Origin of the sequence: Stenotrophomonas thermophila (assembly GCF_001499715.1) — a bacterium.
Classification (GTDB): domain Bacteria; phylum Pseudomonadota; class Gammaproteobacteria; order Xanthomonadales; family Xanthomonadaceae; genus Stenotrophomonas; species Stenotrophomonas hibiscicola.
This window is the reverse complement of the sequence record NZ_CVIW01000056.1, coordinates 56,066-113,336: the sequence shown is the minus strand read 5'-3', so window position 1 is coordinate 113,336 and position 57,271 is coordinate 56,066. Positions and strand designations below refer to the sequence as shown.

At 66.5% G+C, this 57,271-nt stretch carries 50 protein-coding genes (1 of these 50 only partly in view); 22 read left to right on the top strand and 28 right to left on the bottom strand.

The genetic code is table 11. The features are described 5' to 3' along the window. Positions 1 to 990, bottom strand: the 5' end (the start) of a protein-coding gene (locus BN1263_RS17485) for an alpha-glucuronidase family glycosyl hydrolase (protein ID WP_058982956.1). It extends 1,185 nt beyond the left edge of the window; only the first 990 of its 2,175 coding nucleotides appear in the window; the start codon lies at positions 988 to 990; its stop codon lies beyond the left edge, outside the window. A 92-nt stretch (positions 991 to 1,082) separates the two neighbouring features. Between BN1263_RS17485 and BN1263_RS17480 the strand changes: the two genes are divergently transcribed. After that, positions 1,083 to 2,135, top strand: a complete 1,053-nt coding sequence (locus BN1263_RS17480; protein ID WP_058982954.1) for a LacI family DNA-binding transcriptional regulator — start codon at positions 1,083 to 1,085, stop codon at positions 2,133 to 2,135. A 32-nt stretch (positions 2,136 to 2,167) separates the two neighbouring features. Here BN1263_RS17480 and BN1263_RS17475 read toward each other — a convergent pair whose 3' ends face one another. From BN1263_RS17475 to BN1263_RS17440, 8 genes are all read right to left on the bottom strand, one after another. Further along, positions 2,168 to 4,726, bottom strand: coding sequence for a glycoside hydrolase family 3 protein (locus BN1263_RS17475; RefSeq protein WP_144435384.1), 2,559 nt, complete (start codon positions 4,724 to 4,726; stop codon positions 2,168 to 2,170). Then, positions 4,723 to 6,132, bottom strand: coding sequence for a sugar porter family MFS transporter (locus BN1263_RS17470; protein ID WP_058982952.1), 1,410 nt, complete (start codon positions 6,130 to 6,132; stop codon positions 4,723 to 4,725). The genes BN1263_RS17475 and BN1263_RS17470 overlap by 4 nt, the downstream gene beginning before the upstream one ends. 31 nt (positions 6,133 to 6,163) lie before the next feature. After that, positions 6,164 to 7,498 carry a xylose isomerase gene (gene xylA / locus BN1263_RS17465; RefSeq protein ID WP_058982950.1) on the bottom strand — a complete coding sequence of 445 codons (1,335 nt, stop codon included), beginning with the start codon at positions 7,496 to 7,498 and terminating at the stop codon, positions 6,164 to 6,166. 43 nt (positions 7,499 to 7,541) lie between these two features. Then, positions 7,542 to 9,035 (bottom strand): xylulokinase, encoded by a 1,494-nt coding sequence (xylB, locus tag BN1263_RS17460; RefSeq protein ID WP_058982948.1) that lies wholly within the window; start codon positions 9,033 to 9,035, stop codon positions 7,542 to 7,544. Between the two features lie 165 nt (positions 9,036 to 9,200). After that, the gene (locus tag BN1263_RS17455; protein WP_058982946.1) at positions 9,201 to 10,730 is read right to left on the bottom strand and encodes a tryptophan halogenase family protein; all 1,530 of its coding nucleotides are present in this window, start codon (positions 10,728 to 10,730) and stop codon (positions 9,201 to 9,203) included. A 14-nt stretch (positions 10,731 to 10,744) separates the two neighbouring features. Beyond that, a complete protein-coding gene (locus BN1263_RS17450) occupies positions 10,745 to 11,767 on the bottom strand; it encodes a cupin-like domain-containing protein (protein ID WP_080398869.1) in 1,023 nt (340 codons plus the stop codon). A gap of 3 nt (positions 11,768 to 11,770) precedes the next feature. Beyond that, entirely contained in the window at positions 11,771 to 12,529 is a 759-nt protein-coding gene (locus BN1263_RS17445; RefSeq protein WP_058982944.1) for a SapC family protein, read from the bottom strand. Positions 12,530 to 12,658: 129 nt separating this feature from the next. Next, entirely contained in the window at positions 12,659 to 15,787 is a 3,129-nt protein-coding gene (locus BN1263_RS17440) for a TonB-dependent receptor (RefSeq protein ID WP_058982942.1), read from the bottom strand. 420 nt (positions 15,788 to 16,207) lie between these two features. Between BN1263_RS17440 and BN1263_RS17435 the strand changes: the two genes are divergently transcribed. Then, positions 16,208 to 16,765 (top strand): fasciclin domain-containing protein, encoded by a 558-nt coding sequence (locus BN1263_RS17435; RefSeq protein WP_058982940.1) that lies wholly within the window; start codon positions 16,208 to 16,210, stop codon positions 16,763 to 16,765. Between the two features lie 99 nt (positions 16,766 to 16,864). Here BN1263_RS17435 and BN1263_RS17430 read toward each other — a convergent pair whose 3' ends face one another. Both BN1263_RS17430 and BN1263_RS17425 read right to left on the bottom strand, forming a co-directional pair. Next, on the bottom strand, positions 16,865 to 17,077 hold the full coding sequence (locus tag BN1263_RS17430) for a hypothetical protein (protein WP_010485683.1): 213 nt from the start codon (positions 17,075 to 17,077) through the stop codon (positions 16,865 to 16,867). A 106-nt stretch (positions 17,078 to 17,183) separates the two neighbouring features. Then, complete coding sequence (locus tag BN1263_RS17425) at positions 17,184 to 18,365, bottom strand: serine hydrolase domain-containing protein (protein ID WP_058982938.1); 1,182 nt, start codon at positions 18,363 to 18,365, stop codon at positions 17,184 to 17,186. Positions 18,366 to 18,659: 294 nt separating this feature from the next. On the opposite strand from BN1263_RS17425, the gene BN1263_RS17420 reads away from it, so the two are divergent. Then, the gene (locus tag BN1263_RS17420) at positions 18,660 to 19,907 is read left to right on the top strand and encodes an arsenic transporter (RefSeq protein ID WP_058982937.1); all 1,248 of its coding nucleotides are present in this window, start codon (positions 18,660 to 18,662) and stop codon (positions 19,905 to 19,907) included. Between the two features lie 24 nt (positions 19,908 to 19,931). Here BN1263_RS17420 and BN1263_RS17415 read toward each other — a convergent pair whose 3' ends face one another. From BN1263_RS17415 to BN1263_RS17395, 5 genes are all read right to left on the bottom strand, one after another. Further along, entirely contained in the window at positions 19,932 to 21,365 is a 1,434-nt protein-coding gene (locus BN1263_RS17415) for an OprO/OprP family phosphate-selective porin (protein WP_058982935.1), read from the bottom strand. 132 nt (positions 21,366 to 21,497) lie between these two features. Then, the gene (locus tag BN1263_RS17410; RefSeq protein WP_005409726.1) at positions 21,498 to 22,274 is read right to left on the bottom strand and encodes an ABC transporter permease; all 777 of its coding nucleotides are present in this window, start codon (positions 22,272 to 22,274) and stop codon (positions 21,498 to 21,500) included. Continuing rightward, positions 22,258 to 23,091: an ABC transporter ATP-binding protein gene (locus tag BN1263_RS17405; RefSeq protein ID WP_014647218.1), complete on the bottom strand. Its 834-nt coding sequence runs from the start codon at positions 23,089 to 23,091 to the stop codon at positions 22,258 to 22,260. Before BN1263_RS17405 ends, BN1263_RS17410 begins: the two co-directional genes overlap by 17 nt. 13 nt (positions 23,092 to 23,104) lie before the next feature. Next, complete coding sequence (locus tag BN1263_RS17400; RefSeq protein ID WP_058983059.1) at positions 23,105 to 24,163, bottom strand: ABC transporter substrate-binding protein; 1,059 nt, start codon at positions 24,161 to 24,163, stop codon at positions 23,105 to 23,107. A gap of 75 nt (positions 24,164 to 24,238) precedes the next feature. Next, on the bottom strand, positions 24,239 to 25,360 hold the full coding sequence (locus BN1263_RS17395) for a 4-oxalomesaconate tautomerase (protein WP_058982932.1): 1,122 nt from the start codon (positions 25,358 to 25,360) through the stop codon (positions 24,239 to 24,241). A 109-nt stretch (positions 25,361 to 25,469) separates the two neighbouring features. On the opposite strand from BN1263_RS17395, the gene BN1263_RS17390 reads away from it, so the two are divergent. Next, complete coding sequence (locus BN1263_RS17390) at positions 25,470 to 26,372, top strand: LysR family transcriptional regulator (RefSeq protein ID WP_010485668.1); 903 nt, start codon at positions 25,470 to 25,472, stop codon at positions 26,370 to 26,372. A 61-nt stretch (positions 26,373 to 26,433) separates the two neighbouring features. On the opposite strand, the gene BN1263_RS17385 is transcribed toward BN1263_RS17390, so the two are convergent. The 4 genes from BN1263_RS17385 to BN1263_RS17370 all read right to left on the bottom strand — a co-directional run bounded on the left by BN1263_RS17385 (position 26,434) and on the right by BN1263_RS17370 (position 29,336). Beyond that, complete coding sequence (locus tag BN1263_RS17385) at positions 26,434 to 26,814, bottom strand: hypothetical protein (RefSeq protein WP_019337724.1); 381 nt, start codon at positions 26,812 to 26,814, stop codon at positions 26,434 to 26,436. A gap of 108 nt (positions 26,815 to 26,922) precedes the next feature. Beyond that, entirely contained in the window at positions 26,923 to 27,450 is a 528-nt protein-coding gene (locus tag BN1263_RS17380; RefSeq protein WP_058982930.1) for a DUF6622 family protein, read from the bottom strand. Between the two features lie 87 nt (positions 27,451 to 27,537). Then, on the bottom strand, positions 27,538 to 28,422 hold the full coding sequence (locus tag BN1263_RS17375) for a methylenetetrahydrofolate reductase (RefSeq protein WP_058982928.1): 885 nt from the start codon (positions 28,420 to 28,422) through the stop codon (positions 27,538 to 27,540). After that, positions 28,422 to 29,336, bottom strand: coding sequence for a LysR family transcriptional regulator (locus tag BN1263_RS17370; RefSeq protein WP_021202382.1), 915 nt, complete (start codon positions 29,334 to 29,336; stop codon positions 28,422 to 28,424). Before BN1263_RS17370 ends, BN1263_RS17375 begins: the two co-directional genes overlap by 1 nt. Positions 29,337 to 29,411: 75 nt before the next feature. Here BN1263_RS17370 and msuE point away from each other — a divergent pair, with 75 nt between their 5' ends. Genes msuE through BN1263_RS17355 form a run of 3 tightly spaced genes read left to right on the top strand, consistent with a single transcriptional unit; the run spans position 29,412 to position 32,105 of the window. Further along, entirely contained in the window at positions 29,412 to 29,999 is a 588-nt protein-coding gene (gene msuE / locus BN1263_RS17365; RefSeq protein WP_058982926.1) for an FMN reductase, read from the top strand. A gap of 57 nt (positions 30,000 to 30,056) precedes the next feature. Continuing rightward, entirely contained in the window at positions 30,057 to 31,034 is a 978-nt protein-coding gene (locus tag BN1263_RS17360) for a DUF1852 domain-containing protein (protein ID WP_058982924.1), read from the top strand. 42 nt (positions 31,035 to 31,076) lie between these two features. Further along, complete coding sequence (locus BN1263_RS17355; protein ID WP_019659754.1) at positions 31,077 to 32,105, top strand: methionine synthase; 1,029 nt, start codon at positions 31,077 to 31,079, stop codon at positions 32,103 to 32,105. A 740-nt stretch (positions 32,106 to 32,845) separates the two neighbouring features. Here the strand turns inward: BN1263_RS17355 and BN1263_RS17350 are convergent. Both BN1263_RS17350 and BN1263_RS17345 read right to left on the bottom strand, forming a co-directional pair. Then, entirely contained in the window at positions 32,846 to 33,589 is a 744-nt protein-coding gene (locus tag BN1263_RS17350; RefSeq protein WP_021202377.1) for a FadR/GntR family transcriptional regulator, read from the bottom strand. Between the two features lie 107 nt (positions 33,590 to 33,696). Beyond that, complete coding sequence (locus tag BN1263_RS17345; protein WP_058982921.1) at positions 33,697 to 36,588, bottom strand: TonB-dependent receptor; 2,892 nt, start codon at positions 36,586 to 36,588, stop codon at positions 33,697 to 33,699. Between the two features lie 242 nt (positions 36,589 to 36,830). Here BN1263_RS17345 and BN1263_RS17340 point away from each other — a divergent pair, with 242 nt between their 5' ends. From BN1263_RS17340 to BN1263_RS17310, 7 genes are all read left to right on the top strand, one after another. Then, positions 36,831 to 38,270 carry a polysaccharide lyase 6 family protein gene (locus BN1263_RS17340; protein ID WP_058982919.1) on the top strand — a complete coding sequence of 480 codons (1,440 nt, stop codon included), beginning with the start codon at positions 36,831 to 36,833 and terminating at the stop codon, positions 38,268 to 38,270. Further along, complete coding sequence (locus BN1263_RS17335) at positions 38,267 to 40,495, top strand: oligoalginate lyase (protein WP_058982917.1); 2,229 nt, start codon at positions 38,267 to 38,269, stop codon at positions 40,493 to 40,495. The genes BN1263_RS17340 and BN1263_RS17335 overlap by 4 nt, the downstream gene beginning before the upstream one ends. Continuing rightward, on the top strand, positions 40,492 to 41,796 hold the full coding sequence (locus BN1263_RS17330; RefSeq protein WP_058982915.1) for an MFS transporter: 1,305 nt from the start codon (positions 40,492 to 40,494) through the stop codon (positions 41,794 to 41,796). The genes BN1263_RS17335 and BN1263_RS17330 overlap by 4 nt, the downstream gene beginning before the upstream one ends. A gap of 46 nt (positions 41,797 to 41,842) precedes the next feature. Then, complete coding sequence (locus BN1263_RS17325) at positions 41,843 to 42,595, top strand: SDR family NAD(P)-dependent oxidoreductase (protein ID WP_021202372.1); 753 nt, start codon at positions 41,843 to 41,845, stop codon at positions 42,593 to 42,595. 14 nt (positions 42,596 to 42,609) lie between these two features. Then, the gene (locus BN1263_RS17320) at positions 42,610 to 43,797 is read left to right on the top strand and encodes a GDSL-type esterase/lipase family protein (protein ID WP_058982913.1); all 1,188 of its coding nucleotides are present in this window, start codon (positions 42,610 to 42,612) and stop codon (positions 43,795 to 43,797) included. Between the two features lie 10 nt (positions 43,798 to 43,807). Then, positions 43,808 to 44,827: a sugar kinase gene (locus BN1263_RS17315; protein ID WP_058982911.1), complete on the top strand. Its 1,020-nt coding sequence runs from the start codon at positions 43,808 to 43,810 to the stop codon at positions 44,825 to 44,827. Between the two features lie 160 nt (positions 44,828 to 44,987). Next, positions 44,988 to 45,818 carry a DUF6708 domain-containing protein gene (locus BN1263_RS17310; protein ID WP_260832993.1) on the top strand — a complete coding sequence of 277 codons (831 nt, stop codon included), beginning with the start codon at positions 44,988 to 44,990 and terminating at the stop codon, positions 45,816 to 45,818. Positions 45,819 to 45,822: 4 nt separating this feature from the next. Here the strand turns inward: BN1263_RS17310 and BN1263_RS17305 are convergent, their stop codons facing one another. Beyond that, positions 45,823 to 47,397 carry a S15 peptidase family protein gene (locus BN1263_RS17305; RefSeq protein ID WP_058982908.1) on the bottom strand — a complete coding sequence of 525 codons (1,575 nt, stop codon included), beginning with the start codon at positions 47,395 to 47,397 and terminating at the stop codon, positions 45,823 to 45,825. Positions 47,398 to 47,583: 186 nt separating this feature from the next. Between BN1263_RS17305 and BN1263_RS17300 the strand changes: the two genes are divergently transcribed. The 3 genes from BN1263_RS17300 (at position 47,584) to BN1263_RS17290 (ending at position 50,688) form a co-directional block, all read left to right on the top strand. Beyond that, on the top strand, positions 47,584 to 48,855 hold the full coding sequence (locus BN1263_RS17300) for a hypothetical protein (protein WP_251101871.1): 1,272 nt from the start codon (positions 47,584 to 47,586) through the stop codon (positions 48,853 to 48,855). 292 nt (positions 48,856 to 49,147) lie between these two features. After that, positions 49,148 to 49,888 (top strand): DNA/RNA non-specific endonuclease, encoded by a 741-nt coding sequence (locus BN1263_RS17295; protein ID WP_058982902.1) that lies wholly within the window; start codon positions 49,148 to 49,150, stop codon positions 49,886 to 49,888. A gap of 104 nt (positions 49,889 to 49,992) precedes the next feature. Next, complete coding sequence (locus BN1263_RS17290) at positions 49,993 to 50,688, top strand: HAD family hydrolase (protein WP_058982900.1); 696 nt, start codon at positions 49,993 to 49,995, stop codon at positions 50,686 to 50,688. A 6-nt stretch (positions 50,689 to 50,694) separates the two neighbouring features. Here BN1263_RS17290 and BN1263_RS17285 read toward each other — a convergent pair whose 3' ends face one another. From BN1263_RS17285 to BN1263_RS17270, 4 genes are read right to left on the bottom strand one after another with little or no spacing between them, the layout of a single operon-like run. Beyond that, positions 50,695 to 50,925: a hypothetical protein gene (locus BN1263_RS17285; RefSeq protein ID WP_033834252.1), complete on the bottom strand. Its 231-nt coding sequence runs from the start codon at positions 50,923 to 50,925 to the stop codon at positions 50,695 to 50,697. Continuing rightward, positions 50,922 to 51,347, bottom strand: a complete 426-nt coding sequence (locus tag BN1263_RS17280) for a VOC family protein (RefSeq protein ID WP_058982898.1) — start codon at positions 51,345 to 51,347, stop codon at positions 50,922 to 50,924. The genes BN1263_RS17285 and BN1263_RS17280 overlap by 4 nt, the downstream gene beginning before the upstream one ends. A 10-nt stretch (positions 51,348 to 51,357) precedes the next feature. Then, positions 51,358 to 51,819 carry a helix-turn-helix domain-containing protein gene (locus BN1263_RS17275; protein WP_058982896.1) on the bottom strand — a complete coding sequence of 154 codons (462 nt, stop codon included), beginning with the start codon at positions 51,817 to 51,819 and terminating at the stop codon, positions 51,358 to 51,360. Continuing rightward, a complete protein-coding gene (locus BN1263_RS17270) occupies positions 51,816 to 52,742 on the bottom strand; it encodes a LysR substrate-binding domain-containing protein (RefSeq protein WP_058982894.1) in 927 nt (308 codons plus the stop codon). The genes BN1263_RS17275 and BN1263_RS17270 overlap by 4 nt, the downstream gene beginning before the upstream one ends. Before the next feature lie 91 nt (positions 52,743 to 52,833). On the opposite strand from BN1263_RS17270, the gene BN1263_RS17265 reads away from it, so the two are divergent. The 5 genes from BN1263_RS17265 (at position 52,834) to BN1263_RS17250 (ending at position 55,657) form a co-directional block, all read left to right on the top strand. Then, positions 52,834 to 53,874 carry a hypothetical protein gene (locus BN1263_RS17265; RefSeq protein ID WP_058982892.1) on the top strand — a complete coding sequence of 347 codons (1,041 nt, stop codon included), beginning with the start codon at positions 52,834 to 52,836 and terminating at the stop codon, positions 53,872 to 53,874. After that, positions 53,871 to 54,752, top strand: coding sequence for a TolB family protein (locus tag BN1263_RS17260; RefSeq protein WP_058982890.1), 882 nt, complete (start codon positions 53,871 to 53,873; stop codon positions 54,750 to 54,752). The genes BN1263_RS17265 and BN1263_RS17260 overlap by 4 nt, the downstream gene beginning before the upstream one ends. 68 nt (positions 54,753 to 54,820) lie before the next feature. Continuing rightward, positions 54,821 to 55,144, top strand: coding sequence for a GFA family protein (locus BN1263_RS21035; RefSeq protein WP_448226391.1), 324 nt, complete (start codon positions 54,821 to 54,823; stop codon positions 55,142 to 55,144). Further along, positions 55,084 to 55,356 carry a GFA family protein gene (locus BN1263_RS20950; RefSeq protein ID WP_260832991.1) on the top strand — a complete coding sequence of 91 codons (273 nt, stop codon included), beginning with the start codon at positions 55,084 to 55,086 and terminating at the stop codon, positions 55,354 to 55,356. Before BN1263_RS21035 ends, BN1263_RS20950 begins: the two co-directional genes overlap by 61 nt. Then, positions 55,349 to 55,657 (top strand): DUF6958 family protein, encoded by a 309-nt coding sequence (locus BN1263_RS17250; protein ID WP_058982887.1) that lies wholly within the window; start codon positions 55,349 to 55,351, stop codon positions 55,655 to 55,657. The genes BN1263_RS20950 and BN1263_RS17250 overlap by 8 nt, the downstream gene beginning before the upstream one ends. On the opposite strand, the gene BN1263_RS17245 is transcribed toward BN1263_RS17250, so the two are convergent. After that, positions 55,658 to 57,013 (bottom strand): sigma-54 dependent transcriptional regulator, encoded by a 1,356-nt coding sequence (locus BN1263_RS17245; protein ID WP_058982885.1) that lies wholly within the window; start codon positions 57,011 to 57,013, stop codon positions 55,658 to 55,660. Positions 57,014 to 57,271 lie beyond the last annotated feature (258 nt).

Genomic DNA, 57,271 nt, shown 5'->3' with positions numbered 1-57,271 from the left:
ATTGGCGCCGTCGGCATGGGAGCGACCGTAATCCTGCGGGCCGGGTTGCCCCTCCGAGTTCGCCTTGACCAGGAAGCCGCCAAAATCCGGAATGCGCGCATGGATCTCATCGACCTTGTCGTGCCACCAGCGCCGCACAGCCGGATCGAGGGGGTCAGCCGTCGCCAGGCCGCCGAGCTCGATGGGCGCACTGAAGCGTGCGCTCAGGTAGACCCGGATGCCATAGGGGCGGAACAGGTCGGCCAGCGCGGCGGCCTTGGCCAGATAGGCCGGCGACAGGCTCATCGCACTGGCATTGACGTTGTTGAGGACGGTGCCGTTGATGCCGAGCGAGGCGTTGGCACGGGCGTAGTCGGTGTAGCGCGGGTCACGCCACTGCGGCAACGTCTGCCAGTCCCAGAGGGAGCTGCCTGCATAGCCACGCTCGACGTAACGATCCAGGTTATCCCAATGGTCGAGCACACGCAGTGCGACCCGCGGCGACTCCCGCACGTCCAGCCCCTGCAGCGGCATGCCACGCTGCAACAGGCGCAGCAGGTGGAACGTGCCATACAGCACGCCGACGTCCCGGCGTGCCGCCACCAGCAGCACATCGCGCCCCTCGGTCCGGACCTGCCGGATCAGGAAGCCCTCGTCGCCCAGCGTGGCAACCTCGTTACCGAACGCGGCGACCAGCGCCGAAGACTGCGGCGTACCCAGCACCAGGGCATGGTCAGTACTGATTGCCGTTCGCATTGGCGGCGCCGTTCCCAGCAATCCAGGGAGGCTGCGCGCAAGCTCGTCGCGGGTAGCGCGCTGCATCGGCGTGCAATCCGGGGCCACCACTTCGGCCAATTGCCGCCGGTAATCGGCAGCGACCGTTGCGGCAACCGGCTGGTAGCGCATCCACAGCCTGTAGCCATCCTCCGCCCGTGCACCGCCAGCACAGACCAGCAGTGCGAGCACGGCGCACAGGCGCGTGCCGACAGCACGCAACAACGGCGTTAACATGCGCCTTTGTAGACTACGTCCGGGCCCGGGGCAGCGCATCATCGTCCTTCGCACCCGCGCGGCAGCGCCACCAAGAACAAAGGGATCGTGCATTGGACAAGCCGAAGAAATCGGTTCGCCGCAGAACCGCAGGCGTGACGATCGACGAGGTTGCGGCCCTTGCCGGCGTTTCGCCGATGACCGTGTCGCGGGTGATCAACCAGGGCAAGGTGCGCGACGTCACCCGCGAGCGCGTGCTGCGCGCCGTGCGTGAGCTGGGCTATACGCCCAATCTTGCCGCCAGTTCGCTGGCTGCCGCACAGCACACGCGCATTGCGCTGATCTACACCAACCCCAGCGGCGCCTACCTGCGCGAACTGCTGGTGGGCCTGCTGCGCGTCGCCTCCAGTTCCGCCATCCAGCTGGTCATCGACTACTGGGACAACCTGGATGCCGACTCCGAACGCAGGGCGGCGCGCGCGCTCGCCGGACGCGTCGACGGGGTGATCCTGCCGCCGCCGCTCTGCGAATCGCAGGCCGCCGTAAGCGAACTGGTCAAGGCTGGCATTCCAGTGGTGGCCATCGCATCGGGTCGCCTGAGCGAGGCCCTGTCCTGCGTCCGCATCGACGATTTCAGTGCGGGCAGGGAAATGACCGAGCACCTGCTCCGGCAGGGACACACCCGCATCGGCTTCATCCGAGGGCGCGATGACCTGAGCGCAAGTGCGCTCCGCTACGACGGCTTCGTCACCGCCCTGCGCGAGGCCGGGCTGGCGGTGGACCCCGGCCTGGTCCAGCACGGTGACTACACCTACCGGTCCGGCCTGGCTGCTGCCGAAAAGCTGTTGTCCCAGCGCCGGCCACCGACCGCGATTTTCGCCAGCAACGACGACATGGGCGCCGCCGCCATCTCCGTGGCGCATCGGCGCGGGCTGGAAGTGCCGCGCGACCTGTCGGTCGTGGGTTTCGATGACACCTCGGCCGCCACCACCGTATGGCCGGAACTGACCACGATCCACCAGCCCATCGCCTCGATGGCCAACGCGGCCGTCGACATCCTGCTGCGCACCATCCGCCGTCCGGCGGGGGTCGCAACGGTGCTGCGCGATCATGTGATGCCGCATCGGCTGATCGCACGCGGTTCGGTAGCCGCGCCGCCCCGGTAGCGGTAGCGGTAGCGGTAGCGGTAGCGCAGGCATCATGTACCGCATCCGAGGGTGACCTCGGCTTCGTTCAGTGCGCCCAGCGCGACGCGTGACACGGAGATCGTCATCGCATCGGCCGTCACCACCGACCACGGCCGGTCGATCGCGTCCAGCTTGGCGCCCGCTTTGGCCAGGCACTTCAGTGGCACGCCAACACGCTTCCACTGGCCTTGTGGAAGCGCCGCCAGCGAGGCCCCGATGGCGAAGCGTGCCGAGCAGCCCGCGCCGCAACCGACCGACAGCCACGCCTCACCCTGCGGCGCAGCGTCGACCCGCAGCGTGGTCAGCAGCATCAGGTCGCCGTTGGATTCGCGCTGCAGATCCAGCGCCGTGTGCGACTGCAGTGCAGCGACGGCCTCGCCCTTGCCCGACCAGGCCAGGCGTCGCCCATCCTCCTGCGCCAGATGATCCACGCCGGTGATCTTCAGCCGATCATCGGGCAATGCATCCGGCACGCGGGTCACGGTCAGGCCCTGGCCTGCGGCCTGCTCAAGGCGCAGCGCCATGCCGGGGCCTGAATCACCGCGGGCGAAGAACACGCCGGTCGCGCCCTCGCTGCCGGTCACGCCCGATGCCTCCGGCAGCGCGGCCAGGTCGCCGTTGTCGGCGTAGGTCAGGCCGAAGCCAAACGCAAACAACGGATCGTAGTCCTTCTGGCCGACGTTGTTGGCGTACTGGGTGGCGGTGCGCGGCCAGCTGAAACTGAGCTTGCCCTTGAAATCGTGCTGCACGCGGCCATCGCTTCCGCGCAGCAGTACATCGGCAATGCCGGCGCCTTCCGAGCCCGGCAGCCATGCAGCCACGAAGGCATCGGCGGCATTGATTTCCCGGTTCACCCAGAGCGGCCGTCCGCTCAGGAAAACCGCAACAACCGGTATGCCTTCGGCCTTGAGCCGCTTGAGCAGCGCCAGGTCCGTTTCGTTGCCGGGCTTGTAGGCCAGCGTCGGCCGGTCTCCCTGGAACTCGGCATAGGGGTCCTCGCCAAACACCACCACCGCCACATCGGGCTTCACTGCATAGCGACCGTCGACGGCAAGCACGGCTTCACCACCGGCCGCCCTGGCCTGGCGCGCGATGCCCTCGTAGATCGTGTCCGCGTTGGGGAAGTCCCTGCGGCTGGTGCCGGTGCCCTGCCAGTTGAGCGTCCAGCCGCCCGCCTGCTTGCCGACATCGTTGGCACCGTCGCCGGCCACGAGGATCCGCTGCTTCGGCGACAGCGGCAGGACGCCGTTCTGGTTTTTCAACAGGACCAGCGATTCGCGCACGGCCTGCCGGGCGACCGCGCGATGTGCTGGCGCGCCGATCAGTGCGAACTGCCCACCAACGGCCCGTGTGGATGGCCTGCCGGCCTCGAACAGCCCAAGGCGGAACTTGACCCGCAGGATCCGGCGCACCGCATCGTCCAGGCGTTGCGGCGTGATCCGCCCATCCTTCACCGCAGCCAGCGTCGTCTCGTAGAAACCCTTCCAGCTGTCCGAGGCCATCGCCATGTCCAGGCCCGCGATGATGGTCGCGGGGCAGTCTGTGGTGGTGCAGCCCTTGACCTGTCCATGACCATTCCAGTCACCCACCACGAAGCCACCGAAGTTCATGCGGCCCTTGAGTACATCGGTAAGGTAGTGCCGGTGCCCATGCATCTTTTCACCGTTGACGCTGTTGAACGACGCCATCGCGGTCTGCGCGCCGGCGGCGATTGCCGGCGGATATCCGGCGGCGTGGATGCGCACCAGATCTGACTCGCTGATGCGGGTGTCGCCCTGGTCCTTGCCGTCAGTGGTGCCACCGTCGCCGAGGAAATGCTTCGCCGAGGCGATCACATGGCGGCCATCGAGGAACTCCGGGGTTCCCACCCTGCCCTGCAATCCCTCCACCATGGCGGCGGCATAGCTGGCCACCACCTCCGGCGATTCGGAGTAGCCTTCGTAGGCGCGTCCCCAGCGATCATCCTGGGGTACCGCAACGGTCGGCGCGAACGTCCACTCCATGCCGGTGACGCGGGTCTCCAGCGCGGTGATGCCACCGATCTGCCGCAGCAGCTCCGGATTGCGCGTGGCGCCCAGCCCGATGTTGTGCGGGAACAACGTGGCGCCAATGATGTTGCTCTGCCCGTGCACGGCATCGATGCCGAACAGCAGCGGGATGGCCTTGCCGCCTTTCGACGTGTCCATGGACGCGTCGTAGAAGGCGTCGGCCAGCGCCAGCCATTCGGCCGGCGACGCGTCATAGCGGCCATCGGGATCGGAGTTGCCACCGGCCAGGATCGAGCCGAGCCGGTAACGGCGCACATCGTCGGGGGTGACGCTGGCGGTGTCACCCTGCACCAGCTGGCCGACCTTTTCCTCCACCGTCATGCCGGCCATCAGGTCGGTGATGCGCTTCTCCAGTGCCGGATCTGCGGCCAGCGGCCAGGTGACCTTCGGCCAGGGATCCTTGTCGGTAGCTGCGGCGGCGGCAGCCCGGTCCTGGCCGCGGCAGCCAAGCAATCCCAGCATCAGTGCGGCGACCAGCGCGCCGCTGCGGATTACCAAGGCCTGCGATGTCATGGCGCTCATCCTTCCATCTGCTCCAGTTCCTTGCCCTTGGTCTCGTGCACGTGCCGGACGACGAAGATCACCGAGATCACGGCAGCGACGAGGTACATGCCGTATGTGGCTGCCAGCCCTGCCGCGGCCAGCAGCATCGGGAACGTCACCGTGACCACGAAGTTGGAGGTCCACTGCGCTGCACCGGCGACCGCCAATGCCGAACCGCGGATCTGGTTCGGGAACATCTCGCCCAGCATCACCCACATCACCGGCCCCCAGGACAGATTGAAGAACACGACGTAGGCGTTGGCCGCCACCAGCGCCAGCGTGCCCATGCGGCCGGGCAGCTGCAGATGCCCGTCGGCCAGCGAACCACTGGCAAAGGCCACCACCACCAGTGCCAGTGACAGCGACATCCCGGCCGAGCCGAACCACAGCAGGGGCTTGCGGCCGATCCGGTCAATCAGCAGTACGGTGACCACGCAGGCACCGATGCTCAGCGCACCGGACAATACATTGATCAGCAGCGCGTCGTTTTCGGAAAAGCCGACCGCCTGCCACAACACGGCGCCGTAATAGAACACCACGTTGATGCCGACCAGCTGCTGGAAGCAGGCCAGCCCGACGCCGACCCAGACAATCGGGCGGATCCGCCCGGTCCCCCTGCTCTTCAGGTCGGACAGTCGCGGGCGATGGTGGTCGTTGGACAGCGAGGCATCGATCTCCTCGAGCGTGGCGCGGGCCTTGTCGCCGCCGAGCAGCCGGGTGAGCACGCGCAGCGCGTCGTCCTTGCGCCGCTTCACCACCAGGTAGCGGGGGCTCTCAGGAATGGTCAGCAACAGCAGCAGGAACAGCAGCGATGGCGCGGCCTGCATCCAGAACATCCAGCGCCAGGCGGCCTGCCCGCCCCACAGCGGTTCGGTCGACGCGCCCGCTGCGGCCGCCAGCAGGTAGTTGGACAGGAAGGCAGCGGTGAGGCCGGTGATGATCGCGATCTGCTGCACGGTAGCCAGGCGGCCGCGATAGCGGGCCGGAGCGACCTCGGCAATGTAGGCCGGCGAGATCACGCTGGCCGCGCCGACCGCGAATCCACCCACCACCCGTGCGGCAATGAACCAGCCCGACGACACCGCTGCCCCGGCACCGAGTGCCGACAGCAGGAACATCACTGCCGACAGGATCAGCACGTTGCGACGGCCCAGGCGGTCGGCCAGCCGGCCTGCACTGAACGCGCCCACCGCACAGCCCAGCAGCATCGACGCGATCTCGAACCCCTGCATCCACTCACCGGACCGGAACGCCTGGTGCAGGCCATCCTGGGTACCGTTGATCACGCCGCTGTCGAAGCCGAACAGAAAACCGCCAATCGTCGCCACCACGCTGATCAGTACGATCAGCCGCGTGTTCTCACCGCTGCCTGCTGCCTGGTTCATCCCCGTCCCCTTGAGTGCGCCGTTGCCGCGTTCAGCGCAGCAGGTATTGGTTGAGCAGGTTTTCGTAACGCTCCTGCTTGCCGCTGGCCTGGCGCGGTTCGCCGAGCCGGGAGGCCAGTGCCGCCAGGTCCGGCAGGCTGAGCGTGCCGCGCTCGAACTCCTGGCCGGCGCCACTGTCGAAACTTGCGTAGCGCTCCTTGCGCCATTGCTCCCAAGGAGACTCGGTCAGCAGTGCATGGGCAACCTCCAGGCCGCGTGCGAACGCGTCCATGCCACCAATGTGGGCAATGAACAGATCCTCCAGGTCGGTCGACTCACGGCGCACCTTCGCATCGAAGTTCAACCCGCCCTCCAGCCCGCCCTGGCGCAGCACGACCAGCATCGCGCCCACGGTGTCGTACAGATCGCTGGGGAACTGGTCGGTGTCCCAGCCGTTCTGCGCGTTGCCGCGGTTGGCATCGATGCTGCCGAGCAGGCCATGATCGGACGCGACCTGCAGGTCGTGCTCGAAGGTATGGCCGGACAACGTGGCGTGGTTGGCCTCGATGTTGAGCTTGAAGTCCTTGTCCAGCCCGTGTTCCTTCAGGAAGCCCACCACCGTGGCACTGTCGAAGTCGTACTGGTGCTTCATCGGCTCCATCGGCTTGGGCTCGATCAGGAAGTTGCCCTTCAGGCCGATGCTGCGGCCATAGTCGCGGGCCATGGTCAGGAAGCGTGCGAAGTGCTCGATCTCGCGCTTCATCTGCGTATTGGCCAGCGACGCATAGCCCTCGCGCCCGCCCCAGAACACGTAGTGCTCGCCACCGAGTTCGACCGTGGCCTCCAGGGCGGCCTTGACCTGCACCGCAGCGCGGGCCACCACGGCGAAATCGGGATTGGTCGATGCACCATTCATGTAGCGCGGGTGCGAGAACAGGTTGGCCGTGCCCCACAGCAGCTTGACGCCGGTGGCCTCCTGGCGCGCCTTGGCCAGGCCCACCATGTGAGTGAGGTTCTTCTGGTACTGGCCGATATCATCGGCATCCGGCGCCAGGTCGATGTCGTGGAAGCACCAGTACGGCACGCCCAGCTTGGTGAAGAACTCGAACGCCGCGTCCACTTTCGCTTCAGCCGTGGCCAGCGGCGAGCCCGCCTCCCACGGGAACTGCCGGGTACCCGGGCCGAACGGATCGTGCCCGGCATTGCAGAAGGTGTGCCAGTAACACACGGCGAAACGCAGATGCTCCTGCATGGTCTTGCCACCGATGACCCGGTTGGCATCGTAGACCTTGAAGGCAAGCGGATTGTCCGAGCCCTTGCCCTCGAACGGAATGCGGCCGATGCCGGGGAAGTATTCCTTGGCGCCGATGAAGGGCTGCGTGCTCATGGTGCGTGCTCCTGTCGTTGTACGGGGTGTCGTGGAGGAGCCATCAGCCGCGCTGCAGCGGCGTGATGGCATCAAGATGACTGAGGAAGCGTGCGTAGGCCCGTGCATAGGCATCGCTGCGGTCCGGATCCGGGCGCGCGGAGAGCGTGGGATCGACGGTGACGTGCCGCGCGGTGATGTCGCTGATCGAAGTGGCGTTGCCCTGCGATCGGGCGAGCGACCACAGCGCCTGTAGCGCCGCTCCAAACGCCGCGCCTTCGGCCTGCACCGGGACCTCCACGGGCAGGCCGAACACATCGGCCACCAGTTGACGCCAGGCAGCGCTGTTGCTGCCACCGCCGGTGAGCACGATGCGATCAAACTGCATGCCCGCGCGGACGAAGGCGTCGTAGCCGTACTTCAGGCTGTAGGTCGCGCCTTCAATGGCGGCGCGGTACACATGCGCCGGGGTGAAATTGGCGGTGTCCAGGCCGGCCAGCACACCCTTGCCGAGCGGCAGGTCCGGCGTACGCTCGCCATTGAGGAAGGGCAGCATCACCAGCCCGCCTGCTCCCGGTGGCGTCGCGCGCAGGTGCGCATCGCCGTCGCGAGTGCTGAAGCCGAAGGCACGGGCCACCTGTTCGGTCGCCACGGTGCAGTTCATGGTGCAGATCAGCGGCAGCCATCCTCCCGTGGAAGAGCAGAAGGCGGCCCAGGCGCCGTCCGCGTCGATCACCGGCGCGCTGGAATAGGCGAACAGCGTTCCAGACGTTCCCAGGCTCATCGCCAGGCGTCCTTCGGTGACGCAGCCAGTGCCGATCGCGGCCATCATGTTGTCGCCGCCGCCAACGGCCACCTTCACCGCCGCTGCAAGCCCGAGCGCGGCCGCGGCCTTCGGCGCGATGTCAAACAGGGCGTCGGGTGCGGCGATCGGCGGCAGGCAGGCGGCAAGATCACGATCAGGATCGGTGGCGCGCAGCAGTTCCTGCGACCAGGTGCGTGTGCGCACGTCCAGCCAGCCGGTTCCGGACGCATCGCCAAGCTCGCAGAACCGCTGCCCGGTCAACACGAAATTCAGGTAGTCGTGTGGCAGCAGGATGGTCGCCAGCCGCGCATAGGCGTCGGCACGGTGGATCCTGGTCCAGGGCAGCTTGGACGCTGTGTAGCCGGCCAGGATCGGGTTGCCCGCCAGCGCGATGGTCCGTTGGAATCCGCCCACGGCGTCCATGATCTGGATGCATTCGGCCGAGGTGCTGGTGTCGCACCACAGCTTGGCCGGCGCCAGTACCTCGCCAGCATCATCAACCGGCACGAACCCATGCTGCTGCCCCGATACCGCCAGTGCGACGATGCGAGCGCGCAGCGAGGGGTCGATCCTGGCAAAGCAGTCGCGCAGGGCCGACACCCAGTCGGCAGGCGCCTGTTCACGGCTGCCGTCGGCACCGCTGTCCAGCGTGAGCGGCGCGCTGGTGACGGCGGCCACCGCTTGCGCCTGCGGGTCGTAGACCAGCACCTTCAGGCTCTGCGTCCCTGCATCGATCCCTGCAACCAGACCCATCGAAACCGCCTCCGATCAACAAAAAGGTAGCGCTAACATTCCGTGGACTCAAAAAGGGGGCGTGCTGTCCGGCCCCCTCGTTGCCACCGCATGCGTCATCGCCTGCGGTGTTCCCGCACTGTAACCAGCTGCAGCGGAAAAAGCGTGCTGCAACGCAAAACCCTGCTATGCGTTTGCTGCCGTCGAACGCCACACGTCAACGCCGGACCTGCAGTACTGCGCGATGAACTCCGCCTGGGTCGGCATCTGCGCGGCGGCCTGCTGCACCGGCTGCTGGATGCCCTTCAACAGGGTGCGCAGATCGGCGTCGCTCACTGCCCGCGCCAGCGGATGCGGCGGGCCTGGCGGAATGCCCTGCCCGAGCAGCACGCTGGTCCAGGACTCGACGCGGAACAGCTCGCCGGGGTCCTGCCAGGCGTGCGCACGCTCGCGCCACGCCTGCAACCGCTGCTGCAGCGATCCGGGCACGCTCATCTCGCGACACGCCTTCCACATCGGTTCGGTGCGCTGCGTTGCGTGATAGTGCAGGATGATGAAGTCGCGCACGTGCTCCATTTCCTGGCGGCTGACATCGTTGTACAACTGCACCAGCGACGCACTGATGCCGTCGAACGGGAACAACTGGATCAGGCGCACCACCGCGCTGATCGTCAGATGGATGCTGGTCGACTCCAGCGGTTCGATGAAACCGCTGGCCAGCCCGAGCGACACCACGTTCCCGTTCCAGGCCTTCAGCCGGCGCCCGCTGCGGAACGGCACGTTCCATGGGTCGCGCAAAGGTGGAGCCCCTGCATCGCGCAGCAGTTTCGCGGCGGCCTCGTCATCAGACAGATGGCGGCTGTCATACACCAGCCCACAGCCTACGCGGTGCTGCAGCGCGATGTGCCAGCGCCACCCCGCCTCGTGGGCGATCGCCCGGGTATAGGGCACCGGCGGCGCCACCGCTTCGGTCTGCACCGCCACGGCCCGGTCGCACGGAAGCCATTCGTGCCAGTCCTCGTAGCCGGTGCCCAGCGCCTGCTCGATCAGCAGGCCACGGAACCCCGTGCAGTCGATGAACAGATCGCCCTCGATCACCTGGCCGTCGTCCAGTACCAGCGCCTGAACCGAGCCGTCGTGCGCGTGCTGCCTGACCTGGGCGATCCTGCCTTCGATCCGGCGCAGGCCGTTGGCCTCGGCCCTGCCGCGCAGGAACCGCGCATACAGGCTGGCATCGAAGTGATACGCATAGCTGGCCTGCGGCTGGGTGTGCAGCGAGAAGCGGTCGCCGCGCGACGCGATGCTCTCCAGGCAGAAGTCGCCCAGGTCCGAGGGCATGCCGCGGCGCAGGCTGTCCAGCCAGAAGTGATGGAAGGGAGCCGCCCAGGTGCCATGGCCGATGGTGCCGAACGGATGGAAGAAGCGATCCCCCGGCAGCCGCCAGTTCTCGAACGAGATCGACAGCTTGAAGGTGCCGGCCACCGCGCGCAGGAACTCCTGCTCATCGATCTGCAGGAAGCGATGGAAGGTGCGGATCGGCGGCACGGTGGACTCACCGACGCCGACCGTGCCGATATGCTCGGACTCGACCAGCGTGATCTGCAGCTGGTCACGGAACTGGTGCGCCAGCGCGCAGCCGGCCAGCCATCCCGCTGTACCGCCACCGGCAATGACCACCTTGCGGATGCGCCCTGCAGGCGTGCTCTCGGTATCCAACGCGGTGCCCTCTCTCAACGGTTGAGCCTGCCCAGCAGCATCGCGCGCATGCGGCGGGCGCGCTGCTCGTCGAACGGTGCCAGATCCCCGCGCGCGGCATCAGGCAGGTGCTGCCCCGCGCGCTCGCCGGGGCCGAATACGTAGTAACGGAAGAGCCCTTCCCAGGCCTGCTTCTCACGCGCTGGCAGGTCGCGCACGGACCACATCGCGTGCTGCAGCGCCGCCAGCGGCGACCCCAGCCAGGCCGGCGAGCTTCGCCACCAGTAGTTCACCAGCACGTTGAACGGCTCCAGGCTGCGTACATGGTGCCACCACATGCTGGGAATGAAGATCGCATCGCCGGGTCCAAGTACCGCGCTGCGTGCATGCGCCAGCGCCTCGCGGAAACGTGGATGCCGATCGAAGTCGGGGCGCTCGAAGTCCACCACGCTGACCACCTGTCCGCCCGGCGTGGGATCGAGCGGGCCCGGATAGAGGTTGTCGATCTGGGCGGGCGGGAACAGGGTGAACTCACGCCGCCCCACCGCGCAGCAGGCGAGGTTGTCGGGTGTGTCGAAATGGCACGAGGCCGTCACCCGGTTGCCGATCCAGATGCCGGCGGTGGCGTCGATGCCCTGCTTCGCCAGCCCGGCGTCGTTGGCCTGCGCGAATGCCGGCAGCAGTGCCCGCTCGATCGGCAGCGAGGCCACGTAATAGGTTGGCGGCCGAGGCGCATGCAGCGTCGTGGCGATCTCTTCCAGCACCTGGGCCAGACCGCCACGCCGCACTTCGAAGTTCAGCCGGGTGAAGTCCGCGCTGTAGAACGGGCGGCCCGCGATCTCGGGGCCGCCGAACGAGTACTGGATGGGCGCACCCGCATCGACGCTGCACAGGTACACCATCGCGTCGTGCACGCCGCCCAGTCCGGCCTGGACCAGTGGCCAACCGCTGGCGATGCCGCGCAGTACGACCGGCTCACCGGCGTCCACCAGGTCAGCCAATGGCAACGCGGCAGGATCGATGCCTTCCAGGATCCGCATCGGCAGGCTGGCGTGCACCGGTCAGTTCCTGACCGCCTGCGTGGTGCCGTCCTGGACGCGGAGACGGCGCTGCTTCTCGGCGATCAGGCGGCGCATGTTATGCAGCGAGGCAAGCATCAGGTACGCACCTTCCAGGTAACCGGCGCGGTTCAACGCAGCCAGGCGTGAACTGTCCAGCGCCGCCAGGCGCTCGCGGTCAATGCCGTGCAATCCGCTCACGCCCACGCGGTGATGCGACGCGAGCTGCACATCAAGCGTGACCGGCTGGATGAGCCCGCAGTCGTCGAGCATCGTGAACATACCGGCCGCGAAGGCACTTCCCTCGTGGATGCCGCGCAGCACGCCGGCGATGTGGTCCAGGTAGGGCGTGTTGCCGCCCTGCGGCAGGAACACCGGCTCACCGGCGCCGGCGGTGACGCGCGGATGGTCCAGGTCCACGTGCATCACCGCATCCTGGGTGAGCAGGCCATCCACGTAGTGCTCCTGGAACCCGATCAGGAACGGCCCTTTGGCGGCCGCACCAGGCAGGTAGGAGGCATTCCAGCGCCCGTCCTGCAGGAACAGGTTCTCGTGTTGTTCGAAACCCAGCAGGGCCACGGACTGCCACGCTTCTGTCCCGGTTTCCCTGCGCAGGAAGATCGGATACTCACGCTGCAGTTCAGCGAACTCGCTGGGATAGGCCGGCACCATGCCCACCGCATCGCCGAACTGCGGCCCGAATCCGGTGGCGACCTTCAGGTCCCGATGCGCGATGTTGTTGAGCATTTCGTAGCGGGCCATCAGGGTATCCAGTCCAGTGTGGGTTGCTGGCCGGCAGGGTAGCGCAGGCGCGACAGGTGCGGCGACACCGTCCCGGCACGGCACCGCTGGCGGGCAGCGGTGCCGTGCCGGACGCATCGGCAACCAGGTTCAGAACTTGTAGCGGACGCCCAGCATGTAGCGCGGGCTCTGGTCTGCCAGCTTGACGATCATCTGCGACGTGCGCGAGCGCCACCGCACATCCTCACCGGTCAGGTTGATCGCCTCCAGGCTGAAGGACCAGTGGTCATCGAGCGCGTAGTTGACGCTGAGATCCCACTGCTCGTACGGCTCCACATAGTACGGATTGCGGCTGGAGCCCTGGTTGGCCAGGATCAGGTACTGATCGCGCCAGTTCCATGCCAGTCGCACCGACCACCCGTACTTCTCGTACATCAGCATGGCGTTGGCGGTGTCGCTCAGGCCGGTGAGCGAGAACTGGTCGATACCCGGATCGCCGCCGTTGTTGTAGCCGACATCACCTTTCACCACCGTGTAGTTGGCCAGTACGCCGAACCCGGTGTCACCGAAGAAGTACTGCCCGCCCAGCTCCCAGCCGTGCAGCTTGGACTTGTTCTGGTTGATCGGGCGATTGACGTTGAACTGGTACAGCGGATCGTTGGCCTGCCCATACAGATCGTAGGCCGCTTCGGTGGCCAGAACTTGCGCATCGGTTCCGTTGTAGGCGCCCAGGCCAGCAGGATTGTTGCGCAGCAACGCCAGTGCGGTGAACAGCGAGGTGTCGTTGGCCGAGCAGGCGGCCGCGTTGGCCGGCCCGACCTGGGCGACGCAGGCGCCGCTGGTCAGGAAGTCCAACGCCGCCCGTGCATCCGGCCCGGAGGTGGGGTCGGTGAGGCCGTACAGGCTTTCCTGGACGACGGTGTTGCCGATGAAGTTGCTGACCGACTTGTTCCAGTAGGTCAATGACACATAGCTGGCATCGGCGAAGTACCACTCCAGCCCCAGGTCGAGGTTGTCCGATTCCAGCGGCTTCAGGCTCGGGTTCTGGGAATTGCCGCTGGCGCGCGAGGAGGGATCGATCAGCACCGAGCCGAACGGCTGCTGGGCCCCGGGTCCCGCATAGAGATTGCCGTACGGCGCGCGGGCGATGCTCTTGCCAAACGACACACGGCCCTTAAGTTCCTCGGTGAGGTCGATGCTGAAATCGAGGTTGGGCAGGATGTAGCTGTACCGCGCCTTCTCCGTGAAGGGCTGCTGCTCATCGGACAGCACGATGCGGAAATCGTTGTTGGCCTGCCACTCGATGGATTCGGGAACGGCAATGACCGAGGTCGACACCACGTCGGTGGTTTCATAGCGCACGCCCAGGCGGGTGTTGGTGCGCATGCCGCCCAGTTCCCCGTCCAGTTCCACCTGGAAGTACGCCGCCTTGGTCTTCTCTTCCACGAAGTTGTCGGCCGCGCGTTGCGGATTCACGCCCAGGCCGACGCCGTACTCGCCAGATGCCCATTGCGCGAGCTGTCCGGCATTGCCGCGCCAGGCCGGCCAGCTGTTGGCACTGTAGTCGTCGAACAGGCCGACGATGCCGACCGGCTGCAGCAGGTCCATCAGGCCCGCGGCGGTATCCCGGTCCACGTTGGCCACGCCCCAGTCACCCAGGGTGGAGTAGGCCTCGGCGGCCTGAATGCGGTGGGTGGTGGACTTGTTGGTGTCCACGCCGAACTGGAAGCGGCCGTGGTCGAAGTTCCATTCGCCATCGACGCGCGCCTGCTTGATCTCGCTGATCTGGGTCTGCGCGTTGACGCGCAGCACCTGCGTGCCAACCTCGCCTTCCTGGAAGCCCGGGTTGACCACGCCATTGGTCCCGGCGACGGCATCGGCGGTGCTGGGATACCAGACCTGGGTGCCAACCGGCAGGCCATTGTTGAAGTTCAATTCCTGCACCCAGGAGCCGCCACAATGCGGGCCACGGGTGCAGTTGTTGGTGCCGGCGATGCTCATGAAGATCGAACCACCGCCGGTCAGCGGGTCATTCGGGCGGCTCTCGTTCTTGGAGTTGTGCGCATCGAAGCTGAGCTTGAAGCGGTCGCTGACATTCCAGACGGCGTTGAAGCCCAGCGAGCCCAGCTTGTACTCCTGCATGCTGCGCTGCTGTTCCAGGCCGAAATCCTTGGTGCCGGCGATCTCACGGATGTAGACCGGCGTCGCGACGGCGCCACTGGTGTCGAACTCGACGTTGGTGTAGTTGCTGTTCTGCAGCCACATGCCCTGCTCGCCACGATTCTCGGTGATTTCGTTGGTCGAGTAGGTGTAATCCACGGTCAGGGTCAGGCTGTCCGTCGGTGCGAACTGCAGCACCGCCTGGCCGTTGACGCGTTCGCGTTCGAATTCGGAGAACGCGTAGCGCAGGTCGTTGGGCCGCGCGTAAAGCTGGCCGACGGCCGGGGCATTGACCACGGTCGGGTTGCCCGGCATCGACCCCGTCCACGGCTGCACGTTCCAGTAGTTCTCCGTGGCCTGGACCGAGCCACCCTTGCGCTTCTGCTGGCTCGCGCTGAGGCTGACGCCAAAGGTCTTTTCCGGATTGCTGTAGCTCAAAATGCCCGACAGCTCCGGTGTCAGGTCATTGTCGAACGGCTGGCTCTGGTCGGAGACCAGCTTCGCCCCGGCGTTGGCCACGATGCCGGCGTGATCGAGCGGGCGCGAGGTCAGGATATTGATCGTCGCGCCGATGCCACCGCTGGGCACCTGTGCCTGGCTGGTCTTGTAGACCTCGATGCCATTGATGGCCTCGGCGGCCAGCTGCGCGAAATTGAAGGCGCGGGTGCCGCCGTCGACACCGCCGATGGCCACCTGCCCGGAGGCACCGAAAGCATCGGCGCCGGGCATCTGGCGACCATTGAGCGTGACCATGTTGAACTGCGGACCAAAGCCACGCGCGGTCACCTGCGCGCCCTCGCCGTCACGGCGCTCGATGGAGATGCCGGTGATGCGCTGCAACGATTCGGCAAGATTGGTATCGGGGAACTTGCCGATGTCCTCGGCGCTGATCGCGTCGACCACGCCCGCCGAGTCGCGCTTGATGTCCATGGCCTGGCTCAGGCTGTTGCGTATGCCCGTGACCTGCACTGCATCGAGCTGGGTGGGCTGCGACTGGCTCTGCGGCTGCTGCCCGGTCGCCGGTGCTGCGTCCTGCGCAAAGGCAGGATTGATGACCAGGGCGCCACCCACGAAGGTGAACATGGCCCGGGACCGGAACTTCGCCAATGCGCGGCTCATGAACCGGACCTCGGGGCCAGGGTGCCGCGGAAACTGCAAGTGCTCATGAAAGTCCCCTCTGACATACGATCGAATGGATGTACCGCCCCTCCCAGGGGCACGCACGGGCGTGGCCCGCATTCCAAACCGAACAGCACGGGTGCTCGGGCACGCCGCGACTTACACTTGCTTTTCAAGCCTGCCAGGACAAACACGCGGCAAAGAAGGCAGCCCCTGGACCTTGGATCCCCGTCCGACTGGTAGCGCTACCATCGCGTTGCAGCGGAGAGTAATCACCCCGGTTCGCGCTTGTCACCATGCAGCGCAGCAAACCAGCAGCGCGCGGCACAGCTCATGACCCGGCTGCTGCTGCATCCGGTCAGGCGCACCCGACGTAGGAAGGATGCCCGCACTTGCGGGTCATCCAGAAAGGAACGCACCGTGAACGCTCTTCAGCGCATCGCCGCCGCAGTCGGCTTCGCCCTACTCGTTTCGTCCGGCTCCTCAGTTTTCGCCGCCAACGCCGTCATCGTGGGCGGGGCAGAGATGTACCCCACCAGGACCATCGTCGAGAACGCCGTCAATTCCAAGGATCACACCACCCTCGTTGCAGCGGTCAAAGCAGCCGACCTGGTCGACACCCTCAACGGCACCGGGCCCTTCACTGTTTTCGCGCCCACCAATGCGGCCTTCGAAAAACTGCCTGCAGGCACTGTCGATACGCTGGTGAAGCCGGAAAACAAGGCACAGCTGACCCGGATCCTGACCTACCACGTCGTCCCGGGCAGCTACAGTTCGGCGCAGCTTCTGGCCGATGCCCGCAAGCACGGCGGCAAGGCCACCCTCAAGACCGTGCAGGGTGAGCCTCTCACCGTGGCGCTCCACGATGGCAAGCTCTGGATCATCGACGCAAGGGGTGGCAAGGCAGGCATCAGCACTGCAGATGTCAGCCAGTCCAACGGCGTCATCCACGTGGTCGACACCGTGCTGATGCCCTAGTATGCGGCCTCATGCAACGGGCATCCGGCGCGATGCCCGTTGCCCGGGCCGGTCATGCCGCCGTCAACATGCGGATGCGCGGCCGGCATGGCGCAGCGGCTACCACACCGGTCCCAGCAGCTTCGTCACTTCGGCCTCCAGTTTCTGCGCGGCCTCGTCCTGGGAGGCGACCTTGATGCACAACCCCGACTGTGCCGGTCCCGGCACCAGCTGGTAGCGGTTGATGGTGCCGCCACCTTCACCGTCCAGCGCTACCCGCGCCACTACCGTTCGGCCATTGGCGTGGAAGGTCCAGTCCTGATAATCAAACATGCTTCAGTAGGTGTGCGGCCAAGATGTCATCCCACTTTAGGCGGCACGACAGTGAAGAACGCTCCAGGAAAATGTTCAGCGCGCGTGGACATGATGGCGACAGGGCCTATTGCAGTGCCCGCGCCAACTGCAGGACATCGGCGAAGAAGGAGGGATAGTCGTCCTGTGGAGCGTTGTGGCTCTCGCGCCGGTGGATCAGGCGCACTGCGACGACACGCTGTTCCGGAATGATCATCAGGTATTGGCCCAGGTAGCCGTTGGCGGCGAAGCCGACGACCGGCCCCCGTGTGATGTCGTAGAGATCGGTGAGCTTCAGGCCGCGCGCGGAGATCTGGCTGCCGTAGCGCTGGGACCAGTCCGCGCCCAGTTGATCGGCAAGGAAGGCGACCAGCGTGCTGCGGCTTTCGAATACTCGCCCTGCACTGGCCTGCAGTGCGCGCTGCACGTCGTCGTCCACCCTCCTTTGCACCAGCAGATCCTCTAGCCGGGGCTTGAGTTGGTAGCGTTCCCAGGCCGGTACCCGCCACCACAGCAGCCCAACATCTGGCGCACGGGCGCTTTCGGTCGTCATCAACGCGACAGACTGCTCACTCAGGAGACGTTTGCCATCCGGCGCCACACCTCCGTCCAGCAACAGTTGCCCGATGGCGGCAAGATCGGCCGCGCGCAGGGACAGCCCGGCCATGCCCAGCGGGGTGCCTGCCTGATCCTTCATCCAGGTGTAGTGGGCAATGCCCAGGGGCTTGAACAGGCGCGCGTCCACGTAGGCATCCAGCGGCTCGCCTGCCAGGCGCTCGACAATACCGGGCAGCAGGTTGGTGGCCTTGTTGTTGTAGGAGAACACGGCACCCGGGGCATCGCTCAGCTCGGCGGCCAGTGCCAGCCTGACCAGGTCCGGGGCCCCTTCCAGCTCTTCGCCCGCGTTCGCCACGTTCTGCAGGCCCGAGGTATGGTCCAGTAGCATGCGCACGGTGATGGCGCGCTTCCTGCCCTGCTTCCATTCGGGATAGATCTGGCTGACCGGCGTATCGATCGAAGCCAGCTTTCCTTCGTCCAGCAGCAACGCAATGGCCAGCGCGACGACCGACTTGGTGGCCGACATCAGGTGAACCGATTCCTGCCCCGCGGCGGGCTTCAGCTCAAGCAGCGTCTCCCGGTCGTGCATTACCAGGACCGCATCGGAATGCGCGGCGCGCGCGTTGCGCTCGATCGCGGCAAGGGCTTCGGCACGCGTCGCCGCTTGGGTGGGCCCGGCGATGCCGAACACCAGGGCCAGGGCGCAGGACAACCAGCAGGATCTTGGCATCGCAATCTCGTCCAATGAGCGTGTGTGCAGTTTGACTACATATGTAGTCAAGCCGCAGTGCCTGAAGTCATGCCGCGCTTGAGTGCTGAAGGTGGGCTGGGCGCCGCCCCGGCCCACCTGCAGCGCGGTCGACTGCAGCGGTCGCCATGCCGCGCCGCACGGTATGATGCGGCGACCCGGAACCTGCGATGATTGCAGCGGCCGCCCATCCGCTGATCGCGCGCGCCAGGACCCCCTGCGCCGGGGTCGCTGCCGGTGCCGCTGAAGCCCCACTCCATGCTCGCCCCCCAAGCCCCCCTCGTGATCTGGGCAGCGGTCGCCGTTGCCACCATCGGCCTGCTGTTCCGTCCTTTCCGCATCCCCGAATATGTGTGGGCGTTGTGCGCTGCCGCCCTCTTGCCGTTGCTGGGCGCGGTGTCGCTGCACACCGCATGGGGCGCGGTGGCCGAAGGCCGCGACGTCTACCTCTTCCTGGTCGGCATGATGATGCTGGCCGAACTGGCGCGGCGCGAAGGCCTGTTCGATTGGGTGGCGTTGTACGCGGTGCGGCATGCGGGCGGATCCGGGCGACGCCTGTTCGACCTGGTATTCCTGGTCGGCACGCTGGTGACGGTGTTCCTGTCCAACGATGCAACGGCCGTGGTGCTGACCCCGGCGGTCTACGCCGCCTGCAAGGCGGCGCGCGCCAATCCCCTGCCCTACCTGTTCGTCTGTGCATTCATCGCCAATGCGGCCAGCTTCGTGCTGCCTATTTCCAATCCGGCCAACCTGGTGGTGTACGGCCAGCACATGCCGCCGCTGCTGCAGTGGCTGGCGCAGTTCGCGCTGCCGTCGGCGGCGGCGATCGGTGCCACCTACCTGGTCCTGCGCTGGGTGCACCGGCGCGAGATCGCCCAGCCGCTGGTGGCCGCGCCGGCACATCGCCCGTTGACCGACGGCGGCCGGCTGAGCGCACTGGGCGTGCTGTTCACCGGCACCGTGTTGCTGGTCACGTCCGCCTTGAACGGGCCATTGGGCCTGACCACGTTCTGCGCGGGCACGCTGAGTGTGGCGGTGGTGGCGATCCGCCAGCGGCGCAGCCCGCTGCCACTGCTGCGCCACGTGTCCTGGGGCGTGCTGCCGCTGGTGGCGGGACTGTTCGTGCTGGTGGAAGCGGTGGCACAGACCGGTGTCATCCAGAGCGCGGCCAGCGCACTGCAGGCCGTGGCGCAGGCATCTCCCCGCCAGGCCAGCTGGCTGGCCGGTGGCGCGGCCGCGCTGCTGAGCAACGTGGCCAACAATCTGCCGGTCGGCCTGGCCGCCGGTTCGCTGGGGCAGATGGCCGACCTGCCGGCGCAGACCCGTGCCGCATTGCTGGTCGGCGTGGATCTGGGGCCCAACCTGTCGGTCACCGGTTCGCTGGCGACGATGCTGTGGCTGGTGGCGCTGCGTCGCGAGGGCGAGCATGTCAGCGCGCTCGACTTCCTGCGCGTCGGCGCGCTGGTGATGCCGCCGGCGTTGATCGGAGCACTGCTGCTGCTCTGATCGGCGCGCGAGCGGCATGCGCTGCTAGAAGGCCACCTGCAGGCGGGTGTTGAAGGTGGTGCCTTCATCCCTGCCCTGGCCGGTGCCGCTGCGGTTGCGGGTCTGCCAACGGATCGCCTCGAACATCACGCGGCTGAAGTCGTTGAGATACCAGTTCGCACCCAGCGTCCACGCGTGGCCGGTACCGCCACTGGGCAGCTCGGCATAGTCCACGTCCTCGTAGCGCCCCTTCAGTTCCCATGCCCCGGCGCCGCCGCGGGTGACAGGATCGGCCACCTTCACGCGTCCCCAGGTGCCGGCCTTGCCCGAATAGGCCGGCCTTGCACCGGCCAGGAACCAGCCAGCCGAAATCGCCCAGGCCTCGTGGTCCAGATCGTAGCGCCCGCTGGCGCCGGTCCCGCGCAGGTTGCGCGTACCCCATTCGCCGGTCGCCCAGGCCGGCCCGAAGAAGCCTGCCAGTTCCGCGCCATGGGCCGTGCTGCGCTCGGCGCCCAGCAGTGTGCCCGGCGCAATCTTTACCAGGTCGTTGAAGTGCCCGGCGATGGCCGAACTGCGGACGACGCCGCTGGCGCCTGCGGCGATCTCCTCGTGGAAGGCCCAGGCCCCCAGGTGCACCGTGACTGCGTCGTTGGCCACCGGGTTCCAATGCACGCGCGTGGCCCAGGTCTGGCTGTCGTTGTCGGTGCCGGCGTTGTTGAGATCATTGCCGGCCACCGAAAGGCTGGCATGCCAGTTCTTGCCGTACACGCGCTCGGTCAGGCCGACACCGAACAGGCCGCGCTGCGGCAGCATCAGCGTGCCGACCACGTTGCGGTCCTGGAAAGGCGTGTTGGACGTGCTGCTGGAGCCATCGATACCGCGATCATTCAAGCGGTTGCCCATCGTGAGATCGGCCGGCAGGCCGAACAGCGTGTGGTCCAGCGTGGCGTAGACCGACTTCCACGCGACCGCGTTGTCGGCGAAGTCGCCCTCCACGACCCAGCCCAGGGTGCCGTAGCGCCCTTCGGCCCCCAAGCGTACCGAACGGACCTCGGTACCCGAAACATTGCGGCCGGCGACCGCCGAACCGTCGGTGCTGGAGGCATCGACGAACAGGCGTCCGCGCGGACGGAACGCCACGGCGCCATCGGCACTGCTGAACTCCGGCGCACCCTTGGCCCAGGAGACCTTCGGCAGCCTGGACTGGCTGGTTTCCAGTGCGGCCACCCGCGTTTCCAGCGCAGGCAGGGGCGGCGTTGACGGTGCGCCCGCACTGCCCTGTCCGCCCTCGACGGCGCGGAGGCGTGCTTCCAGTTGCTGGATCTGCAGTGCCTGCTGCTGCACCAGGCGTGACAGCTCAGCCTGGCTCAGCGGCGCGGGCAGCGAGGACGTGGACTGTGCGTCGGCATGGCCGCTGGCCAACAGCAGGCCGAGCGCGACCGGCAGCGCTGCCAGCGGCAGCACGTTGGAATGGTTCATGGGCTCTCTCCGGCCAGCCGGCCCCCTGGCCTGGCGCTGGCCCGTTGCGGTGGTGCGGGGGAAGATCGGGGAAGGAAGCGCGCGCCGCCGGATCGGCCCGGCGGCGCGGCAGGCGGGCTCAGCCCGTCCGGGTCAGCTGGTGGCCTGTGCCTGGGCGTTGGGACGCCAGGTGATCAGCTTGTTCTCGACCACGTCCAGCAGCGCGTCGATGACCAGGACGAAGGCGGCCAGGATGATGATGCCGGCGAACACACCCACAGCGTTGAAGTTGCCTTCTGCCTGCGCGATCAGGTAGCCCAGGCCCGCCGAGGCGCCGAGGTATTCGCCGATGATCGCACCGACCACGGCAAAGCCGACCGAAGTACGCAGCGAAGACAGGATCCAGCTCGCCGCTGCGGGGAAGTAGACATGGCGCAGCAGGTCACTGCGGCTTGCGCCCAGGATGCGGGCATTGGCCAGCACCACCGGATTCACCTCGCGCACGCCCTGCATGGCATTGAAGAACGTGGTGAAGAACACCAGCGTGACCGCCAGCGCCACCTTCGACCACAGCCCCAGGCCCAGCCACAGCACGAAAATCGGCGCCAGCACTACGCGCGGAATTGCGTTGAAGCCTTTGATGAAGGGGTCGAGGATGCGCGCCGAGCGTCGGCTCAGGCCCAGCCACACGCCGCCGGCCACACCCAGGCCGGTGCCAATGATGTAGCCCAGCGCGGTTTCGGTAAGGGTGATGTAGACGTGCTGGTAGAACGAGGTATCGGACAGCCAGGTCCAGGCCTGCTGCACGATCGCTGTTGGCGAAGGGAAGAAGAACGGATCGATCACGCCCAGCGCGATACCGCCTTCCCAGCCGCCGAACACGGCGACCACCAGCGCGAGCTGGATGAACTTGTCAGTCTTGGCGTGCATAGCTCTTCTCCACTTCGCCGCGCAGGCAGGCCCAGATGTCGCGGTACAGGTCGGTGAAACGGTCATCCAGCTTGATTTCGGCCACGTTCCTCGGCCGTTCCAGATCCACATCGAAACTGCGCACCACGCGGCTGGCCGGGCCGGAGGACAGCACCACCACGCGGTCGCCCAAGGCGATCGCTTCTTCCAGGTCGTGGGTGATCAGGATCACCGAGCGCCGGTCTTCCTGCCACAACCGCAGCAGCTCGTTCTGCATGAGGTGGCGGGTATGGATGTCCAGCGCCGAGAACGGCTCATCCATCAGGATCACCTTCGGCTCGACGATCAACGCCTGGGCCATCTGCACGCGCTTGCGCTGGCCACCGGACAGCTGGTGCGGGTAGCGATGCTCGAAGCCGGCCAGGCCGACCTTGGCCAGCCAAGCGTTGGCCTTGGCCTTGCGTTCGGCCTCGGGCACACCACGGAAGCGCAGGCCGAGTTCAACATTCTGGTACGCGGTCTTCCACGGCAGCAGCGCGTCCTGCTGGAACAGGTAGCCGACCGACTCCTGCACGCCGCTGACGGCACGGCCATCGATGCTGACCTGACCCGACGACGGCTTCAGCAGGCCCGCCACGGAATTGAGGATGGTGCTCTTGCCGCAGCCGGTGGGTCCGACGATGGCAAGGAACTCGCCGTCACCCACCTGGATGTCGACATCGCGTACGGCGGTGAATTCGCCGAAGGACATGGTCACCTTGTTGATGGCGACCATGGTCTGTGCAGGCTCCAGCTGCGGTGCGCCATTGAACTGGCGCACGGTGGCATTGAGGGCCATGGGTTACCTCCGCTTACGGTTGGGCAGCCGGCGCCGCAGCGTTGGCACGCTCGACGAAGGCATTGGTGTAGGTCCGGGACAGATCGATATCGGCCTTGGCGACATCCGTGTTGAACTCACGCAGCACCTTCAGCGGTGTTTCCAGATCGGCGGGCGTGAAGTGACCGTCCCGGGTGAAGATCGCGCGCGCGTTCTCCACCGCGCGGGCATAGGTGGCGCGGTCACCGGAGACGTAGCTGTCCGGCAGCGCAGCGACGATGTCTTCAGCACTGTTGTCGGCAATGAACTTCAAGGCCATCTGCTCGGCGCGGGCGATCTTCTCGGCCGCTTCGGGGCGCTTGTCCAGGAAGCTCTGGTTGGCGTACATCACCGAGGTCGGGTACAGGCCGCCATAGACCTGGCGGGCGCCGTCATCGCTGCGCGCGTCGAGGAGGATCCTGCCGACCTTGCGCTCGGTGATCAGGGTGGCGGCGGGATCATAGTTGACCAGCAGGTCGATCTTGCCCTGCTCCAGCGCGGCCACTGCTGCGGCGCCCGAGCCGACCCCGATCAACGAGATGCTGTCGGCCGGAATATCGTGCTGGGCGAGGAAGTGACGGACGAAGAAGTCGGACGAGGAGCCCGGTGCGGTGATCCCGACCTTCTGGCCCTTGATGGTCTCCGGGCGCGCCGGATCGAAGGTGGCATCCTCGCGGCCGGCCATCACCAGGCCGGAGTTGCGCGAGAGCAGTACGAAGGCCACCACGTCCTTGCCCTTGGCCTGCATCTGGATGGTGTGGTCGTAGAAGCCGACGGCTACGTCGGTGGAATTGGCCACCAGCGCCTGCAGCACCTTGGAGCCGCCCTGGGCGAAGTTCTCGGTCTTCACCTGCAGGCCGACGTCCTTGAAGTAGCCCTTGGCGTCGGCAATGAAGAACGGCAGGTTGTTGAGGTTGTAGGAGCCGACGCTGATGCGCACCGGTGCGTTGTCGCTGCTGCCGGCGGTCGCGCCTTCCACGCGCCCGCTGTTGCTGCATCCGGCCGCGGCCAGCCCGGCCACGCACAGCGCGGCCATCAAGAACTGCTTGTACATCATCCCTCCCAGGAGTGAAGCATCTACGTTGTAATGGCGGGCATGCGCGTCTACGCAGGCCCGTCCGGGTTCAGATCATGCCGCTGACGTCCATTGGCGGGCTTGGGTGGCACTGGCCGTGGCGGGCGCGGGCGAAGTCGCGTACACGCGCCCCTCGAACAAGCGGCGTGCGGTGCGGACCACGCTGGCAATCACCGGCGAATCGCCCGAGCTGCGACTCAGGCCCACCTCCAGGGCCCCACTCGGATGTTCGAGGGTAATGCTGCCGGGAACGGACCGGCATCCGACCAAAGTGTGGGCCAGCGTGCCCGGCGTGACGGCGGCGGTGGCCAGGCCGACCGCGCCGGTAATGGCCAGTGCGGTGTGGCATTGGTGCGGCATGAAATAGCGCACCTGCAGATCGCCGCCCTGTTGCGGCGCCGACAGCAGCACCGGCTTGGGAATGACCTTGTTGCCGGCGTCGGCGATGCCCATGCGGGCGCCCGCCTCGATGCGCAGCGCTTCCAGTCGGCGCATGAACGCCGCGTCCGCGTTCAGTTCGGCGGGCGAGGCATCACCGCGCACGCCCAGGTCTTCGGCACGCACCAGCATCATCGGCATGGCGCAGTCCACCAGGCTGGCCGGCACGCCATTGATGGTTTCCTGCGCATGCCCGCTGGGCAGCAGCTTGCCGGTGCGGGCGCCTGCTGCATCAAGGAAAGCGAGCCTGACCGGCGAGGCAGAACCCGGCGCGCCGGCAATGCGCGTATCACCGCGGTAGGCCACATTGCCGCCGGGCGTTTCCACCGTGGCGATGATCAACTTGCCGGTGTTGACGTTGTGGATGCGCACTTCGGTCTGCGGATCCTGCGCCTGCACCAGCCCACGCTCGATGGCATACGGGCCTACGGCCGCCAGCATGTTGCCGCAGTTGGGCGAGGTATCCACCACTTGCTGCTCGACCCGTACCTGGGCGAACAGGTAGTCGACATCGGCGTCCGGGCGGCTGGAGCGGTCGATGATCGCCACCTTGCTGGTCAGCGCGTTGCCACCGCCGATGCCGTCGATCTGCAGCGGATGTCCCGAGCCCATCACTTCCAGCAGCAGGCGATCGCGTTCGGCGGTGTCCGCCGGCAGGTCGCTGGCCAGGAAGAACGGGCCCTTGGAGGTGCCGCCGCGCATGAGCACGCAGGGAATGCTGAGCAGATCGTTGGACATACGTGTGCTAGATTGATGCGTATAGGGGATGAATGACCCCTCTGTGATTCGATACTGGCATGACCTCAATTGATCTGTGAATTGCTGATTTTTGGATGATTGATACGTAATGAGCATCAATTGCGAAATCCTCGACCTGCGTGCGTTCCTGCTGGTGTCGGAGACACGCAGCTTTCATCGGGCCGCGGAAATCCTTCACGTCTCCCAGCCGGCACTCAGCCGCCGGATCCAGAAACTGGAGCAGGCGGTGGGGTCGCCGCTGCTGGAGCGCACCACGCGCAGCGTCAGTACCACCGCTGTCGGCGAGAACCTGCTGCCACTGGTGCGCCGCATGCTGGAGGAATTCGATGGATCACTGTTCTCGCTGCGCGGCCGCGAAGACACCCGCGGCGCGACAGTGACCATCGCTTGCCTGCCGACGGCGGCGTTCTACTTCCTGCCCAGCGTGATGGCGCGTTTCCACGAAGCGCACCCGAACGTGCGCTTCCGCATTCTGGATATCCCGGCCACGGAGGGTCTGCAGGCAGTGGAACGTGGCGAAGTGGAGTTCGGCATCAACTTCATGGGCGCCAACGATCCGAATCTCGATTTCGACGTGCTGGCCGAGGACCCGTTCGTGCTGGCGTGCCGTCGCGATCATCCGCTGGCGCGCAAGCGCAAAGTGGAATGGGCCGACCTGGCCGAGCACCAGTTGATCACCGTGCATCGCACCAGCGGCAACCGCACGCTGCTGGATGGTGCGCTGGCGCGCGAGAACCTCAAGTTGAGCTGGCACTACGAAGTGACCCACCTGTCGACGTCACTGGGCATGGTCGAGGCGGGCATCGGCGTGTCGGTGCTACCGAAGATGGCCACGCCAGATGGGGATCACCCCACCCTGGTGACTCGCGCGATCGGCAACCCGGTGGTGTCGCGCACGATCGGCATCGTCCGCCGCCGCGGCGCCCTGCTCTCGCCCACGGCGGAGCGATTCCTGCAGATGCTGATGAGCCAGTGGCGTGGGGAGGCGTGAGCAGTCCCGCAGTTCACGCACCCATCCGTTCCGGGACACTGGGCGCTGACAGGGTCGCCCTTCATGACGAGGCCGCGAAGATCGACGCAATACCTGCAAGCGATCCCACGGCCACCCATGAGAGCGTGGCGAATGCAGTCAGCAGTACCTTCCGGTGGACGGCCTGCGCTTCGTTCTGGGCCTCCGACCGTCGCGCATAGGGCCTGGAGAAACCCAGCAGTTCGCCGGTGACCGTCAACACCCCCATCAGGATCAGTGCGGTCACGCAGAAGCCGAACATGGAGCCTATGAAGGCCAAATGGCGGGTGTCGCCGATAGCCGGCTGAGTCCCGGCCAGGGCTTCCACAAGTTGCCCCGTCCACCGTGCGGGCAGCCAAGCCAGGGCTGCGACAATGCCGAAGTGACTGGCCACGTTGATCCAGAACCAGGATGTGGTCTTCATGACGTCAGCGTTTCCGGTGTTGGCCAGTGGCGGGCATCGTGACGCCTGCGCCAGCCCCGCGCAACGCTGCATGGGGAAGCCGGCCAGCGGCCGGCACTACCAGGTCAATCAGCCTGGGGTTTCCAGTCCCTTGCCCGCCGCATCCACCCGCAGCGAGGCCAGGTACCGGGCGTACTTGCCGACGAAGATGCCAGTGAACCCGCCCGTCAGCAGCAGGTAGGCCGCACTGAAACCGGCATGGGCGGTCAGCGACGGCGACACCGCAAATGCGACTTCGAAGCCGTACTTCACCAGGAAGGTGACCAGCAGCAGCGGCAGCAGGCTGAAGTCCGCGCTGCGCCAAAGCTTGCCGGTGCTGCGGTCCAGCGTCAGCTTCAATCGATTCAGCAGCAGCCAGGCAAGTGCCGCGCCCGTGGCTATGCCGGCAAGCCACTCGCTCCAGCCGGCCAGCGACGCGCCGAAGCGATGACTGATCGACCACGCGCCCCAGACGGCGAACAGCGCGGGCACGATCGCCAGTTTGTGCAGCGAGGTTTCTGCAGGCTTCATGGCGGCGATGCCACGGGTGACCAGGAAGGCCAGGAGCAGCCAGACCCAGATCGGCGTCTGCGAGGCGAGTTGCTGGAGCATGTTCATGAGCGGTCTCCTTGGTGAGGGGTGGCGAGGTGCCTCGCCTTGCCGCTCACTATTCGCTTCCGCCCCAATGGCGACCAGTGACAGCTGTCAGTCTTCGTGGATTACGCCGCGCGCACCGCGAACACGCTGCCGGTGCTGCTCGATCCACTCCAGCGAGGAGGCAACACCGCCGAACGGAAACAGGTGCGGACTGACCTGGCCATGCGCGCTGGTCAGCCCCTTCACCAGGCGATCGACGAAAACCTCCGGCCCCGCCGTTCCGAGCAGGCGGCCGATCGAGATGCCGTACCGGGCGAGCATCGATGCACTGGCGCCTACGCCACACATCGCCGCATAACGCAGCAAGCGGGCGATGCTGGCCGGACCCGGCACGCCGACCAGCACCGGAACGCTGATGCCGCGCGCGCGCAGTGCATCCAGCCAGGCCAGCACGGCATCGGCATCGAAGGCGAACTGGGTGACGATCACAGGCGCCATGCGGCGCGCTTCGATGGCTTCGCACTTGCGTTCGAGTACCTGCCAGCGAGCGTCGCCGCTCATCGCCGGATGGCCTTCCGGATGCCCGCCGATACCTACGACCTTGATGCCAAAACGCTCAAGACGCCCGGTCTCGATGATCGAAGCACTGTCGGCAAACGGCCCGGCAGGCGTCGCGAGGTCACCGGCGATCAGCAGGCAGCGCTCCACCCCGGCTTCGCTGGTGGCGCGCTCCAGGAAGCGTTCAAGCGCTGTGCGTGACCCGATGCGCCGCGCGGAGAGATGCGGCATCGGCTCGAATCCGAGCGCGCGCACGGTGCGCACGGCGGCCAGGCGGGCGTCGTCATCCTCGCTGGCCAGCCAGGGAATGGAGATGACCGTACCGCGCGGGATCCGATCCGCCTCGGCGCGCAGCGCAGGCATGGCCTTCGCACCGACTTCCAGTGAAAAGGCGTTGATGAAGGCTTCCGCTTGCGCTGAGGTACCGGCCGGCATCAGCGCGCCTCGCGTGCATTGCCGGCAAGCGGCGAGCTGTTGCGGGCCAGTTCGATGAAGGCCTGCAGGTAGTCGATACCGGTATCGGCCTCGCGCGCGCCAAGGTAGATCTGCTTGGGGATGCCCTTGGCGCCCAGGCGCACGGGCACCACGTCCATGCGCGTGGCGTACTCCTCCACCAGCCAGCGCGGCATGGCAGCCACGCCGCGGCCGCTGGCCACCATCTGCATCATGATGTCGGTGGTTTCGATGGCCTTGTGGCGCCGCGGGGTGATGCCGGCCGGCAGCAGGAACTGGTTGTAGATGTCCAGGCGCTCGAACGGCACCGGGTAGCTGATCAGCACTTCCTGGCCGAGCTGGCGCGGCTTTACGTGGTCCACCTTGGCCAGGGCATGGTTCCCGGCCACCACCAGCACCTGTTCGTAGTCGAACACGGGAATGAACTTCAGGCCCGGCTTCAGCAGCGGGTCGGGGGTAACCAGCAGGTCGATCTCGTAGCCGAACAATGCGCCGATACCGCCGAACTGGAACTTCTGCTTGACGTCCACATCCACGTCCGGCCATGCCGCCAGGTAGGGCGAGACAATCTTCAGCAGCCACTGGTAGCAGGGATGGCACTCCATGCCGATGCGCAACGCGCCACGCTCGCCCTGCGCGAACTGGCGCAGGCGCTCCTCGGCCAGGTCCAGCTGCGGCAGCACCCGGTTGGCCACTGCCAGCAGGTACTGTCCGGCCTGGGTCAGCCGCAGGCTGCGACCCTCACGCAGCCAGACCTCGGTACCCAGCTGCTGCTCCAGCTTCTTCATGCTGTGGCTGAGCGCCGACTGGGTCAGGTTGAGCACGCCGGCGGCGGCGGTGAGCGAGCCCTGCTGCTCGACCTGCTGCACGATGCTGAGGTGGATGCGCTCCAGCATGACGATGAATCTCACTCATGGATAGGTGAAGTAATACCATTTTACGTCATGGAAAGGCATGACTAGGATCGGGTCATGCCTTCATCCCACCACCCTCTCCGTATCGTCGCCGTGTCCGGCGGACTGCAGCGCCCCTCGCGGGCCACCCTCCTGGCCGAGCATCTGCTGGGCGTGATCGGCAACGACGTCCATTGCGAACACCATCTGATCGAGCTCGGCGAGCTCGCCCCGCAGCTGGCCGGCGCCCTGTGCCGCTCACAATTGCCCGAGGCTGTCGAGCGCCAGCTGCTTGCCGTCGAGCAGGCCGATGTCCTCGTGGTGAGCACGCCGGTCTATCGCGGCTCGTACACCGGGCTGTTCAAGCATTTCTTCGACTTCATCCACCAGGATGCGCTGGTCGACACCCCCATCCTGCTGGCCGCGACCGGCGGCAGCGAGCGCCATGCGCTGGTGATCGACCACCAGCTGCGGCCGCTCTTCAGCTTCTTCCAGGCCCGCACCCTGCCGGTGGGCGTCTATGCCACCGACCGCGATTTCGCCGACGGCCGCGTGCGCAACGAACCGCTGATCGAGCGCGCTCGACTGGCGGTCCACCGAGCCATGCCACTGCTGGCCCTGGCCCGCCAGCCCGTCGCCGCCCTCGAGGCTGCCGCAGCACCCTGAATGCCGGATGCGCTCGCCCCGCATCCGGATGTCACCCCGCATCACGGAACGCCGCCCATGACGAACGACACCTTCACCTTCAGCATCACGCGCATCCCCTTCAACGAGGACTACCAGCCCGCCGAGGGCACGCGCATCACCACCAATTTCGCCAATCTGGCGCGCGGCGCTTCCCGGCGGGAAAACCTGCGCAACACCCTCAGCATGATCAACAACCGCTTCAACGACCTGACGCACTGGGACAACCCGAGCGCCGATCGTTATGCCGTCGAGCTGGACATCATCTCGGTGGAGATGCACATCGACGGCGCCGACGGCAACGATCCGTTTCCGTTGATCGAGGTGCTGCAACCGACCATCGTCGACACGCGGACCGGCGCGCGTACCGAAGGCATCGTCGGCAACAATTTCTCGTCCTACGTGCGTGATTACGATTTCAGCGTGGTGCTGCCGGCCAGCAACGAGGGCAAGGCCACCTTCGGCCTTCCGGAAGGCTTTGGCGACCTGCACGGCAAGCTGTTCAAGCACTTCCTGGGATCGGACGCCTACCGCGCCAGCTTCCGCAAGGGGCCGGTGATCTGCATCAGCGTCTCCAGCAGCAGGACCTACCACCGCACCGAGAATCATCACCCCATTCTGGGCGTGGAGTACCGGCAGGGCGAGTTCTCCGCCACCGACCACTACTTCGACAAGATGGGCCTGCAGGTACGTTACTTCATGCCGCCGGGCAGCGTCGCGCCGCTGGCGTTCTACTTCCAGGGCGACCTGCTGGGCGACTACTCGAACCTGGAGCTGATCGGCACCATCAGCACGATGGAAGCGTTCCAGAAGATCTACCGCCCGGAGATCTACAACGCCAATTCCGTGGCCGGCAAGGTCTACCAGCCCAGCCTGAAGCACCAGGATTACTCGTCCACCCGCATCGTCTACGACCGCGAAGAGCGCAGCCAGCTGGCGGTCAAGCAGGGCCGGTTCACCGAAGAGCACTTCATCAAGCCGTACCGCGCCGTGCTTGAGCAGTGGGCTGCGCGCTGATCCATCGATTTCCCCTTCGCATTCCAGGACAACCCCACACCGATGAAGAAACTGCTCCCCACCTCCACCGCCGGCAGCCTGCCCAAGCCGTCCTGGCTGGCAGAACCCGAAAAGCTCTGGTCGCCCTGGAAGCTGCAGGACGAAGGCCTGGCTGAAGGCAAGCAGGATGCGCTGCGCCTGTCGCTGCAGGAACAGCAACACGCGGGCATCGACATCGTCAGCGACGGTGAGCAGACCCGGCAGCACTTCGTCACTACCTTCATCGAGCATCTCAGCGGCGTTGACTTCGAAAAGCGCGAAACCGTGCGCATCCGTAACCGCTACGATGCCAGCGTGCCCACCGTGGTCGGCGCCGTGAGCCGTCCGAAGCCGGTGTTCGTGGAGGATGCGAAGTTCCTGCGCCGCCAGACTGCGCAGCCGATCAAGTGGGCGCTGCCCGGCCCGATGACGATGATCGACACGCTGTACGACGCCCACTACAGGAGCCGGGAGAAGCTGGCCTGGGAGTTCGCGAAGATCCTCAACGAGGAAGCGAAGGAGCTGGAAGCGGCCGGCGTGGACATCATCCAGTTCGATGAGCCGGCCTTCAATGTGTTCTTCGACGAAGTGAACGACTGGGGCGTGGCCGCCCTGGAGCGCGCGATCGAAGGGCTGACGTGCGAGACAGCCGTGCACATCTGCTACGGTTACGGGATCAAGGCCAACACCGACTGGAAGCAGACGCTGGGATCGGAATGGCGCCAGTACGAGGAATCGTTCCCGAAACTGCAGGCCTCCAGCCTCGACATCATTTCACTGGAATGCCATAACTCGCACGTGCCGATCGACCTGATCGAGCTGGTCCGTGGCAAGAAGGTGATGGTAGGCGCGATCGACGTGGCCTCGAGCGCGGTGGAAACACCGGAAGAAGTGGCCGACACCCTGCGCAGGGCGCTGCAGTTCGTGGATGCCGACAAGCTTTACCCCAGCACCAACTGCGGCATGGCGCCGCTGGCCCGCACCGTGGCCAGGGGCAAGCTGCGCGCGCTCAGCGAAGGGGCCAGGATCGTGCGTGAGGAGCTTTCGGCGTAGCGCTTGCCAGGGCTGTGGGCGTCCTGCCGGGTACCGACCACGCCTGACACGTTAACTGCCCCAAGGGCCTGGCGGGCTGCCGCGGTGCGAGCGCCTGCTTGATGCGTGCCACCTCCCCTGTCCCGGCCTCGGCCAGGCGGCGCGCTTGCTGGCGCTGCTCCCGTGTGAGCGGCGGCGGCCGCGCCGCGCCTGCCGAAGGCGCGGCGCCCACAAGACAGGCGACCGCGTCGCGCAGCCGCAACCGGGGGCAAAGCCGAGCCGCGCACCAGCGCTCGGCATAGCGCCGGGCTTGCCGCGCATTCACCGCGTGCACCACCTTGGCCGGGGACATCCTGCGTGCATCCAGGTACACCTGGAAGCCGAGCACTGCGTGCGGGACGATGGTGGCCACGATGCGGCCGCTCCACCATAGATCCCAGCGCTCACCGCGTTGCACCCAGCCGGAGGACGCGGGGACTGCCGGGAGACCGCGAAGATCGGAGAAGGAATGCATGCAGGAAGGATACGGGCTGCCGTCGCAGGGGATGAGATTCGAATGGGCACGTAGCCGCGGCCGTGAATCGTTCAATGGAAATGCAACGGTGCAGTATGGTCGCTGCCCTCTCGGCACCGGCATGCATCATTGGCATGACACATCACCGGCGATCACCCGCCGGCATGCTCAACGATGCAACAGCCATTACCCCCGGCGCTGGCCAGGTCGCGGCACGCAGACGCTCGGCCGGTGTCCGCTCCGTCGTTCAGATCCGCGTCGTGGCCAGGAACCGTTCACGATCCTGCTGCGTGCGCCGGCGGATCTCCTCCAGCGCCTGGCTTTCGGTCGCCTGCAGCATGGCCTCGAACAGGCGCTGGAAGTGATGGCGCATCGCATTGCGCGCGGCCACCGGATCACGTGCGCGCAATGCTTCGAAGATGGCCATGTGCTCGTCGGCACGGCTGGCGCCATCATCATGGCAGACCCGCGCATAGACTTCGGTTACCCGCGGCAACTCGCTGCGCATGCGCCAGATCTGCTGCACGAAGAACTCCACCACCGGGTTGCCGGAAAGGCGCGCGATGGTCAGGTGGAAGCGGCGGTCGTACTCGCCGGCTTCCGCGTCGCTCAGGTCGCGACGGCACAGCGCTTCGGCCAACGCCTGAAGCTCGGCAATGCCGGCATCATCCAGATTGCTTGCCGCCAGAGCGGCGGCCTCGGCCTCGAATACCGCGCGGGCAGCGGTGAGGTCGAAGGCGCTGACATCCGGCAGCCCGCCGGACGCCTGCGTCGGGCGCGGCTTCACGTGCACGCCCGAACCGATACGGATCGCAATCCAGCCCTGTGCCTCCAGTGCAATCTCCGCTTCGCGGATGGTGACCCGGCTGACGCCAAACCGTTCGGCCAGCTCGCGCTCGCCCGGCAGCCGCGAGCCCGGCGGGAACTCGCCGTCCTCTATCAGCTTGCGGAGCTTGGCAGCGATGGTCTGGTAAAGGCGGTTGGCGGACATGCGGCTGACCCTTGGCAATTCAATTCCTTCCGGGTCCCTGCCCTGCCACCGCGGCCGGCGAGGGTCCGGTTGGAGCGACGGCGCGGCCACTGGCCGCGCCGCCCTGTTCAGAACTTGTATCGTACACCGAAATACGCACGCCGCCCGTAGGTCACTACTTCGCGGAAGTTCCCATAAAGCGGCTGGTAGGCCACGCGCGGCTCGTTGGTCAGGTTCATCAACTCCAGCGACAGCGACAACTGCTTGTTCACCCGGTAGCGCAGGCGCAGGTCCACGCTGGTGTTGTCATCGTAGTAGCGGTTCTGCTGCGCGGTGTTGCCGGTGAAGTCCTGGTAGTAGTGCGAGCGGAACTTGCCGATGGCCTGGATGTTGAAGCGCCCGACGTCCCAGTAGATCGAGCCGGACAGGACGTGCCGCGAGAAGCCGCTGAGACCGGCCGGCGGCACGATCGCCGGAATGATCGTGCCATCACCGGCCAACTGCTCGCCCAGCCGTGAATCCTGGGTCTGGTAGTCGGCATCGGCATAGTTGTAGCTGACCTTGAAGCCCAGCCCGTCGAACGGCTTGGGCAGGTAAGACAGTCGATGGGTGGCGGTCAGCTCGAAGCCGGTCAGCGTGCTGTCCTCGTCGGTGGTTACCTGCTGCCGCACCGGCACGGTCACGCTCCGGCCGTCGATGGTGTAGGTCTCAGGCACCAGCGCGGTGGCGGTGCCGCCCTTGAACTGCTTCCAGTACACCGCGCCGGCCAGCATCGTGTCCGGGTTCGGGTACCACTCCAGGGAGAGGTCACCGTTCCAGGACATCAGCGGCTGCGCAGCGGGGTTGCCGCTGGCACTGATGTCATCCAGCGCGTCGGCCAGATTGCCGTAGGTGGCATCACTACTGACGTTGATGGTGCGCCCGGCGCCCAGCGCGGCGATGTCCGGCCGTGACATAGCGCGGTATGCACCGACCCGCAGCAGTACGTCCGGGCGCAGTTCGAAGGCCGCGTTGAGGCTGGGCAGCAGCTTGTCGTTGCCCGCCTTGAACACCTGCGTGCTGTACTGCCCGGTGGGTTGCAGGCGGATCGTCCCGTCACCGTTGTCCTCAATGCGCAACCCGGTACGCACGCCTTCGGAACGCACATCGGTCTTGACCCAGCGCAGGCCCAGGTTGCCGGTCACCGGCAAGCCGAACAGGCTGCTGCTGAACTCACCCATCAGATAGAGCGCGCGTGTCTTCTCGGTGATATCAACATTGTTCGGGTCCTGGAAACCCGGATCCAGCCCGCTGTCGAGGCTGCCGCGGAACGACTGGTACAGGCAGTCCGGATCGAAGTACGCCCACGAGGAGATCGTGTTGCCGCTGGCGGCATCCATGAAGTCATCCTGCGGGAACGGCGCGCGGCAGGCACGGTTGGCGGCGATGATCTTCGCCTTGTCGGCCACCACGCGCTGGTCGTAGTCGGTTACCAGGGTGTTGTCACGCAGGCGGTAGTCGGCCTGGCTGGCACGCACGCCGCCCTTGATGCGGGTGAAGAAACCGGACTCGGGCATGAAGCTGGCATCGAAGCGGCCGGCCTTGATCCTGTGGTCGTTCTCCGTTGCGCTGGAGGTGACGCGCGCCGCGCCGGTGTAGGCGTCCCAGTTGTTGGGGTCGAAATTCGGCGCCAGCGCAACACTGGGCACTTCGCCGTGCCAGTCCCAGTCATAGTCCACGTAGCCGGTGGCACCACTGCTGATGCCCGGAACGACGGCATTGTTGACGTCGCGCTGGTTGGCGCGCAGGCGGGTCATGCGCTCGCTGTCGAGGCGATTGGTGTGTGAGTACGAAAGATCGGTGGACAGTTCCCAGGCCGGGGTCGGTCGCAGGATCAGGTTCAGACCACCGCCGGTGTATTCCTCGCCACGCCAGTAGCGGTTTGAGGTGGAATCAATCGAGGTGCTGCCATGCAGGTGGCGCACGATGCCGTCCTCGCCCACCTCGCGCTGGGTGATGCCGCGGCGGGCGTTGGACAGGCTCAGGTCGCTGCGGTTCTCGTACCAGTTGCGCTCGGTGTGTTCGAAGTCGAGGTTTACTTCAACGACGTCATTGGGCCGCCACTGCAGTGCGGCGAACTCACTCTGCCGGTCGTTGCGCTCCTGCTTGAGCCGGTAGATGCGGCTGCTTGGCACCAGGTAGTACGGCGCGCCGTTGGCGATGGCCTGCGCGGACACTTCATTGCAGTTGGCATTGCCCACGTTCTGCGTGCCATCGCAGGCATACCAGGTGGAACCGCTGGTGATGCTCTCTTCCGGGTCGGTGCCATCGAGGCGCTGGAAGCCCAGCGAGATGCCCAGCTTCTGCCCGTTGCCGAACTCGAACTGGTCGATGTAGCTGGCGGTGCCGCGATAGCCGATGCCGTCGTCGTCGCGGTACTTCTTGTCATACTCGGCCCAGCTGCCGCGCAGGTCCAGCTGCGCCGCACGCTTGCCGTACTCCAGTGGGCGCACTGTTTCCAGGCCGATGGTGCCAGCCACGCCGCCTTCGATGATGTCGGCGCGCTGGGTCTTGTAGATGGCCACCGTATTGATCAGCTCGGCGGGGAACATGTTGAAGTTCACCGAGCGGTCGCCGCTGCCGTTGGTGATCTCGCGGCCATTGAAGTTGGTGCTGCTGAGGAAGGCCCCCAGGCCACGGATGGAGATTTCCGAGGCGCCGGTCTTGTCGCGGGTCGAAGCGGCGCCGGTCAGGGTCTCGATCGCATCGGCCAGCGATGGCGCCGGCAGGTCGCCGATGTCATCGGCCGAGAGCACGTCGGCAATGACGGTGTCGTCGCGCTTCTTGTTGATCGAACTCTGCATCGATTCGCGGATGCCGGTGACCTGCACCTGGTCCAGCGTGGTGGGATCCTGCCCTGCCGCGTCCTTGCCGGATTGCGCGTGGGCAGCGGGCAGGCCAGCCAATGCGGCAAGCAGCGCCACGATCAGGGGTGTAGGGGACAACGAGATGCTGTGCACTGCTCCGGCGGGTCGCCGCATGGTTTCCTCCTCCCAAAAGGATCGCCTGCATGCCAGGCGTGGGACGCAGCTTCGGCACGGCGACATGAAAATGTCAACCAATTGGTATGCGATTGTTCAAATGCCTTTGATCCATACCAGTTGATCGCAATTTAATGTGCTCATGCAGCATGACTTTGCGCGAAAGCTGGCTTACAACAGACCTGAAAGTGGTATGCAGGCCCACCCTGAAACGACGGCCCGGCCGTCCCCGGAAGGATTTCATGCGCATTTACTCGCTGGCGCGTCACCGATCCAATGGTTCATGGCTGTTTTGCCTGACCACTGGTCTGGCAATGTGCCTGACCACTCCAGCAGCAAGTGCAGCCAGCTGGCTCGTCCACGATGTCGCGGAGTTCGCTACCGCCGCCTCGGCGCTGCAGCCCGGCGATGAGATCGTGCTGGCTGACGGCACCTGGACCGACGCCCGGCTGCTGCTGAAGGGCCAGGGCACGGCGGATGCCCCGATCGTGCTGCGCGCGCAGACCGCCGGCAAGGTCATCTTCAGCGGGCGCTCGGACCTGCGCCTGGCGGGGAGCTACCTGCAGGTGTCCAACCTGGTGTTCCGCAGCGGCTATGCGCCGGGTGATGCGGTGGTGGCGTTCCGCGAATCCAGCAAGGCGGTGGCCAGCCACAGCCGGGTGACTGGCCTGGTGATCGACGACTACACCAACCCCGATGCCAGCGACCAGGACTACTGGGTGTCGCTGTATGGCAGCCACAATCGATTGGACCACAGCCAGCTGCGCGGCAAGACCAATGCGGGACCCACAGTCGTGGTGGTGCGCGATGCCACCCAGGGCCTGGACAACCAGCACCGCATCGACCACAACTGGTTCGGGCCGCGCCCGGCGCTGGGCGTCAATGGCGGCGAAACCCTCCGCGTCGGCACCAGCGACAGCTCACTGAGCGATTCCAACACCACGGTGGAGAACAACTGGTTCGAAGGCTGCGACGGCGAGACCGAGATCATCAGCAACAAGTCCGGCGGCAACACCTACCGCGGCAACGTGTTCTTCCGTTCGGCCGGCGCGCTGACCCTGCGCCATGGCAACGGCAACCGGGTGATCGACAACGTCTTCCTCGGCGATGACAAGGCCGGCACCGGCGGCGTGCGCATCATCAACGCCGACCAGACCGTCAGCAACAATTACTTCGAGCGGCTGGTCGGGTCCAGCAACCGGTCGGCGCTGGCGGTGATGGATGGGCAGGCCAATCCGCCGCTGTCCGGTTATGCGCCGGTGATCAATGCGACGATCAGCCGCAACACCTTCGTGGACGTGGCGAAGATCAGTTTCGGCGTCGGCCATGATGAGGCGAAGGGCATCGTGGTGGCCGCCAGCAACAGCCGCTTCACCGGCAACCTGATCGTCAACCGCGACAACCGGAATCCGCCCACTGCCGCCAGTTCGCTGGCCGGCATCGACTTCAGCGGCAACGTGCAGTCGCCGGCAGCCAGCGCCGTGTTCCCGGGGGGCATAGAGGGCCGTGGCGTCAGCCTGCAGCAGGCTGCCAGCGGACTGTGGGTGGCCACGTCTGCCCTGCCCGCCGTGGGCGCCGATCCTGCCCTGGCGATGACCGCGCGCGAGGCGACCGGCGTCGCCTGGTATCCCAAGGTGGGCGAAGTTGCCCTGTCACGCACCCGCAATGGAGTTGATCGATGAGGTTGCAGCCGCTGTTCGTTTCCTTGGCTTTGGCCGCCCCCTTCGCCCTGCTGCCGAGCGCATCGCTGTTCGCAGCCCCCACTGCTGCCGTGCGACAGGCCGAAGCCGCGCCGGTGCTGGTCACCGCCGCACAATGGCAGCAGATGGCCAGCGAAGGCCGCCGCTACCCGTGGTTTGCCAAAGAGCAGGCACGCACCGAGGCAACGCTGAAGAAGATGATGAAGGCCGGTATCGACGTGCCGGTACCCAAGGACAAGGGCGGCGGGCGCACCCATGAACAGCACAAGCGCAACTACCAGGCGCTGCTGGCGGCGGGCACGCTGTACCGGCTGACCGGCGACAGGGCCTACGTGGACTATGCGCGCGACATGCTGTTGCAGTATGCCCAGCTCTACCCGACGCTGGGCCCGCACCCGGAAGGCCGTGGGCAGATCCCCGGGCGCGTGTTCTGGCAGGTGCTCAACGATTCGGTATGGCTGGTCAACGCCATCCAGGGCTACGACGCGATCCGTGACACGCTGTCCGCCGAGGACCGCGACACCATAGAATCGAAGGTGTTCCGGCCAATGGCCGAGTTCCTCGTCAGCGAGCCGAAGAACTACGACCAGATCCACAACCACGCCACCTGGGCGGTGGCCGCCACCGGCATGACCGGCTACGTGCTGCGCGACCCTGAGCTGGTGGAGAAATCCCTGCGCGGCAGCCGGAAGGACGATCAATTCGGCTTTCTTCGGCAGATCGACCTGCTGTTCTCGCCCGATGGTTACTACGAGGAAGGCCCCTACTACCAGCGCTATGCACTGGCGCCGTTCCTGCTGTTCGCCAATGCCATCGAACGCAACGAACCGCAGCGGAAGATCTTCGCGCGCCGCGACGGCGTGCTGTTGAAGGCCGTGGATGTGCTGGTGCAGTCCAGCTACAACGGCTTGTTCTTCCCGATCAACGACGCCATCCTGGACAAGGGCATCGACACCGAAGAGCTGGTGGCCGGCATCGGCATCGCCTACGCGCGTACCGGTGATGACCGCCTGCTGTCCGTAGCCCAGCAGCAGAAGCGCCTGCTGTTGTCGCCCGAAGGGCTGAAGGTGGCGCAGGCGCTGGCGGCGAACAAGACCAGGCCCTTCGACTATCGGCCGATGCTGCTGCGCGATGGCCCCGACGGCGATCGCGGCGGCCTGGCGATCCTGCGCATGAACGGCGAGCGCGGCCAGGCGCTGGTCCAGAAGGACACCATGCAGGGCATGGGCCACGGCCACTTCGACAAGCTCAACTGGCTGTTCTACGACAACGGCAACCCGGTGGTGACCGATTACGGCGCCGCCCGCTTCCTCAACGTGGAAGCCAAGCGCGGCGGCATCTACCTGGCCGAGAACCGCAGCTGGGCCAAGCAGACCGTGGCGCACAACACCCTGGTGGTGGACGAGCAGAGCCACTTCAAGGGCGACTGGAAACGCGGCGAGGAACACGCGCCGCACGTGCGCTTCTTCCAGGCCGATGCCGATACCCAGATTGCCTCGGCAACGATGCGCGACGCCTACCCCGGCGTGGTGTTCACGCGCACCCAGGCGCTGCTGCGCCATCCCGACCTGGGCCTGCCGGTCGCGCTGGACCTGCTGCAGGTGCACGGCGGCAAGGCCGCGCGCTACGACCTGCCGCTGCACTTCAACGGCCACATCGTCACCACCGGCTTCGAAGCCGAACACTTCCCCGCCCAGCGCCCGGTGCTGGGCAAGGACAACGGCTACCAGCACCTGTGGCTGGATGCACGCAGCAAGCCCGGCAGCGAGCCGCGGTCGCTGGCATGGCTGCTGGACGGGCGCTTCTACACCTACCGCTTCGGCAGCAGTGCGCCGGCACAGGCGCTGCTGGTGGAAAGCGGCGCGAACGATCCGGAATTCAACCTGCGCCGCGAACCGGCCCTGCTGCAGCGCGTGGACGGACAGAAGGACGTGACCTTCTTCAGCGTGCTGGAGCCGCACGGCGAGTACAACGGCACCGCCGAATACGTGCACGGCGCGGACAGCCGCATCAGGGACATCGTGCGCAGCCGGGGCAACGATGCCGAGGTGATCGAGCTGCGCCTGGCCAGCGGTGCACGCATCGCCCTCGGCGTGGCCGACGACAGCAGCGCCAAGGGCGAGCACAGCGTGAGCGTGGACGGCCATGCCTACCGCTGGAGCGGCAGCCATGCACGCATGGACCGCAGCAAGGTTGACGGCAAATGAACGGCCCTGCGGTGGTGGCCAACCTGCGCAAGGTGCCGGTACGGTCGGCCGTGCGCTGGCTGATCGTGGGCCTGATCGCCGTGGCCACGGTGATCAACTACATCGACCGCAACGCACTGGCGGTAATGTGGCCGGAAATCGCCAGGGAAGTGGGCGCGACCAAGGATGACTACGCCCTGCTGGTGACGGTGTTCATGCTGTTCTACGCCGCTGGCCAGTTCCTGTTCGGGCGCCTGTTCGACATGATCGGCACGCGCCTGGGTTTCGCCCTGTCGATCAGCGTGTGGTCGATCTCCATCGCCCTGCACGCGATCACCCATTCGATGCTCTCCTTCAGCCTGGTGCGGGCGATGCTCGGCATCAGCGAAGCCGGGGCGTGGCCGGGCGCGGTCAAGGCCAATGCCGAGTGGTTCCCGGCGCGCGAGCGCGCATTGGCGCAAGGCGTGTTCAACGCCGGCGCGTCGATCGGCGCGATCGTTTCCGCGCCGGCCATCGCCGGCCTCTACCTGTGGCTGGGCTGGCGCGGTACCTTCGTGCTGGTCGGTGCCATAGGTTTCCTGTGGCTGCTGCCGTGGCTGTTTGTCTACCGCGCCGGGCCGGACAAACACCCATGGGTGAGCGATGCCGAGCGCCGGCTGATCCAGGAAGACCAGGCCGGGCAACAGGCGGTGGTGGCGCCGAAGGCCAGCGTACGTTCGCTGCTGGCCCATCGGCAGAGCTGGGGCATGCTCGCCTGCCGCTTCCTGCTCGACCCGATCTGGTGGTTGTTCGTGTCCTGGCTGCCGATCTATCTGGCTGAAACCTTCGGCTTCGACATCAAGCAGATCGGCCTGTTCGCCTGGGTGCCGTTTGTCGGCGCGATGCTGGGCAGCCTCAGCGGCGGCTGGCTATCCGGGCGGATGATCCGCGCCGGGCACAGCGTGGACCGCGCCCGCAAGCTGGCCATCACGCTGGGCTGCGTGGTCATGGCTCCTGCCCTGCTGGGTGCCGTGCTGGCCAACCAGCCGCTGCTTGCCGTGCTGGCCATCGCCGCGGTGCTGTTCGGCTTCCAGGTGGCCATCGGCAACATCCAGACCCTGCCGGGCGACCTGTTCGACGGCCGCTCGGTGGGCACGCTGGCAGGCCTGGGTGGCCTGGCCGCCGTGGCCGGCACCTTGATCACCACCTGGCTGGTGCCGGTGCTGACCCGCCACTCCTATGCCCCGATCTTCATCCTCGTTGCCACCCTGGTGCCGCTGTCGCTGGCCGCGCTGTGGTGGTGGACCGGACCTATCCACAAGCTCGACCGCCGCGGCAGTTGAGCCTGCATCTCTCTTCAATTCCCCCGCAAACCAAGGAGTTTTCCGCATGTCGTTCCAGGACAAGGTGGCCATTGTCACCGGCGGTGGCCGCGATATCGGTCGCGCCGTTTCGATCAAGCTGGCTGCCGCCGGTGCACGCGTCTGCATCAACTACGCCAATGATGAAGCCAGTGCCCAGGAAACGCTGGCACAGATCCGTGCGGCCGGTGGCCAGGCCATCGTGCACCGTGCCGACGTCACCGACGCCACGGCCGTCGCCGGCCTGGTCGCTGCGGCACAGGCCGCGTTCGGCGAGCGCATCGACCTGCTGGTGAACGTGGCCGGTGGCATGGTGCAGCGCCGGCCGCTGGCCGACATCGACCCGGCGTTCTTCCACACCGTGATGGACCTGAACCTCACCTCGACCTACCTGACCACGCACGCGGTGGTGCCGCACATGCGCGAAGGCGCAGCCATCGTCAACTTCGCCTCGCAGGCAGGTCGTGATGGTGGCGGCCCGGGCGCATCGATCTACGCCACCGCCAAGGCGGCGGTGATGACCTTCACCCGCGCCATGGCCAAGGAGCTGGGGCCGAAGGGTATCCGTGTGAACGCACTGTGCTGCGGCATGATCGCCACCCGCTTCCACGATGAATTCACCAAGCCGGAAGTACGCACGGCCGTTGCCGGCGCCACCCCGTTGCGCCGCCAGGGTGCGCCGGACGAAGCCGCTGACGCCGCTGTATTCCTGGCCTCGGATGCGGCGGCGTTCATTACCGGTGCGAATCTGGACGTCAACGGCGGCACCTACTTCTCCTGACTGGAATCCTGCCCATGCAGCGCTGGACACTTCTGTTTTCATTGACGCTCTGCTCCGCCATAACGGCGCCCGCTGCGTGGGCCGCACCCGTGTGGGTCACTGCCTGGACGGCCGCGCCCGCGCCCGACCGCAAGGACGGAACGTCCGATGCGCCGGTTCAGTTCGCCGCGCAGACCGTGCGCCAGGACATGCGTATCGGCAGCCGTGGCGATGCGCTGCGGCTGCGCATCAGCAACGAGCTCGGCACGGCGCCGCTGCGGGTCGAGGACCTGCGCGTGGAAGTGAAGGACGGCAAGGCCGCACCGCTGCCGGTAACGGTGGATGGCCGCGCGGTCATCGAGGTGCCGGTCGGAGCCGCGCTGCTGAGCGACCCGGTACGGATGCCGGTGGCGGCGCTGCAGGAAATCAGCGTGAGTGCCTATTTCCCGCAGCCCACCCGCCCCGCCGTGCGCCGCACCGAGCTGCGGGTCGCAGATGGCAGGCAGACAGCCGTCGCCGACAGCGTGCGGCTGAGCTACCAGCAGAACGTGTTCTCGGCAGTGATGGTGCAGCGTGATGATCGTCCCCAGGTAATCGTGGCGCTGGGCGATTCCATCACGGAAGGCGCCACCGCACGCCGCGGCACCTTCAACCAGTGGCCGGAGCGATTGGCGCAGCGCCTGCAGCAGGCCTGCCCGAACCGGTTCGTGGTACTCAACCAGGGCATCAGCGGCAACAAGCTGCTTGACCATGGCCGCAGCCACAGTGCGCTGTCACGATTGGATCGCGATGTGATCGCGGTGGCCGACGCCGATCAGGTGATCCTGTTCGAAGGCATCAATGACATACGCCACGGCGGTGGCGCGCAGCCGCTGCCTGGACGCAGTGCGGCGGACATGCTGCTGGGCTACCAGCAGGTCGCAGCGCGGCTGCATGCGCACGGCATCCGCGCCTGGCTGGGCACGCTGACTCCGTTCGGCGGCTCCGAGCGCTACGAGCCCGTGTCGGCAGCCACCCGCATCACGATCAACCAGTGGGCACGCGGAGGGAAGACCGGGTTCGATGGCATCATCGATTTCGACGCCGCGCTGCGTGACCCGAAGGCAGCCGAATCGCTGCCCAACGAGATCACCCGCGACCATCTGCATCCCAACGATGAAGGCTACCGGCGCATGGCCGATGCCATCGATCTGCGCATGCTGGGCTGCACTACCCCCGAGTGAGAGAGAACCGATGAGCCACGTCGTTTGTTTCGGTGAGTTGCTGCTGCGCCTGGGCGCGCCCGGTCGTGAACTGCTCCTGCAGACGCCGCAGCTGCAGGTTCATGTGGGAGGTGCCGAGGCCAATGTGGCGGTCTCGCTGGCCAGCCTGGGCCACGATGTGCAGATGGTCAGCACGGTACCCGGTAACGCGCTGGGCCGGCATGCCGCGGCCGAGCTGCGGCGGCATGGCGTGGGCGTGGCCGCCGTGCGTGAAGTGGAGGGTGACCGCATGGGCCTGTACTTCCTGGCGACCGGTGCGGTGCAGCGCGCCAGTGAAGTGGTGTATGACCGGGCCGGTTCTGCATTCGCAAACAGCAGCGCCGAGGATCATGCGTGGCCCGCCGTGCTGTCCGGCGCGCACCTGCTGCATGTCTCGGGCGTCAGCCCGGCGCTGGGCGCCAACGTGGCCGAGTCGGTGCTGGGTGCCGTGCGTGCGGCTCGCACGGCCGGTGTGCAGGTGTCCTTCGACGGCAATTATCGTCCCTCACTGTGGCGACGCTGGGATGGCGACGCAGCGGCGATCCTGCGCGAGGTCTTCGCAGAGGCCGACATTGTCTTTGCCGATCATCGGGACATCGAACTGGTGCTGGGGCTGCACTTCCCGCAGGACGATGCGGTCGCCCGAACCGAGGCCGCTGCGGCCGCTGCCTTTGCCGCGTTCCCGCACCTGCGGTGGCTGGCCTGCACCCAGCGCGAGGTGATCAGCGCCGACCATCACGTGCTCGGCGCGCTGCTGCTGGGGCGCGATGGAACCCGCGCGCAGGCTCCTCCGAGGCCGCTGCCCGGCATCGTTGATCGCATCGGCGGTGGCGATGCCTTTGCCGCCGGCATCCTGCACGGATTGCTGTCCGGGCTGGACGCAGAAAGCACCGTGCGCTTCGGACTGGCCGCGGGCGCGTTGAAGCACGCCATTCCCGGCGACTTCAGCCCTGCCCGCGAAGCTGAAGTCCGGGCACTGATGGAGAGCCACCCGTTCGACGTTCGTCGCTGATCTCCCCCCGGGAGAATCCCGCTAGAATCCAACGGGCGCTGGAATCGCGCAGGGATCGCCCATGGATTACACCGGATACACGCGCAAGTTTCCCAACAACCGCCCGCTGAATGCGTTTGAACGCGAGCACCGCCTGCTGCAGAAGAAGCGGCTGGATGTCGTGCCGTTGGCGCAGCTGTGCGTGGTGAAGATGAATTCGAACGGCCTGGTTTCGGTGGATCGCTGGTTCGCCGCGCGTGGCTTTGCAGCCCTGCTGGGCGCGATCGGCATTGCCTTCGGGCTGGGCGGCATGCTGATGCTGCTCTGGTTGCTGGTCGTGAACAGGCTACCCAACGAAAACGGCCTGTGGGAGGCGATATTCATCGGCATGGCGATGCTGGCCGCCTTCACTGCAGCGAGCATCTGGGTGGCTTGCCTCGAGCTGTTCCGCTGGACCTACTATCCGATCGCGCTCGATCGCAAGCACCGGCAGATACACGTGCTCCGGCTGGATGGCACCACCCTCAGCGTGCCCTGGGACCGGGTCTATTTCACGCTTGGCCGCGGAACCGGAACCTTCGGATGGTACAACTGGGATGTCCGCGGACTGATCCTGGACGCGGATGGCGTGACAGTACGGGAGACGTTCGCGTTCTGCATCGCGACCTCCCGCATCGAGAACGCGCATGCCCACTGGGAGTTCCTGCGGCGCTACATGGAAGAAGGACCGGCAGCCGTCGTGGACGCGGTGCACTACTGCATGCCGCTGGACGGCAAGCGCGAGAGCTTCGCGTCCGGCAAGGAGCGCATCTTCGCCGAAGACGCGCGCCTCCCGGGTTTCATGTGGCTCACGATGCTGCCACTCAACTACCTGCACACGATCATGCGCTGGGTGGTGATGCAGACCAGCAGGATTCCGCGGTTTCCACCGGACATCGAGGCGCGCCTGACACCGGACGCCGGTGATCCCTGTGTCCGCGACGCTTCGATGAATCCACCGGACCTGCGCTGACCCATCAGTGCAAAGGCAGCTTCAGTACCGACGGCGCGTTCGCCGGTGAACTGAAGGTTACCGTGCCACCCAACTGGCTGATGCCCGCATAACGCAGGTCCACCGTGTCCACCACCAGGGTCAGGCGACTGCCGGCCGGCACCTCCCAGCTGCTGGCCTCCAGCCGCAGGTCAATGGTCTTCGCCTGCCCCGGCGTGGCACCCCGCAGCGTATAGGGCTTGTGACTGATCAGCTGGCCATTGCCCAGCACGTCCTCGGCATAGAGATAGGCATACAACGTGGTGTCGGCGCGGCTTGGCGTGACCGTCATCCGCACTTCCGGCGCGCCATCCAGACGGCGCGCACTCCAGTAGATCGGCCCTTGCCAGACTCCCGCGGCGTTGCGTCCGACGAACGGCACATACGCGCCCGGTGGCAGGTTGATCATCTGCAGCGCGCCGGACGCCATCACCACGCCGGAGTTGGCAGCCGTCAGCAGGCCGCTGCCGATGCGGTAGCTCCAGCCGGTGCCGCCACCGTTCGCCACCAGTCCACCGGTGGGCTGTAACAGCCCGCTCGGCGCGGTCAGCCCGTAGCTGACCACACCCGTCCGGGTAGCCTGCCAGTCTGGATAGTGGCTCCAGCTGCCCTTCTGCGACTTCAGCTGCACCGTCGCCTGGCGGTCGATGCCATTGGTCACCCCCTTCAGGTAGTGGTCGAACCAGTCGCCCGCTGCGGCATACACCTCATTGGGAATACCGAAAGCGCCAAGGGCCTCGTTGAGGGCGTGGTCGCCATGGCGCAGCTGCAGCTGCTTGGGACCCTTCAAACGGTTGAAGAAGTCCACCAGCTGGCCCGGCGGGAACAGGCTATCGTTGAAGGCGTTGGCCAGGAATACCGCTGGCTGGTTGGCGTTGATCTCATCGATGCTGGACCCGGGGCTGCGCTGCGCCGCCACCGGCAACAGCGAGTCCACCGCGCCCTGGTAGTTGCCGACCAGCACATTGCGATTGATGGTGGACAGCTCCGGTCCCGGGCGACCGGTGGCCAGGCCCGCGGCAACCAGCAGCGCGATGCCCTGCGCGCTGGGCGTGTCGTTGCTGTACAGCGAGGCCTGCAGGTCGGCCCAGCCGCTCAGTGCGGCCACTGCCTTGATGCGCGGATCGCGTGCCGCCGCCAGCAGACTGGTGCCGGCCCCATAGGAGATGCCCGATACGCCGATTCGTGACCGGTCGGCGCGGGTATTGTCCAGCGCCCAGTCAATCAGTGCACTGACGTCCTCGACCGTGGCCGGCCCGGCGATGTCGATGCTGCCGCCGGATTCCCAGAAGCCACGCGAGCTGTAGCTGATGACCACATAGCCGCGCCGGGCCAGTGACTGCGCCACGCCCACGTACTCCACGCTGGGCACGGCCCAGCTGCTGGGCATCACCAGCAGCGGATACCGCCCGCTGCCGGCGTCCTGCGGTTCGATGACGAAGGCCCCGAGAGGCGTTCCATCCCAGCTGGGAATGGTGCGATGGGTGGTCTTGACCGTGGCCGCCCAGGCGGTGGGCGCCAGCCCGGTCAGCAGGATCAACAGCAGCACTACCTTGCGCATCGTGGTCTCTCCCCGTCGGTGGTGGTGCAACGGATCGGACCGTACCAGTGCGAATGGTGGGTGGCACCTTGCGACGCAGCATGGCGTTTGCTGCATTGTCGAAGGCTTGGATCGATGCTATGACGGGGTACTTCCCAAGGATGGACGGATACCATGAGGCCCCGGCCACTCTCACTTGCCGCCCTGATGCTGGGTGCAGTCGGCCCCGTGTCTGCGGAAGGACCCGCGCTGTCCGACGTCGCCGCCGGCGCAGTTTTTGAAGAGGCGGAAGCGCTGTGCCAGGCCGACAACGGTCGACTCTGGGGAGCGTCGCTGTGTGGGCCGATGATGCTGGTAGACCGGACCAGTCGACGGGTCACGGCATCCCATGCAGATGCACAGGGCCGCCTGCAGGTACGTGGAAAGGTCTTCGTCGGCCAGCTTCCGCCGGACGCGATCATCGCCAACACCGCCGTCGAATGGTCCGGCACCCGCTGGACGCAGCTGCTCTGGCCGCTGCCACAGGACGAAAGCCGGCGACGCACGCTGCTGGCCCACGAGATGTTCCATCGCCTGCAACCCGCATTGTCGATCGAAACGCCGGCAGAAGGCGGCAATGAGCACCTCGACACGCTCGAAGGTCGCTATTGGCTGCAGCTGGAATGGCGTGCACTTGCCGCCGCACTGTCCGCAACCGACCCCGGCGCACAGCGCTACGCGATGAACGATGCGCTCGCGTTCCGTGCTGAGCGTTACCGTCACTTCCCAGCCGCCTCCCGGGACGAGGCCGCGCTGGAGTTGAATGAAGGCCTGGCCGAGTACACCGGCGTTCTCGTCGGCAATCCAACTCGCGCTGCGCGCATCGAAGCTGCACTTCATGACCTTCGCGCCCATGTGGGTGATCGCAGCTTCGTCCGTTCGTTCGCCTACGCGACCGGCCCGGCCTATGGCCTGCTGCTGGACCAGGTTGCGCCCGGATGGCATCGCAATCTTGTCCACCCCGCCCGGGATCTCGGTTCACTTCTGGCAGAGCGCACGCACACCACTCCACTCACCGACGAAGCTGCACTGCTCACCACAGCAGCGCGTTATGACGGGCCTGCGCTGCGCGAAACGGAAGTGCAGCGGGAACAGCAGCGCCTTGCGCAGCTTGAACGCAACCAGGCCCGCTTTGTAACCGGCCCGGTACTGCGGCTGGATCTTCGCAGCATGCGCATCCAGTTCGACCCAGGCAACATGCAGCCGTTGCCTGGCAGCGGCACGGTGTATCCCACGATGCGGCTGAGCGACGTATGGGGAACGTTGACGGTCACCGACGGAGCGTTGATGCAGAACGACTGGAAGGCCGTGTTCGTGCAGGCGCCTGCATCGGGCGAACTGCCCCTGCAGGATCATGGATGGACGCTGAGCCTGGCGCCCGGATGGTCGCTGGTACCTGGAGCGCGCCGCGGCGACTACGTGTTGCGGGCACAGCCCTGAGCCTGGTGGCGAAGGGGACCGCCCCGCCCTAGCACGCGCGCATGTCACCCACGCGCCGTGTGATCTGACACCTCTCCAGTGCTTGCGGGCGGTCACAGCTTCGTCTTTTCGTCGTTGACCGAAACGCGACAGCTTGTGACGCTTACGACACCGCAAGGCCTGCATGGCCCCACCCGTGCGGTCACGTCCCACCGCAATCCGTAGCACCCGACTCCGCAACGTCTCCACATGACCTCGCTCCGGCACGGTCGTGGCGGACGGCTGCGCCCTGAACTTCTGCTGGAGAACCGCAATGCGCCTTGCAAGCTTCTTCTTCGCGTTCGTCCTCAGTGCCTTCGCCAGCGCTGCCCAAGCCCAGGTCGTCACCCTCAACAAGGGCGGCTTCGTGCTCACCTACGATTGCAGCATCCACAGCGCCACCCGCTACGAATACACCCTGACCGCCGACACCGGCTCGGCTGCCCGGCCGTCCAGCTTCTACAAGGACCCCGACCTGCCGGCAGGCTGCCTCGGCCAGACCAGCACCGCCTCCTACGCCAGCATCAAGTCCGGCTATGACCGGGGGCATCTGGTGACGTCCAACCACATGGACTACAACGCGACCTACATCCGCCGCGCCAACTACATGACCAACATCGTTCCGCAGGTCTCCAGCTTCAACCAGGGCATCTGGGTGAAGGCCGAGAACGTGGCCGAGTGCTACCGTGACATCGCACCGGTGGATGTCTATGGTGGCGTGGTCTACGGCGACGCCTCCAACGACTATTTCCTTTCCAGCCACGGCATCCCGACGCCGGAGTTCTTCTGGAAGACGATCATCACCCGTGATCCGAACACTGGCACGGCCAAGGCGATCAGCTGGATCATTCCCAACGAAGCCAATCTGGGCAGCCTCGACAGCTACCTGGTGACCATCGCCGATCTGGAGGAGCTGTTGGGTGCGAGCTACGTTGCGATCAACGCACCGGACTCGCTGAAGAACATGCTGCCGGCCAGCACCTGGCCGCAGCCAGCGGGGTGTGATCTGGGCTGACCGGTCTGCCGGGAATGGGTGGCACCCGGTCCGGGTGCCACGCAGGGATGGCTGTGGGAAAATGGCGGGCAATTGCACCACCGCATTGCCCCCTGGAGCTGTAGATGTCCTGTTTCCCCTTCGATGCCGTGCTGTTCGACTGCGACGGCGTACTCGTCGATTCCGAGCCGCTGGTCGCCCGCGTTCTCTCGGAAATGCTGACCGCACGCGGCTGGCCGCTGACCCCGGCGCAGGCGGGTGAAGTCTTCCTCGGACAGTCCGTGGCCCATCTGGCAGGGCTGATCGCAGAGCGCACCGGCAAACCGTTCACCGAGGAATGGCTGGAGGAGTTCCGCCAGCAGCGCAACCGGGCGCTGGAACGGGATCTGGAGCCGATCCGGGGGGCGCCCGAGGCCGTGCGTGCGATCGCCGCAGCGACCGGTGGCCGCATTGCCTGCGCTTCCGGTGCCGACCTGCACAAGGTGAAGCTGCAGCTGGGCAAGGTCGGCATCCTTGATGCCTTCGGTGCCCATGTGTTCAGTGGCCAGGACATGCCGCGCACCAAGCCGCACCCGGACGTGTACCTGGCTGCAGCTGCAGCGCTGGGCGCCGACCCGACGCGCTGTGCAGTGATCGAGGACACCGTCACCGGTGCCACCGCGGGCGTTGCCGCAGGCGCCACCGTGTTCGGCTTCAGTGAGGGTGGCCCGCACCACAGTACGCCGGAAGCCCTGCGTGCTGCGGGTGCAAAGGTGATTTTCCAGCGCATGGACCAGCTGCCGGGCCTGCTTGCCGCCTACGCGGTGGACGCCGTCGCCTGACCCTGCTCAGCCCGCGGTGCCCAGTGCGGCGCTGCGGCGCTTTCCGGCGTAGTGCAGCGCGAACAGGTACAGGCCGGTGAACAGTTGCAGGAACAGCGGCGGCAGCGGCGAATAGGTGATCCACGCTGCAGGTTCGCCCTGCCCCAGCCCGCGAACGGCGAAGTTGGCGATCACCGCCAGGGTGAACACGATCGAGGTCCAACGATGCACGGGCCGTGCCCAGCCACCGCGGCTCATTGCCGGCGCCTCGCTTCGGAACGGGCTTCGATCATCTTCCAACCATTGCCTGATGGGTCACGGAATCCGGCGTCGACGGCGCCATAGCGCTCGATCGGCTCCTGGGTGAATTCCACGCCCTGTGCCAGCCATTGCGTGTAGCGCGCCTGGCAGTCATCCACGACCAGCACCAGCGGCGGCATCGCCCCCTTGGCCACCAGCTGCTGCAGCGCCTGCGCGGTGGCAGCATCATGGGTCGGTGGCCCCGGCACGAACAGGCCCAGCTGGAAGCCGTCCTGGCCGGGGCTGCGCACGGTCAGCCAGCGATAGTTGCCATTGCGTACGTCGGTGTGTACTTCGAAGCCAAGCGTGCCGACGTAGAACGCGAGTGCTTCATCCTGGTCGCGCACATACAGGCCGACCGTGTTCACAGTGTTTGTCATGGGACCTCCCTCAGGTGGGGCCCACGTTAGCAACGGCCTGGCGGCGGCGCTTCTCCAAAACTGCGATCTTCAGGTCCGGGCGCTGCGCGGCGCGAGCATGGCATTCCGGCACGCTGGCCGACGCCGCCCGGGTTGCACGCTCACGCTCACGAACATTGCCCGGGCTGTCACCGGTGATGTCACGGAAGATGCGGCCGAAGGTGCCCAGGCTGCTCCACCCGGTCTGCGCAGCGATTTCGGTGACCGGCAACTCGGTGTCACGCAACATCGCCACGGCCCGTTCGATGCGCCGGCTGAGGAGATAGCGGTGCGGTGGCAGCCCGAAGGCCTGCTTGAACGAGCGGGCGAAGTGCGCCGGCGACACCGCACTGACCTCGGCCAGGCGCGCGACCGGCCATTCCTCATGGCTGGCGCGGTCCATCCGGTCCTTGGCACGCAGCAGGCGCCGCAGCAGTTCGGGGCTCTGGTTCATGGCATCACCGCCTGGGCCAGATAGTGGCGTGCCGCATGCCGCGCCTCAGCGGCCTGCTCGACCAGCCAGTCACGCAATGCAATGACCTTGGCGCTGCCATTCCGCGCCGTGGGTGCCACGAACCAGAAACTGCGACCGTCGCTGGCGACACCCGGATGCGCCTGCACCAGCCGCCCGCTGTCCAGCTCGGCCTGGAAAAGGATCGGCGAACCGATGGCGATGCCTTGCCCTGCAATCGCGGCGCCGACATCCAGATGCTCGACGGCAAAGGGCGCGACGAAAGTCTCCGGTGCCGGTGGTGGAATGTGCCCGTGCGCGGCAAACCACAGGGCCCACCAGTCCGGCCGCCCGAGCAGGGGAATCTCCAGCGCGCCGCTGCCCAGCCCACGCGCCTCGTGCAGCAGCGCCGGCGCACACAACGGGGCAAAAATGCTGGGGAACAACGGCGTGGCCCGCAGCCCGGGCCACTCACCATTCCCGTTGCGGATGGCGGCATCGAAGTGACCGGCGGCCAGATCCTGCGGCTTTGCTGACAGATCCAGCTCCAGCACGAACTGCCGGTGGCGGGCGCGGAAGCTGCCCAGGCGCGGCGTCAACCAGCTGGTCCCCAGTGTTGGCAATACAGACAGGCGCAGTCGCGAGGCATCGATGTCCGCAGCGCGCATGAAACTGGCACGAAGCGCGTCGAAGGCCCGGGTGGCCTCCTGCGCGACGCTGGCACCTGCCACCGTCAATTCCACATGCTGTGCGTGGCGCAGGAACAGGCAGGTACCGGTCTGGGCCTCCAGCCGCCGCACGTGGTAGCTCACCGATGCCGCACTGGTGTCGAGCTCCTCGGCGGCGCGCGCGAAACTGCCCAGCCTTGCCGCCGCCTCGAAGGCACGGATTGCGGCAAGCGATGGCAGCTGGCGTTGGGTGACCATAAGTGTGGCTTAGCCTGAGCCCCGATATCTGCGTGGTCAATCCCCCTGGTACGCGCAACGATGGAGGCACCTTCGACAGGGGATCACGCACATGGATCGACGGCAGTTCCTGGCCACCCTGGCCGCCGCAGCGGCATCTACGGCGCCGCCCTCCGGGTGGGCCCTGCCCAGCCACAGCGAAGACTGGAAATGGTTGCAGGGCAACTGGCAGGTCCGGCACCGACGCCTGAAGGAGCGCTTGGTCGGCGATACCCGTTGGGAGTCCTTCACCGGTTCCAGCGCGGTCTGGCTCACCCTGGGCGGACTCGGCACCATCGATGACAACGTCATGGCGCTGCCTTCGGGCCCCTACAGGGGCCTGGGCGTGCGTGCATTCGATCCGGTGTATTCCACGTGGTCGATCTGGTGGATCGATGGCCGCAATCCTGCCCATATCGAAGCCCCTGTGCGCGGCGCTTTCAAGGGCGATGCCGGCAGCTTCCGCGGCACCGACCGGATCGACGGGCGCCCCATCGAGGTCTGGTTCCGTTGGCATGACATCCACGGCGAGGAGCCGTGGTGGGAACAGGCGTTCTCCGACGATGCCGGTGCGCACTGGGAAGTGAACTGGCGCAACTGGTTCCGCCGCACTGCTGCGGTCCCCTCTCCTCTTCCGAAGCTGCCGGATGCACCGGGCGATTTTGATTTCCTGGTGGGCCATTGGAACGTGCGCCATCGTCGCCTGCGCGCTCGGCTGGCAGGCAGCGATGCATGGGACGCGTTCAACGGCACCCTGCGCAACTGGCCGGTCCTGGGAGGATTCGGCAACGTGGGTGACAACTTGATGGACATGCCTGGAGCGCCGCTGCGAGGCATGGGCATCCGCGCCTGGAATGCGGCGGAGCGGCACTGGCTGAGCTGGTGGCTGGATGGCCGGGAGCCAACCCGGATCGGCCCGCCACTGCGCGGAGGTTTCCAGGCCGGTGTCGGCCGCTTCTTTGGCGAAGACCAGCACGACGGTCGAACAATCCAGACACGGGTGATCTGGTCACACATCACCCCGCGTTCGGCGCGCTGGGAACAGGCGGCCTCGACCGATGGTGGACGCAGTTGGGAAACCAACTGGGTCAGCGACTTCGAGCGACAGGCATGAAGGCGCTGCTGGCCGTGATGCTGCTGGTTGCTGCGTCGCCTCCCGCGTCGCCATCCAGGGTGCTGCGGATCGTCGGCCCCGCCGAGCGCTTTGCCCCGGGCGTTGCATCCACGCAATACGACGAGATTCGACTGACCTTGAGCCCGGACGGAAAAACCGCACTGTGGTTCAGCCGCAACCGGCCCGGCGGGCCGGGTGGGTATGACATCTGGGTCTCCCGCAACGATGGGCAGCGCTGGCGGCCGGCGATGCCGGTGCCGTTCAACTCGCCGGGGCGCGACTTCGATCCCGCTTTTTCCGCCGATGGCCGCGTGGTGTATTTCTGTTCGGATCGCGCAGGCGGCCTGGGCGGCGACGATCTGTACCGGGTCAGCATTGGGAGCGACGGTCGATTCGGGAAGCCGGTCAATCTTGGCCCGGCAGTGAACAGCGCGGCCGATGAATTCGCGCCGATGCTCTCGCCGGACGCAGCCACGCTGCTGTTCTCCAGCGATCGCGCAGGCGGTGCGGGTGGCCATGACCTCTACGTCGCAGCGATGGTCCGTGACATGGCGCAGCCGGCACGGCCGCTGCCGGGAGACCTCAATACCGCAGCGCAGGAGTTCGACGCCACCTTCCTGGGCGACGGCCGGACGCTGGTGTTTGCCCGCGCCCTGGACTTCGGCAGTGCACCGGTACGCCAGTTCATCGCCTACGAGCGTGGAGGCCGTTATGACGCGGGCCTTGCATTGCCCTCCCCCTTGAACGAGGCCTCCGGCGACAGCTACGGCGCGATGCTGGATGGCTCGCAACCCGACACCTTGACCTATTCGGCGCGGCGCGCGGACGGTGCAGGGTTGGACCTGTACCGCATCCGCTTTCGGATGATGCGCCCTTGAAGGCAGATGTTGTCGATTTTCCGCGCCCCGGTTCGTCGAGAGGATGACTACCCCAGGAGAAAACGCAGATGGCCTCACACCAGTCCCTTGCCTGCGCCTGCGGCCAGGTACGCCTGACCGCCACGGGCCAACCGATTGCCACCGTCGAATGCTGCTGCGACAGCTGCCGCAAGGCCGGCGCCATGCTGCAGTCGATGCCCCGAGCACCGGACGTGCTGGGCCCGCACGGCCAGACGCTCTTCGTAATGCACCGCAAGGATCGCGTCAGCATCGATGCCGGGCATGCCATGCTGCGTGCCTTGCGATTGTCCAGCAGGGGGGCAGCCGCCGCGTGCTGGCCGGCTGCTGCAATACGCCGCTCTTCCTGGAGTTCAGCGGCGGCCATTGGCTGAGCCTGTATGGCCTGTTGTGGCCGGCGTCGGCAAGACCCGTCGTGGAGATGCGGACGATGGTCAGTGATCTTCCTGACCCGTCTGTCCTTCCGGACGATGTGCCGAACCTGAAGACCCACTCGCTGCGGTTCTACGCCCGCCTGATGAAGGCGTGGATCGCCGTGGGCTTCCGCAGCCCGCGCATCGAAGTCGCGGGAGATACCCATGTCTGAGCCCGAGCGGATCGAGATCGAGAGCATCACCACGCCCGGGCACATCCAGCGCGTGGATCGGGCCAAGTATCTCGCCATGCGCCACGCCTTGCTGCGGGCCCTGCCTGCGCAACCGCCCGGCCTGACCATTGCGCAGGCAAAACAGGCACTGCTGCCACATCTGCCCGCCACCCTGTTCCCGGCAGGTGCCACCGCTGGCTGGTGGTTGAAGGCCGTGCAGCTGGACCTGGAAGCCAAGGGCGTGATCGAGCGCGTCGCGGGCAAGCCGTTGCGCCTGTTCAAGCACCTCGCGGCCGGCTGATCAGCGCTGCGCAGGCAGCTCCAGCCGGTGCTTGCGGCACAGGCGATACACCGTCACCCGCGATATCTGCATCTGCCGCGCACACTCGGAGACGTTGTAGCCGGTCTGGCGCAGGGTCTGCAGCAGCACATCGCGCTCGGCCTGCCCCCGTGCATCGTGCAGCAACGCCGCGGGCAGGACCGCTGCCGATGCGCCCAGCTCCAGGTCACGCTCACTGATCAGCTCGCCTTCGGCCATGATCGCTGCACGCTGCACACGGTTCAGCAGTTCGCGTACGTTGCCGGGCCAGTCGAAGCGCCGCATCGCCTGCAGTGCGGCCGGTGCGAAGCCGCGTGCACGCACGCTGTGGCGCAACCGGAAGCAGCGCAGGAAGTGCTCGGCCAGCAGCTGCACGTCGGCACCGCGCTCGCGCAGCGGTGGCATCAGCAGGCGCAGCACGTTCAGGCGGTAGTAGAGATCGCTGCGGAACCGCCCCTGCGCCACCGCGTGTTCCAGTTCGACGTGGGTCGCGGCAAGTACCCGCACGTCCGCGCGCAGTGGCTGGCTGCTGCCCACGCGCTCGAAGGTTCCCTCCTGCAACACACGCAGCAGACTGGTCTGTGCCTCTGCCGGCAGATCGCCCACCTCATCAAGAAACACCGTTCCGCCATGGGCCGATTCGAACACGCCGATCTGCCGCTTGTCGGCACCGGTGAACGAGCCACGTTCGTGGCCGAACAGCTCCGACTGCACCAGGTTGGCCGGAATCGCACCGCAGTTCACTGCAATGAAAGGCCTGCCGGCACGCCCCGACAGCGCATGCAGCGCGTGTGCGGCCAGTTCCTTGCCGGTACCGGTTTCACCTGTGACCAGCACCGGCAGCTCCACCGGCGCAAACTTGTGCAGCACCGTGCGCACCGCATGCAACGCGGCGCTTTCGCCAATCAGCGCGTGCGGTCCGTGCCCACTGCAGGTTGCGTCGACAGGCGGATCATCCGCGTCGAACTGCTGGCGCATTGCGCAGACCAGGTCCTGCAGGCCGAACGGCAGCGTGAAGCGCGCGCAGCATCGCTGCAGCAACGGCAGCCAAGCCGGCGATGTGGGTCCGGCACCCGGTGGCAGTACCGCCAGCCAGGGTAGATGCTGGTGCTGCTCGATCCACGGCGCCAGCAGCTGCAGCGCGACCGCATCGAGATGGCGCAGATCGAGCACGGCGAGCAATCGGTCGCGCCCGCGCAAGCCAATCGCCATGGCGGGATCGGGATGGATGCTGCGCACATGCCAGCCCGCTGCCGCCAGCGCACTGCGCTCGTTCGCCAACGGCTCGCCAAACCAGAGCACGCAACGTGACGTAGAAGCCTCCGGGACCGCTGCCATGCTTCCCCCAGCATCCGGACACCGTCGGCGGACTGTCAGGCAATCACCGGCGTGCCGCCCCCCGCCGGGACCTCTACGGCCGCCTGGGCGGCCTTTGTTGGGCGGATCCTAGCGCTTCCCTAAACGGCGACGCAATGAGCAGTGCGTCAAGGAATTCGAGGCTGAAGCGGCACCGTTGCAGACGGCGACGCCACCTGTAACACCGATGCGACAGTCGCCCGCCGCCCTTGTCCTGCGGTGCCTGGGGCTTCGAAATCC

Coding starts and splice junctions, on each gene's coding strand:
- BN1263_RS17320 (WP_058982913.1), top strand. CDS start 42,610: ATGCAGCGCTGGACACTTCTGTTTTCATTGACGCTCTGCTCCGCCATA.
- BN1263_RS17385 (WP_019337724.1), bottom strand. CDS start 26,814: ATGAAGACCACATCCTGGTTCTGGATCAACGTGGCCAGTCACTTCGGC.
- BN1263_RS17265 (WP_058982892.1), top strand. CDS start 52,834: ATGGATCGACGGCAGTTCCTGGCCACCCTGGCCGCCGCAGCGGCATCT.
- BN1263_RS17345 (WP_058982921.1), bottom strand. CDS start 36,588: ATGCGGCGACCCGCCGGAGCAGTGCACAGCATCTCGTTGTCCCCTACA.
- BN1263_RS17330 (WP_058982915.1), top strand. CDS start 40,492: ATGAACGGCCCTGCGGTGGTGGCCAACCTGCGCAAGGTGCCGGTACGG.
- BN1263_RS17445 (WP_058982944.1), bottom strand. CDS start 12,529: ATGGCCCGCTACGAAATGCTCAACAACATCGCGCATCGGGACCTGAAG.
- BN1263_RS17355 (WP_019659754.1), top strand. CDS start 31,077: ATGAAGAAACTGCTCCCCACCTCCACCGCCGGCAGCCTGCCCAAGCCG.
- BN1263_RS17325 (WP_021202372.1), top strand. CDS start 41,843: ATGTCGTTCCAGGACAAGGTGGCCATTGTCACCGGCGGTGGCCGCGAT.
- BN1263_RS17475 (WP_144435384.1), bottom strand. CDS start 4,726: ATGAGCGCCATGACATCGCAGGCCTTGGTAATCCGCAGCGGCGCGCTG.
- xylB (WP_058982948.1), bottom strand. CDS start 9,035: ATGGGTCTGGTTGCAGGGATCGATGCAGGGACGCAGAGCCTGAAGGTG.
- BN1263_RS17395 (WP_058982932.1), bottom strand. CDS start 25,360: ATGTCCAACGATCTGCTCAGCATTCCCTGCGTGCTCATGCGCGGCGGC.
- BN1263_RS17390 (WP_010485668.1), top strand. CDS start 25,470: ATGAGCATCAATTGCGAAATCCTCGACCTGCGTGCGTTCCTGCTGGTG.
- BN1263_RS17290 (WP_058982900.1), top strand. CDS start 49,993: ATGTCCTGTTTCCCCTTCGATGCCGTGCTGTTCGACTGCGACGGCGTA.
- BN1263_RS17375 (WP_058982928.1), bottom strand. CDS start 28,422: ATGCCGGCCGGTACCTCAGCGCAAGCGGAAGCCTTCATCAACGCCTTT.
- BN1263_RS21035 (WP_448226391.1), top strand. CDS start 54,821: ATGGCCTCACACCAGTCCCTTGCCTGCGCCTGCGGCCAGGTACGCCTG.
- xylA (WP_058982950.1), bottom strand. CDS start 7,498: ATGAGCACGCAGCCCTTCATCGGCGCCAAGGAATACTTCCCCGGCATC.
- BN1263_RS17370 (WP_021202382.1), bottom strand. CDS start 29,336: ATGCTGGAGCGCATCCACCTCAGCATCGTGCAGCAGGTCGAGCAGCAG.
- BN1263_RS17260 (WP_058982890.1), top strand. CDS start 53,871: ATGAAGGCGCTGCTGGCCGTGATGCTGCTGGTTGCTGCGTCGCCTCCC.
- BN1263_RS17350 (WP_021202377.1), bottom strand. CDS start 33,589: ATGTCCGCCAACCGCCTTTACCAGACCATCGCTGCCAAGCTCCGCAAG.
- msuE (WP_058982926.1), top strand. CDS start 29,412: ATGCCTTCATCCCACCACCCTCTCCGTATCGTCGCCGTGTCCGGCGGA.
- BN1263_RS17275 (WP_058982896.1), bottom strand. CDS start 51,819: ATGAACCAGAGCCCCGAACTGCTGCGGCGCCTGCTGCGTGCCAAGGAC.
- BN1263_RS17430 (WP_010485683.1), bottom strand. CDS start 17,077: ATGTTTGATTATCAGGACTGGACCTTCCACGCCAATGGCCGAACGGTA.
- BN1263_RS17420 (WP_058982937.1), top strand. CDS start 18,660: ATGCTCGCCCCCCAAGCCCCCCTCGTGATCTGGGCAGCGGTCGCCGTT.
- BN1263_RS17250 (WP_058982887.1), top strand. CDS start 55,349: ATGTCTGAGCCCGAGCGGATCGAGATCGAGAGCATCACCACGCCCGGG.
- BN1263_RS17405 (WP_014647218.1), bottom strand. CDS start 23,091: ATGGCCCTCAATGCCACCGTGCGCCAGTTCAATGGCGCACCGCAGCTG.
- BN1263_RS17415 (WP_058982935.1), bottom strand. CDS start 21,365: ATGAACCATTCCAACGTGCTGCCGCTGGCAGCGCTGCCGGTCGCGCTC.
- BN1263_RS17285 (WP_033834252.1), bottom strand. CDS start 50,925: ATGAGCCGCGGTGGCTGGGCACGGCCCGTGCATCGTTGGACCTCGATC.
- BN1263_RS17270 (WP_058982894.1), bottom strand. CDS start 52,742: ATGGTCACCCAACGCCAGCTGCCATCGCTTGCCGCAATCCGTGCCTTC.
- BN1263_RS17470 (WP_058982952.1), bottom strand. CDS start 6,132: ATGAACCAGGCAGCAGGCAGCGGTGAGAACACGCGGCTGATCGTACTG.
- BN1263_RS17305 (WP_058982908.1), bottom strand. CDS start 47,397: ATGCGCAAGGTAGTGCTGCTGTTGATCCTGCTGACCGGGCTGGCGCCC.
- BN1263_RS17380 (WP_058982930.1), bottom strand. CDS start 27,450: ATGAACATGCTCCAGCAACTCGCCTCGCAGACGCCGATCTGGGTCTGG.
- BN1263_RS17300 (WP_251101871.1), top strand. CDS start 47,584: ATGCTGGGTGCAGTCGGCCCCGTGTCTGCGGAAGGACCCGCGCTGTCC.
- BN1263_RS17410 (WP_005409726.1), bottom strand. CDS start 22,274: ATGCACGCCAAGACTGACAAGTTCATCCAGCTCGCGCTGGTGGTCGCC.
- BN1263_RS17400 (WP_058983059.1), bottom strand. CDS start 24,163: ATGTACAAGCAGTTCTTGATGGCCGCGCTGTGCGTGGCCGGGCTGGCC.
- BN1263_RS17360 (WP_058982924.1), top strand. CDS start 30,057: ATGACGAACGACACCTTCACCTTCAGCATCACGCGCATCCCCTTCAAC.
- BN1263_RS17335 (WP_058982917.1), top strand. CDS start 38,267: ATGAGGTTGCAGCCGCTGTTCGTTTCCTTGGCTTTGGCCGCCCCCTTC.
- BN1263_RS17315 (WP_058982911.1), top strand. CDS start 43,808: ATGAGCCACGTCGTTTGTTTCGGTGAGTTGCTGCTGCGCCTGGGCGCG.
- BN1263_RS17295 (WP_058982902.1), top strand. CDS start 49,148: ATGCGCCTTGCAAGCTTCTTCTTCGCGTTCGTCCTCAGTGCCTTCGCC.
- BN1263_RS17245 (WP_058982885.1), bottom strand. CDS start 57,013: ATGGCAGCGGTCCCGGAGGCTTCTACGTCACGTTGCGTGCTCTGGTTT.
- BN1263_RS17340 (WP_058982919.1), top strand. CDS start 36,831: ATGCGCATTTACTCGCTGGCGCGTCACCGATCCAATGGTTCATGGCTG.
- BN1263_RS17440 (WP_058982942.1), bottom strand. CDS start 15,787: ATGAGCCGCGCATTGGCGAAGTTCCGGTCCCGGGCCATGTTCACCTTC.
- BN1263_RS17280 (WP_058982898.1), bottom strand. CDS start 51,347: ATGACAAACACTGTGAACACGGTCGGCCTGTATGTGCGCGACCAGGAT.